The sequence below is a fragment of the Polaribacter sp. 2305UL8-11 genome, assembly GCF_058147165.1.
The window spans coordinates 57314-114984 of record NZ_JBYVJW010000013.1; the positions used below are offsets into that span (position 1 = coordinate 57314).

The following is a 57671-nucleotide window of genomic DNA, read 5'->3' on the forward strand; positions in this document are numbered from 1 at the left end:
ACAGGGCTAGAGATTTGGGGAGATTAATTGGAGTAGAGTATGCAGAAGGCTTTACTACAGAACGTTATGTTGCTATAGAAAATTTAGACAAATTAATTTAATTTTTTCTTTTAAAAGAAAAGAAAAAATAATTATATTTGCACCCGCAAGTTACATGGTGGTTGTAGCTCAGTTGGTTAGAGCGTCGGTTTGTGGTACCGAAAGTCGTGGGTTCGAGCCCCATCTTCCACCCAAAACACAAAGCTTCTTAGAAATAAGGAGCTTTTTTTGTGTAACAATGTTTGTAAATAGTAAAAAAGGGCGAGAAGTTTATCTTGAGCGAAGTTGAAAAGGGTATTATTTTTCACCCAATGATAAAATATTTTTTTAAGCCTAGTATATTTTCTGAGAATATTTACATGTAATTCCATATTAAGATGAGACAAACACGTAAAAAAAAAGACTTCACTTTATAAAGTGAAGCCTTTTTTTAAATGCTCTTAATTAGGGGGTGAGCTAGCAATAAATGTACTGAATAAGTGTTTAAAAATTAAATTAACCTTATAGGGATAGCTAATCAGTTTTTTTTAACATAATTTTCAATACTAGACAATTTTTCAAAAATATCTATTGATATCTTTTCAAATTGGTTTTTAACTACTTTCCTTACATGATAATCTATAGGGGATCGATTTTCATTTACAGATTTGTAGTCTTTTTTAATATTTCCAATTCCTTTAAATAACCAAATTGGATCTATTGAACTTATATTGTCGATAATTCCAAGCAAGATCGTTTCGTTAGGTTTTTTTGTATAATTTAAAACTGCACTAACCAATTGCTGTGATACTCCTATGAGTTTCGAAAACTGTTTTTGGTTTAATCCAGAATCTTTAAAAACCTTAACTATTCTTTCTGTTCTTTTTTTATCTTCAATATTCACTTTTTTTTTAATAGGGGATTACAAACATATATAAAAAAAACCACATTTGATGATAATATTTTATTTTATTTTCAATTTTTATATGATTTTACCTATATTTTAATGATTTTTTTATTAAACTTTTAATTGATATAATTATATTTAATTATTTGATTTGTAATAATTTGTATTATTTATTTTAAAATATAAAATTTTTTAAAATATTTTTACCACAAATTATGATAAAAAATACACATTTGATGATTTTATTAGTTTTTATACTCTAAAATAAGATGTAAATACCATAAAAAATTACTAAAAAAAATCTATTTGAACGATATTTGTGAGGTATAATTTTAGGTAAATGAGAAATTAGGATGTTAAAAAAAACTGCTAATGAGTCATTTTTTTTTAATTAAAAAACAAAGAAATCTATTAAAATAATGGCACTATTATTCTTAATAGATAAATAATAAAATATCTTAATTAGTGAAAAAAAAGAAATTTTTCACCTGATATCTTGTTTTATTATTTTTTTGTGAAGTACTTATATTTTAAAATATTCTAAAACTTCTGCACGTTTTCTAACAGAAACAGGAACATTAGAGTTGTCTGTAAGAATTAAATAACCACCATCAGACTTTATGAACTCTTTAATATATTTAGTATTTATTAAATGACTTTGATGTACTCTTTTAAAGCCAACTTCTTTTAACAGGTCTGCATAAAATTTTAAAGTTTTAGAAACTAAAATTTTAGTACCATCATTTAAATAAAAAGTAGTGTAATTATTATCTGCTTTGCAACGTATAATATCTGAAATGGTAGTTACTATTATTTTTTGTGAAGTGTGTAAAGAAATTTTTTCTAATGTATTATCTGGTTTTGTAATGGCATTTTTTAAAACATTTAACTGCTCTTTTTCTGGTTGAATTTGCAGATGTACTTTTTCTATAGCATTTGCCAAATCTTTATCTGAATAAGGTTTTAAAATATAATCTATGGCTGCAAACTTAAAAGCTTTAATAGCATAAGCATCACTAGCAGTTACAAATATTATTTTAGATTTTAAATTTGGGAAAATTTCTAGCAAATCAAAGCCAGTGCCATCTCCTAACATAATGTCTAAAAAGAGAATATCTGGTTCTTGTTGCTGTATTTTTTTTGCTGCATCAATTACGCTTTTAGCAGTACCAATAATCTGTATTTCTTTATAATGTTTCTTTACATCACTCACCAACATTTCTAATGCTAATGAATTATCTTCTACTACAAATGCTGTAAGTTTATCCATATTTGATGTTAAAAATCTGTTTTAAGTGGTATCTTAAATGAAACTCTTGTGCCACTTACTATATTTTTTATTATTATTTCCTCAATTTTAAAACTGCTTTTAGGAGATAAGTTTTCAATTCTTTCTTTGGTTAAAGACAAAGCAACAGATTGATGTTTTTTATTATTTTTATTTTGCGATTGATGCAAACCAATACCATTATCTTCTATTGTAAGATACAAAAAATGATGTTTTATTTGAAATGAAATAGTAAGGTTTGCACTTTTAGTATTTTTCTGGAATCCGTGTTTGATAGCGTTTTCAACAAAAGGCTGAATTAGCATTGGCGGAATTAATATCTCTTCTGTGTCTATATTGTTTAACGATGTTTTAATAGAAAACTCAAAGTCTTTAGAACTCATTTTTTGTTCTAATTCTAAATAGTTTTTTAAAGTTTCAATTTCATCCTTTAGGGTAATTTCTTCTAAACGAGCATTATTTAAAACACTTCTAAGTAATATTGAAAACTGAGAAATTGTGGTATTAAGTTCTGATGATTTACCATTATTGCCAAGTGCTTTGATGCCATTTAATACATTAAATATAAAATGAGGATTCATTTGCAACTGCAATGCTTTTTGCTCTAAACTTAATAAGTAATTCTCTGTTTTTAGTTTGTCTATTTCTTTTTTGCTTTTCTTTTTTATTTGTTTTAGTCGGATATCTATAAATAAAGCAATTATTAAAAACAGCAAACAAATGCATAATATTATAAACCAAATCTGTTCATAAACAGGTTTTTCTATATAAAATTGAAATTCGATTTTATTACTTAATTTTTTTCCTTTTTTAGATTGAACCGAAAATTGATATTTCCCTGATTTTAGATTGGCGAATTCAATAGTGTTTTTTGAACTCCAAGGAGAAATATTATCATTTAATTTGTATTGATATTGTATGTTTTTTGGGTTTTCTAAATCTATAGTTTTATAAGTGATAGAAATATTATTCTCATTTGGTTTTAGGGTTAATTTCTTATTGTGTAAAGCAATGCTACTATAGTTAATAGCTACTTTTTCTAAATAAATTTGAGGTTTTTTATTATTAGAAACACTTTTAGTTGTGTTCAATTTATAAAGACCTTTATTAGAACTTCCAATCCAAATTGAACTTTGATTGTCTTTAAAAACTGTATTTATGTTGTTAGAAATAGTTGAATTGTATCTATTAATTTTTCTTTTGAAAGATAATCTAAATGCATTTAAAACTACAATTCCGTTTTCTTTTGTACAAACCCAAAGTTCGTTATTTATAAGTTTTATAGAGCTTATATTTTTTTCGGTTATGATTGAAGAAACGACTTTGTTTTGTTGAATAATTTTGATTCCGTTGTTTTTAGTTGCTACAAATATTTTGTCATTAAATTTTGTTATAGATACAATTTCATCATTTAAAAGAGTTTCTATTTTGTTAGGTTTAATAAGCTGATCCAAGAGCCAAAGAGATTTATTTGTTGCTACATAAATTCCATTATCTGTCACCAAAAAATCTTTAACTGGAAAGAAATCTATTTTTGTATTAATTTGTAAGGGTTGTAAATAATTTTTTTGAAGTTGATAAATTCCTTGTTGAGTTGCTAAAAATAATTTAGAATCAAAAGAAATTATTTTATGTACTTTTTCTTTGCCTAAAAATTTAAAAATGTTGTTTTTATAAAGGTACAAGCCTTTTTGATGCCCAATTAATAAAGAGTCATTTTTAGTAAAAAGAGTATTTGCTTTGGAAGAAGTATGGAGCTGATAGTTCTGAAATTTATCGCCATCAAAAGAAATTAACCCTTGATCTGTAGCTAGCCATAAATAACCAATCTTGTCTTGTATAATATCGTTTATACCTGTATTTGTTAATCCATCTGCTGTAGAAAAATGTTTTATTTTTTGTTGCTGAGAAAAACTATTTAAAGTCATCATCAACAATAAAAAAAGGTAGGATTTAAAAACGTTTCGCATTTATACAAAATTAGTGAATATTAAATTTTTTAAAGTAGATTTATATAAACTTAAATTCGGTTTTATTTATCAACTGAGAATTTTATTATTTAGGTTGTTACTTTTCATAAAAACAAATTAAAGATAATTTTGGACTACAACATCATTTTAGATATTTATTAAAACGCCATCACACTATTTTTATTTAGTGCAATGACGTTTATCAACCTACAATTTCCATTCCATATTACTTCATAGCATACAAACGCTTGTTGCTGGTATCTGGTTCTATATGCTTTAAATCTCCATAAGGTTTTATTAATGGTTTTAAAACAACTAAGCCAGTGGTTCTTCCTCTTATTACTAATGTGCTGTTTTTTACACTCCAATTCCATCTAAATTTTTCTAAAGGGATGTTGTATTTTTCCATTTCTACCATTAATTCTGGTTGCTGTTCAATCCAATCCATTACTTCTTCTTGCATTGTAAATATTGGCATTTCATCATCTGTATTATGGAAACCAAACTCCCATTTAATTGGAATTGAAAACTGAGTTGTATACGCTTCCCCCACATATCTTTCTTCTTCATTATTTAGTGCATCATACCAATCAATATCTTTTTCTTCAGGATATTTTTTAGCAATTTCTTTTGATAAATCTGTTTTCCCTGGTGATTGTGCTGTTGGATAAAACACATAATAAGGCTGTGCTAAATAATGATTGGCAAATTTTCCTCCAAAAATGGTATAATAAGGAGAGGCAATAACTTTTGGCAACTTCTTAGCAGAAAGTGCATCTTTTAAGGTTTTTAACAGCTCTTTATTCTCTACAAGTCCAGATGCATGAAATACGATTTTGGTATTGTTATTTACCACGTTTTTTAAAGAAGGTAAAGTACCTTGTGTAATACTTTTTCTTAGAGCTTCTGTAGTAATTTTTTCACCATTAACAATAGTTTCTAAATTCATTCCTTTGTAAGGATTGCTTTTGTTTACAATATGAACTTCTCCATAAGGATTTTTGTTGGCATTTTTATTTAACCAAGTAATAATTTCTTCTAAAGAATATTGGCCATCAACTACCTTGTGTCCTTTTTCTTGAAAATAGGTTCTGGCATTCGAGTAAAAGGTTTCATTACCTTTATCAAAGCCAGCTATAAAAACAATTGGTTTTCTTGAAACAACTTTAACTTCTTTTTCTTCTTTAATAGGTGTGTTCTTTGCGATTACAACTGCCTCTTTTTCTTTTTTTACTTCTTTTTTATCACAACTGATAAAAGGACTACTTAATACAATTAGACCTGTAACAAATACTGATTTTTTTAGGAATGTTCTCATGATTTCTACGTTTTAAAATGTTAATACACAGTAAAAGTAGCGAGGAAGGTTAGTTAAATTTTGGCAGTATTAGAATTCGTGAGAGGTGAATTAGAATTCGTTAATTTAAAATAATTTTTGCCAGAAACTCACAAATTTTATGTTTTAATGAAGACAAAAAATATTATTCTTTAATAACTTTATTATAATCTACCAATTCTGTCAACCCAACTTTATTTGGGTTTTCTGCAAAAGAGCGTAAATACACATCCATAAAATTAATAATTCTTTCTTCTGGGTAGAATAAAACTTTGTTATCGTATTGTGCCCATTCATTCATATTTAAGTATGCTTTACCATTTTCAAAGCGATAAAATTTCTGAATGTGTTCTGGTAACGCATCTTCTAATTCTTCATCTAAAAACACATTGTAATATTTTAAATCTGCTGTAAAAAAATGAAAAGAAAGTAAATTGTCATAAAACCCAGTAAGGTTATTAGCTAAAGGTAAAAAGATGGTAAAAACTAAAATGGCTAATTTTTGTTTGTTAAAGAATTTTAAGAAAAACTCAAATGCATTTGTGGTTTTTAAGGTCCAAAAAATAATAACAACACTTAACATATTCTGGATATTCCAAGGCACCACATTATAACCATAACCTAAATAGAATAGGAGAAAAGTGATAATTGCATGCATAGATAAAATAAAAAATACACCAAATTTTCTTGTTTTATTGAACAATAACAAAACACCCATACTTGCTTCTAACCAAGGAACAGCGTAGGTAAACAACTTTAAAAACCATTGAGGAAGGCAAATTAAAGCTGTGTTTACACTATCTGCACAGCTAAAATGTTTGTTTAAAGCACTTAACCATTGTATGTAAAAAGCTTCGTTTACTTTTTGAATTCCGCTCCAAAAATAAGTGGCAAAAAAGATGAGGATTACTGCATATAAAACTTTTCTTGCATCTGCTTTTTTATTGAAAATTTCAATGGCAAAAATGGTTAAAAAACTTTGATAAAAATAGGGTTGAAGCCTGTTTTGATCCACCAAAGCTAAAAAAAGATAGAGCAAAATAATGGTCCAACCTTGCCATCTTTTATTCTGAAAAATATATACAATCTGAATTAAAAAGAAGAAACCAGCTAAAATATAATCGAAAGGAGCTGTTGGTATTGGTAACCAATCAAACAACGGAATTACAGGAAATATTTTGATAGTAACCCATAATTTTGGAGCATAGACCATTAACACCAAAACTGCAAGGATTGCTAAAATTCTTACGTAGTTTATTTTTTGTTTGTCTGTTAGGTTTTTGAGCATATTATAAATTTTATATTTCAGACCTCATAGGTTTTCAAAACCTGTGAGGTCTTATTATTTTTTAAAACACCAATTTCTCTGCCAAATATTTAGCAGTATATGACTCTTTATTTCTTGCTAATTCTTCTGGAGTTCCTTGGAAAATCAATTCGCCTCCATTTTTTCCACCTTCTAAACCCAAATCTATAATATAATCTGCACATTTAATAAGTTCTATATTATGCTCTATCACAATAATAGAATGTCCTTTTTCAATTAACGCATTAAACGATTTTAATAATTTTTGAATATCGTGAAAATGCAAACCTGTTGTGGGTTCATCAAATATAAACAAGGCTTTGTCTTTGGTGTTTCCTTTTACTAAAAACGATGCTAATTTTATTCTCTGAGCTTCACCACCAGAAAGTGTAGAAGAAGATTGCCCTAAAGTTACATAACCCAAACCTACGTCTTGTAAAGGTTTTAATTTACTTGCAATTTTTGTAACTAAGTTTTCAGAGAAAAATGTAACTGCATCATCAATCGTTAAATTTAAAATATCATCAATCGATTTTCCATCAAACTTAACTTCTAAAACTTCTTTTTTAAAGCGTTTTCCATTACAAACATCACATTCTAAATGTACATCTGCCATAAATTGCATTTCTATGGTCACTTCTCCTTCGCCTTTGCAAACTTCACAACGTCCACCTTCTACATTAAAAGAAAAATGTTTGGGTTTGTAGTTTCTAATTTTTGATAATTTTTGATTCGAAAATAACGCTCTAATATCATCATAAGCCTTGATATACGTTACAGGATTTGAACGAGAAGAGCGTCCAATAGGATTTTGATCGATAAATTCTACATGCTTTAAATTCTCGAAACTTCCTTTTATTTCTGTATGTTGTCCTATTTTATCTCCATAACCAATCATTTTTTTTTGCATTGATGGATATAAGATCTTCTTTACCAACGTACTTTTACCAGAGCCAGAAACTCCTGTAATTACAGACAAACAATTTAGAGGAAAAGTAACATCTATATTTTGTAAATTATGTTCTCTTGCACCAATTATTTGAATGTTATTTTTTGATGTTCTACGTTTTGTTGGAACTTCAATTCTTAAATCATCATTTAAATATTGTGCTGTTAAAGAATTGGATTTTAAAATTTCATCAAAGGTTCCTTCAGCAACTACATTTCCTCCAAAAGTTCCAGCTTCTGGACCAATATCGATAATGTAATCTGCTTCTTTCATAATATCTTCATCATGCTCAACCACTACAACTGTGTTGCCTAAATCACGTAAATTTTTTAAAACACCAATTAATCTTTCTGTATCCTTTGGATGCAAGCCAATACTGGGTTCATCTAAAATATACATAGACCCCACCAAAGAACTCCCCAATGAAGTTGCTAAATTAATACGTTGACTTTCTCCTCCAGAAAGTGTGTTAGAGGTTCTGTTGATGGTTAAATAATTCAAACCAACATCCGTTAAAAATTTAAGGCGATTGTTGATTTCGGTTAACAAACGTTTCCCAATTTTTTCTTCGTATTTATCTAATTTTAAATTTTTAAAAAATACTGATAATTCATCCAAAGGAAGTGTTACCAAATCAGAAATTGTTTTGCCATTTATTTTTACATAATCTGTTTCTTTACGTAAACGCTTGCCATTACAAGTGGTGCATTTTGTTTTTCCTCGATAACGAGACAACATTACACGATTCTGAATTTTATAACTTTTTTCTTCTAAAGCTTTAAAAAAGTGATGGATTCCATTAAAGCTTTTATTTCCATTCCAAACTAATTCTTGTTGTTTTTCTGTTAATTGAAACCAAGGTTTATGAATTGGAATATCAAATTGATAGGCAACATCAATTAAATCTTCTTTATAATGAATGTAAGAAGGCGTTTTAAAAGGAAAAATAGCGTCTTCCATAATCGATAAACCAGTGTTTGGAATTACCAAATCTTCGTCAATACCAATAACATTTCCATAACCTTCGCAAGTAGGGCAAGCTCCATAAGGATTGTTAAAACTGAATAAATGCGTATTGGGTTCTAAAAAAGACATTCCATCTAAATCGAACTTATTACTAAATTCGGTTACTTTATTATCTGCTAAATTCTCTATAAAACAAACTCCTTTTCCTTCGAAAAAAGCAGTCTGAATAGCATCTGCTAATCTATTATAAAAATCTTCATCATCTTTGGTTACAATTCTGTCAACAACTAAAAAAAGCGGTTCATTTTTGTAATCTTTCTGAGGAAAATCAGCAATTCTATGCACTTTATCATTCCATTTTAAACGTGCATAACCTTGTTGTTCTAAGACTTGCAGAACAGTTTTTAAATCTCGATCTTCATTAATTGTAATCGGAGCCAATAATAAAAGTTTGGTTTTGTCTTCGAAATTTTTTACAAAATTCACTACATCAGAAACCGTGTCTTTTTTTACTTCTTGTCCAGAAATAGGAGAGAAGGTCTTACCAATTCTGGCATATAATAATTTTATATAATCATAAATTTCTGTACTTGTACCTACTGTAGAACGCGGATTTGTTGAGTTTACTTTTTGTTCTATTGCAATTGCAGGTGCAATACCTTTAATGTAATCTACTTTTGGTTTGTGTAATTTTCCTAAAAACTGACGAGCATAAGAAGATAAACTCTCTACATAACGTCTTTGGCCCTCTGCATACAACGTATCAAAAGCTAAAGAAGATTTTCCAGAACCAGAAAGTCCTGTAATAACAACCAACTTATTTCTTGGAATTACAACATCTATGTTCTTTAAATTATGGAGTTTAGCTCCTTTTATTATGATGTTTTTCTTAGGATTTATGGTAGAAATATCTGTCTTCATGTATCAAAAATATAAGCTATAAATTTACCAAAAAACGAACTTTTATTTAAGTATTTTACATTTTTTTTAAGAAAAGTTTGTTGAATTGAAAAATAATACACATATTTGTTATTCATAAATCACACAAAATTAGACGTATATAGCTTAAAATTACTTTAAAATTATTAACAAAATAATAAAAAGAAAGGCCACTTGCTTTTCTTCAAAGTAATTATGATACGTTCAAAAACAATTTCTGATAGCATTTTAGTAAGCGATTATATTAAAGGAAATGAAGCTTCTTTATCTGTGCTTATACAAAGACATCAACAACGTTTATTTAGCTTTATTTATAGTAAAGTTCAGAATAAAGATATTACTGAAGATATTTTTCAAGATACTTTTATTAAAGTAATTAGAACTTTAAAAAAAGGTAATTACAATGAAGAGGGTAAATTTTTACCTTGGGTAATGCGTATTGCTCATAATTTGGTAATTGATCATTTTAGAAAATCGAATAGAATGCCTTCTTTTAAAAATACAGATGAGTTTGATATTTTTTCTGTTTTAGGTGATGGTAATTTAAATGCAGAAAAGCAAATTATACAAGAACAGATTTATAATGATGTAAGAGAGCTTGTAAATGAGTTGCCAGAAGAACAAAAAGAAGTTTTGGTAATGCGTATGTATAAAGATATGAGTTTTAAAGAAATAAGTGAAAACACTGGTGTTAGCATTAATACAGCACTGGGTAGAATGCGTTATGCATTGATAAATATGCGTAAATTAATAGAAAAACATAAAATTATTTTAGTAAACTAACAATAAAGTAAAAAAAGCATCGTTACTACTTTATAACCAAGATATTAAATAGTATATATGATGCAACTTTACTCAAAAAAGTCGTCTGAAACTCAGATGCAACCTAAAAAAGAAACAGTTCAATTTTTGATTAATTTTTCCAAATCGCTAACTATTGTAAAAACCAAATCAAAAGGTTTCATTGAATTGAATTTGAATTAAGAGTGGAAAAAGCTTCAACATTGTTGAGGCTTTTTTTAAAGCCAATCTTAACCTTTCTAAAGGGAAGGGATTCCAATCTTTGTGAAACAATTTTCTACAAAAAAATAAGTAATCTGTGAAATTCGTATCTATTTTTTATTTTTATAATATCCATCTAAAACAGATTTCCTACCAATTGTCTTGGTAATAACATCATTGTCTAAATTCCAACCACGAGCAGGAGAATATTCACGTCCATACCAAATAATTTGTAAGTGTAAATCGTTCCATAATTCTCTTGGAAACAAACGTTTCGCATCTTTTTCTGTTTGTTGCACATTTTTTCCGTTTGTTAAACCCCATCTGTACATTAATCTGTGTATATGCGTATCTACAGGAAATGCAGGCACTCCAAAAGCTTGACTCATTACTACACTTGCAGTTTTATGCCCAACAGCTGGTAATTCTTCTAAACCCTCAAAAGATTGTGGCACTTTACCATTGTATTTTTCAATGAGTATTTTAGATAAACCATAAATGCCTTTAGATTTCATTGGTGATAATCCACAAGGACGTATAATTTCTTTAATTTCTTCAACAGACAGTTTCACCATATCAAATGGATTGTCTGCATTCGCAAATAATAATGGTGTAATTTGGTTTACACGCACATCTGTACATTGTGCAGAAAGTAATACTGCAACCAACAATGTATAGGGATCTTTATGATTTAAAGGAATTGGAATTTCTGGATAAAAATCTTGCAATGTGTCAATTACAAATTGGACTTTTTCTTGTTTGGTCATTATTTATTTAAAGTTCAAAATTTAATATTCAAAGTTAGCTAACTTATCCGTAATTTTAAGCTTTGAATTTTAAATATTAAACTCAATTTATGACATCATTAAAAATAGGAGATAAAGCTCCGCAATTTGAAGCTAAAGACAATGCAGGAAATACTATAAAATTATCTGATTATACAGGTAAAAAATTAGTGTTATTCTTTTATCCAAAAGCAAGTACTCCAGGTTGTACTGCAGAAGCTTGTGATTTAAGAGATAATTATCAATCTTTTTTAGCAAAAGGATATGCTATTTTAGGAGCAAGTGCAGATTCTGCAAAAAGACAACAAAATTGGATTGATAAACACGAATTGCCTTTTCCTTTGTTAGCAGATGAAGACAAAGCTGTAATTGAAGCTTTTGGTGTTTGGGGACCTAAGAAATTTATGGGACGTGAGTATGATGGAATACACAGAACTACTTTTGTTATTAATGAAAATGGGGTAATTGAAGATGTAATTACAAAAGTAAAAACAAAAGCACATGCTGCTCAAATTTTAGGTTAGGCAACAATTAAGCCATTTTGTATTCCAAATTTAATTAATTCAGGAGTACTTTTTGTATTGGTAATTTCAAATAGTTCTCTTTTATGAGATTTTAAAGAGCTTTCTGTAATATTTAATATTGTTGAAAGTTCTTTTTCTTTTTTATCAGAATGCTTGTACAATGCTTCTAAAACTACTAATTTTCTTTTTGTAAAAACCAAGTTTCCAATTCTAATTTTTGAATTTGTTTTTATAGCATCAATTTCAGTTTTATAATAACAATCTATAATTACACTTTTAAATTTAGAAAGATCAGAATCCTTTCCAATAAAAACATCAACACTACTTTCTAAAGCCCTGTTTTTTATAAAATTATTGTTTAAAGTGGTGAGCGTAATAATCTTAAATTGATTTTTTCCTTTAATTTGATGGATATAGTCTAAAGAATTTTCTCCATTAAAATTTATATCCAATATTAATACATCTAAAACATTATTATTGGTAAACTGAATTACTTCTTTTATTGTAGTTATAAACGTGATAACATTTATCTCTGTATGCTGTTGTAAACTATCTCTAAGCGCTTCACAAAAAAACCGATTATCGTCTGCAATTACTACTTTTATAGGGTTTTTACTCATCATTGGGAATGCTAATAATTATTTGTGTTCCTTTATTTTTAACTGAATCTATTTTAATTTTTCCATTCATAGCTTTTACTCTTGTTTTAATGTTTGTTAATCCGTAAGAATTTTGGTTTACAGTATTCACGTCAAACCCTATTCCATTATCGGAAACCTCTAAAACTATCAATTTATTTTTAGAATTTGTAATTTTAATATTTATCTCACTTGCTTTTGCATATTTAATAGCGTTGGTAATTAATTCAGAAATGATTCTATATAAATGCACACATTTTTCTGAGGGTATTTCAGCATTTTCTAAAGATAATTCGTGTTTAATAGCATCGTTAGTAAGCTGATTTATTTTTTCAAAAAAATCAATTAAATTCTCTGTAAAGTTTTCAGAATTAATTTTAGGAGAATACAAAGAATTTAATAAATATCTATATTCTTTGTAGAAAGCATCTAAAATTTCTTGTATTTTTTCAGGAGTATTTTCAGATTTATTCAATAATCTAATTTTAAGAGCTTCTAAATATCCTCCAAAACTATCATGCACGTTACCTAATAACTTATTACGCTCTTTTTGCTCAACTTCTACAATACTATTTTGAAAACTGTTGCGTAATTCTAAATTTTCTTTTTGAAGATTAATTGCTAAAAACTCAGATTTTACAATCTGGTTTATTACATAATAAACAATTAAAGTCATCTCAGCAATTAAAGAAAAGTAAAAGAGATTGTCTAAAATAAAATATTCTGTTAAGCTTAAATCCAATTTAGGGTTTACATATAAAAACCTTGTATATGCTAATAATGGAAGCAAAAATGCAACTCCCAAATAAAAAGGTAGTACTCTCTTTCTAATTAAAATAAAGTGTAGGATAATAACAACAAACATTAAAAACCTTTGAGGAAGCCAAATAAATATTTTCGGAATATAAATATTGTCCAACAATATAAACGAGCTTAAAATAAGAGAAGAGAGCAAATATATAAGTGCTATAAATTTAAAAATTTGCTTTATATATTTTGTAGATTTATTATAAGGATAGAATTTAATGTAGAATATTACTGCAAAGACAACTCCAATACATTGAAATAATAATCTTTTTATAGAATGTTGTACTGGTGTAGAAAATATTTTTAATTGTAAATCTATACCATGATTTGTTAAATAATCAAAACTAAACACTAAAATATAAGCTGCATACCAAAGTAAACTATATTGTTTTTTAGCTATAAATAATAAAATTAGTATGAGAAGCAGTGTTAATAAGAAAGCTAAAGTTGCTCCAATTATTATTGAATCTTTTTGAGCAAAATTTATAAATTCATCACTTTTAAATAGTAATAATTTAAGGCTTGTAATTCTTTTAGAATCTTTAATTCTTATAAAAACATCTGTATTGTAACCTGTCTTGGGTAATTTCCAAGTAGGAAAACGATATTTAGATTGATAGTTTTTACTGTCTCTTAAAGAAAGTCTGTTTAGTTTTTTTACGGAATTATTATAAGATAGGTAAATTGTTCCTTCTTCTAAAAAAGCACCCCAAAATGAAAAATACAAGTCATCCTTAAAGTTGTTAATCTTAAAATGTAGCCAAGTAGCTTCTAATTTTTCTAACTGATGAAAAACTTTGTTTTCTAAACCAATATTAAAATTTCCTTTTTTATAAAGGGCAACAACCTCTGTTATAGTTAAAGAGTTACTTTTTTTGTTTAGTACAGTAACTTCTTTGTAAAGGTTATGAGATGCTTTACTTACATTTTTATTGCAAGATAAAAAGCTAATAAAAATAAAAACGAAGCTTAACTTTTTTAACATTAGGGTAATAAAAGACCCTACTAAAGTATGGTTTTTTTTACTTGATGTCAAACTAAATTTGTAATGATAAACATACATATAACAAAATGAAGAGTATTAATTTATATGAAAAAGTAGAAAAAGAAAATTTTAAGTTATTCATTCATAGTAAAAAACGTTAGCAATAGCTTACTAATTTTTATAGAAAAAACACAAATCCTATACATAAAAAACATTTAAAAATACCTAATCATAGGTATAAGTAAACTCAATTTCAAAGTTATTTTTATATCATAAAAACTTACCTATCATGAAAACAAAATTATTTTTTTTAATAATTCTTTTTACGGGAATTAATCTTGCTGCTCAAAATGTAAATATTCCTGATGCTGCAATGAAACAAGCTCTTTTAAATGACTATAACATTAACACAAATAGAGATAATGAAATTCAAGTTTCAGAAGCTGAAGCAATTACACAAGCTATAGATAAAGGTAATAACTTAGGCATTAAAGATTTAACAGGGATTGAAGCTTTTATAAATATTACAGGATTAAACGTAAGCGGAAATGAGCTAACCTCTGTAGATTTATCTAAAAACACCAAATTAAAATGGTTGGTTATTAGTAACAATCAATTAACGAATATAGATATTAGTAACAATCTATCACTAACCTATTTAGATGCTCGAAAAAACAAAATAACTACAACAGGTTTTACTGCTCATACAGGAGTAAAGGACTTATTGTTGGGAGAAAATTCATTTTCAACTTTTGATGCAACACCTTATACAGATATAGAAACTATTAATTTAAACTCGCAATCTGTTGATTTAACATCATTAAATATTGCAGGATTAACAAAAGTTAAATGGTTATTTCTGCAAGATAACGAATTAGGAAACATTGATGTAAGTAACCTTCCAAATTTATTAGAGTTTGGTGTTAGCGATAGTGAGTTTACTACATTAGATATAACTAAGAATTCTAAGTTACAAAAACTTTGGGCAATTAATAATAAGATTACAAGTATAGATGTTACAAACAACACAGAATTGACAGAGTTATATTTAAGAACTAATCTATTAACTTATTTAGATGTAACTAAGAATACAAAATTGGTTAGATTACAAGTTCCAGATAATCAAATCACTTCAATCGATTTATCAAAAAACCCTCTATTAGATAGATTGTATTTGTATGATAATCAGCTAACTTCAATAGATGTAACTAAAAACCCTTTAGTTAGAATTTTATGGTTAGAAGGTAATCAATTAGCAACCGTAGATTTAAGCAATAGTACAAAAGTAGATAATTTAGCAATTGGTAAAAATCCGCTTACGAGCTTAGATGTTACAAACCAAACAGCAATGAGAGTCTTGACCACCGAAAACACTCAAATTTCTACTCTTGATGTATCTAAAAATATAGAGCTACAACAACTTTGGTTAAATGAGAACACTAATTTAACATCAATAGATTTAAGTAATAATCTTAAAATATGGAATTTAGGATTGTCTAAATCTGGTATTACAGAGTTAGATTTATCTAACCAAAAAATAAAAAAATTGTTTGCTGATAATTGTACAGCACTAACTAAAGTAAACCTATCTAATGGATTTAATAGTTTTGTGCAAGAAATTACTTTTTCTGGTTCAACTAACTTGACTTGTGTGCAAGTTGATGATGTTTCTTATGCCACATCAAACTGGACAAATATAGATAATACTTCTATCTATAATTCAGATTGTGGATATAACCAAGTAGAATTGGTGGCAATCCCTGATACCAATTTCGAAAAAGCTTTAATAGATTTAGGATATGATACAAACGGATTAAGTGGAAATATTTTAAAGACAGAAGCAGCTGCAATTACAGAGTTATCAATTGTAGATGTTGCTAATGATAGTGTTAAATTTCCAAATGTATCAGACGCTATTTCTAATTTAACAGGAATAGAAGCGATGATAAATTTAACCAAAATAGAAGCTGGAAAAAACAATTTATCTACAGTAGATGTATCAAAAAATGTTTTATTAAAAGAGTTGTTTGTAAATGATAATCAATTAACAGGAATAGATGTTTCAAATAATATTTTATTAGAAAGATTAGGTGTTATGCGTAATAAAATTACAACTGTAGATGTAAGCAAGCTATCAAACTTAAAAGATTTATTTCTTCATGAAAATAAGTTAACAACTTTAGATGTTTCTAACAACCCAAATTTAGTTTGGTTGTATGTACATACTAATGAGTTGACTTCTATAAATTTAGGAACACAATCAAAATTAGAAAGATTTTATGCTTGGTCTAATAAATTAACTTCTGTAGATATTAGTTCTATGACTTCTTTATTAAGACTGGTAGTTACAGGAAATCAATTAACCACACTTAATGCTTCGAATTCTCCAAATTTGATTTGGTTTACGGCTGGAGAAAATAAATTAACATCTGTTGATTTTAAAAACAATACTAAACTAGAATCTGTTTGGTTGCACCATAATCAAATAACAGCATTAGATGTTTCAATGCTACCAGAATTAAATTATTTAAGAATTTACAATAACCAAATAAGTAGTATAGATGTTTCTAATAACCCTAAAATGCAAATTTTATGGTTGGCAGGAAAACCAGATGATTTTGGAGGCGCTTCAGAAACCAACACAATTGTTAGTTTAAATATTTCTAACAATTTAGCATTAAGAGAAATTATATTGCCTGGATTAAAAATACCATCATTAGATATTTCAAAACACACAGCATTAACATTATTAAATGTTAATAGAAACCCAATTTCTAGTTTAGATGTTTCTAATAATGAAAAATTAGAAGTTTTAGCAATTGGGCTTACACCTATAACAAGTTTAGATGTTTCTAAAAACACGAAATTAAAAGATGTTTTTATGTGGGAATCTATGTTAACGGAAATAGATTTTGGAGCAAATCCGCTTTTAGCAAATTTAGATGCTGCTAATAATTCTGAGTTAACAAAAATGAATCTTAAAAATAGTGCTAACCAAAATATAAAAACATTGAATTTAAACAATAGTCCAAAATTAACTTGTGTACAAGTAGAAGATGTTTCTTATGCAACATCTAATTGGACAAATGTAGACAATGCATCTGTGTACAATACAGATTGTGGGTTTACAACAACTGCTGCTATTGTAAATATACCAGATGCAATTATGAAAAATGCGTTGTTAGCTGTTCCACAAGTTAATACGAATGGAGATAATGAGATTCAGGTTTTTGAAGCAGAAGCAGTAAATTTTCCTTTAACAGGAGAAGGTTTGGGTATTTCTGATGCAACAGGTATAGAAGCATTTATCAATATTCCATCCATCAATTTTAAAGGAAATAAATTAACAACATTAGATGTCTCTAAAAACACAAAACTAACATTTTTAGATGTAACTAATAATAAGTTAACTTCTTTAGATTTGAGCGCAAATACAGAATTAGATTGGCTAAATGCAGGAAATAATGAACTAGCATCATTAAATGTAACAGGGTTAACTAAACTACAAGCTATTTACGCCTTTGAAAACAAACTAACTTCTTTAGATGTTTCTTCAAATGTAGGACTAAAGAGATTGTGGTTGGGAGATAATGATTTATCTACTGTAGATTTTTCTTCTAACACATTGTTAGAACAATTTAACTTAGATAAAAACTCTAAAATTACAAGTTTAGATTTATCTAATAATTTAAAATTATGGAGAATTCATCTTTGGCAAACACAATTAACTACAATAGATGTAACAATGTTAACAGAGTTGAGTAGATTGTATGTATCAGCAAATAAATTAAGCAGTTTAGATATTTCTAAAAATAAAAAACTAACAGATTTAAGAGCAGGAGAGAACTCAATTACAACTTTAGATGTATCTAACAACCCACTTTTAGACAGAATAGATATGTTCTCTACAAATATTTCAAAATTAAACGTAAGTAAAAATTTAGCCTTAACAAGGTTGTTGGTAAATAATTGTAAACTTACAGGAATAGACATTACCAAAAACACACTGTTAAAAGAGTTCATTGCAAACAACAATTCTATAGTTAATGTAGATATAAATAACAACCCAGCATTAATTAAACTACATCTACAAAATAATAAAATAGAAAGAGCTTATCTTAAAAATGGTGCGAATTCTAATATTACAGATTTTGATATCTCTGGTAATCCAGATTTAAAATGTATTACTGTAGATAATGTATCTTTTTCTAATACTAATTGGACAAAAAAAGATGCTACAGCAAATTATAATACAGATTGTAATGCAGAATGGGAAGTGTATACAGAAGACCCTGTTTTAGAAACTGCAATTGTTGCTATACCTGGTTTAGATGATGATGGTGATGGAATGATTACTTACCAAGAAGCTCAAGCATTTACTGGAAATTTAGATTTAAGTGGTAAGAATATTACAGATGTTACAGGTTTAGAAGCTTTTACAAATGCAGCAAGTATAAATGTTTCTGGAAATACAATTACAGATATAAGTAGTTTGTTAAACGCAAATACAGTAATTGTTTCTTCAAGAATTTCAGGTAAAAAAAGAAGTTTACAAAGAAGTTCTAATAAACTAAAGGTATTAAATGTTTCAAATAATTTAATAGCAGAAATAGATATTTCTCAAATAACAAGCATTACAGAGTTAATTGCAAATAATAATAAATTAACTACTGTTAATGTTAAAAATGGTGCAAATACAAATTTATTAAAGCTAGATGTTACTGGGAATGCAAATTTAACATGTATAGAGGTTGATAATGTTGCAAATGCCAACGCAAATACAAATTGGTTAAAAGATGCTCAGGCTTCTTACAAAACCTCTTGTAGCCAGTCTTTATCTGTTGATGAATCATTTTTAAAAGAAAACATTTCCATCTACCCAAATCCAGCAACTACTAGTGTTCAAGTTGATTTGTCAAATAATTTAACGTTAAAAAATATTAAAATCTTTAATTTGGTTGGTAAGCAATTAATTACATCAAAAGATGGCTTTTTAGATATTGATAATTTATCTAAAGGAATCTATTTTATAAAAGTTACAACAGACAAAGGTTTTATAAACACTAAATTGATTAAAAATTAAAAAGGAAAAGTATATTTAGAAATTAGAAAAAGAGTTGATGCAAATCAGCTCTTTTTTTATAGTTTCATGGCTATTTTAAAGTTTAAAACTCTCCCAGTCATAAAATTAGGGATTCCAAATTGGTTTTTAGAATACACATCTCTTACCCAAGTGTTGGTTATAGAATTTTGAATGTCAAACATATTAAAAAGTTCTAAACCTGCAGATAACTCTTTAAATTTAGACAACCATCCTGAAGAAAATCTCTTATTGGCATCAGTAAAAATATAAGATACTCCTAAGTCTGCACGTTTGTAATCTCTTAAACGCCCTTGAAATTGATACACATCTGCATAAGCAGGAGATCCACCAGGAACACCAGTGTTGTAAACCAAATTTAAATAGGCTTTTAAATCTGGCAAATTAGGTACATAATCTTGAAATAAAATTCCAAATTTAATACGTTGATCAGAAGGTCTGGAAATATTTCCTCTGTGATCTATGTTTTCTTCTGTTTTTAAATATCCTAAACTTACCCAACTATCACTACCATGAACAAATTCGCCATTTAAGCGTAAATCCAATCCTTGTGCATAAGCAGTAGCATTATTATCTGCTCTATATCTAATTCTAACATTATCTACTGTATATGCATTTACATTAGATAGGTCTTTGTAATAGGTTTCTGCTGTAAATTTAAATGGTCTATCCCACATTGTAAAGCTGTAATCCATCCCTAATACAAAATGAATAGATTTTTGTGCTTTTACATCAACATTTAATTTGCCATTAAAATCTCTTAATTCTCTATAAGAAGGAGGTTGTGAGTACCATCCTGCAGATGCTCTAAACAACATATCATCTTCCCAATTTGGTTTTATTGCAAATTGTGCTCTTGGGCTAATAATTGTTTGTCCTTTACTAGAAATTCCATTTCCTGTTACTGTCCAATGTTGAGCTCTAATTCCTATATTATACCAAACTTCGTTGCTATTCCAATTTAAACGCTCTCCAAATTGTGCGTAACCAGAAATTCTATTTATTTGTACATTATTATTTTCTCTAATGTTTTGAAAAGGAGTAATTGGTCCTTCAAATGGGGCATAAGGTTGGTCATTTTTTATAGTATGGTTTGGAGGACGAATTGAAAAGCCCAAAGAATCAATCACTTCCCATTCTCTAATTCTGTCTCTAACATCTTCTTTTTGATATTTTGCACCAAAATCAAACTGCATTCTATCTACTTTATAAGTTCCTCTTACTTGTACATTGGTAATTAAGGCATCTAAGTCGTTTCTAGCATGGTTTAATTGCGAACCAATTCCTTGAGAAAATTCAACTTCTCCAAAGTTTTCAGAACCAATATTGGTATCTACTTCACCTAAATTATATTGTGCAGCAATGTCAAAATGCTCTTCTTCTTGGGTGTTATATCTAGAAACAGTGGCATTTAGTGTTAAATAATCGTTTACCTCATATTCTGTAGAAAATGCGCCAAATGTAGTTAAGTAATTATCTTCTTCTTGGCCACTATAAAAAACAATCAATTCTAGCGGATTTGCAACTGTACCAAAACGAGTTCTTCTAGATAAAGGTTTGTAGTTGTAATTATTTAAAGAAAAGTTCCCTAAAAATTTAAAACGTAAATAATCTGAGGCACTATATTCTAAAAAAGTTTGAAAGTCTATAAAACGAGGTCTAAAATTAGTTTCTATTTGTTTGCTATTTACAAATAAGCTATTGTCTCTATATCTAAAACTACTAATAGAAGTTAGGTTTTTATTAATTGGAGCTTCGAAAGTTACACTACCACCTAAAAAACTACCTTCTATAGTTGTAGCTACTTCAGTAGGTTTTCTATAAGTAATGTCTAAAACAGAGGACAATTTGTCTCCATATTTAGCTTGGAAACCCCCAGCAGAAAAAACAATATTTCTCACCATATTTGGGTTGATAAAACTCAAGCCTTCTTGCTGACCAGATCTAATTAAAAAAGGTCTGTAGATTTCAATTCCGTTTACGTAGACTAAATTTTCATCAAAATTACCACCTCTTACATTGTATTGAGTACTTAATTCGTTGTTGTTATTTACGCCAGGTAAAGTCATTAAAGTATTTTCTACACCTGCATTTGGACCAATAACATTTTTTACGGTTTTTATGTTGATGTTTTTAAGTCCTTGCGCATCTTTTTTGTTGTCTTTGACAATAATTTCATCTAATTGTTCTGTGTTTGATGTTAAAATTGGCGAAAATCGAATTGTATTTCTACTAGTTGCAGTAAGTTTTTTTGAAAAAGTTCTGTAAGAGATATGCCTAAAAACAACTGTTATTTCTTGTTTGTAAGGTATTCTAATGCTATAGTTACCGTTTTTATCTGTGGTGGTTCCTGTTGTATTGTACTTTACAGAAACCCCTTCTATGGGTTGTTTGTCTTTGTTTTTAACAGTTCCTTTAAGAATTGTTGTTTTTTGAGCAAAAGCAAATAGAGGTAAAAAGAATAAGAATAGGAAAACTTTTTTCACGTAGATTAGTTTACTTGTTTTTTAAAGAACGTTGTAGAAACTGTATTCGTATTTCCAACATTGTCCGAGACTACAATTTTAAAGATATGTTTGCTACCAAGCAATTTTTTATCGCTAAAATTATAAGTTAATATTTTTTTCTTGTGGTTGTATTGCATTAAAACCCATTTTCCATCAATAGTTGCTCTCCAGTTTTTTATACCAGAATCTTTATCATAAATTTTTACTTTTAGGGTTTTTCTTTTGGAAATCCATTGTTGGTCTTTAAAGTACAAAATTTTTATTGTAGGTTTTGTTTTGTCAGATTTTAAAGTATAATTGCCCAAAGTCTTTGTTGTGGTATAAAAGGTACTATCTTTTTTTCTTGTATATTGATACCTTGGGTATTTTGGATATGCTAAATTTGCTATATATAATTGTTGTTTTTCTGTTTCTGAATACTTAGAAACATCAAAAGTTAATGTGTAATTTTTATCTAAAGGGATACTTGGATTATGAATTTTTGCAATTCCATTTTCTACTTTAAAATCTAAAAAAACATCTTTATAAAATGTGTTTTTTGGAAATGCAATTGTAACGTTTTTATTTGTAAATTTCTGAAACTTTTTTGCCACTATTTTATAAGCTGTAGTATCTTTTGGTTGGGTAAAAATAGTATTACTTTCTTTACCAACTACAGGTATTTTTATAGAACTTCTATTTCCTTTATAGTCTTTTGCAATGATTTCTATAGTGTAACTTAATCCATTTTTAATATGTACTTTTCCATTATTGATTAAATCTTTATAGGTAGAAAGTTTGTTGGGAAATTCTTTATATGTTTTTTGATACCTTCTTTTGTATTCCTTAAGTTGCTGATAATCAATGTGTAAATTGATAAATTTACTTTCTGCAAAAGAAAATGTTGTAACATCATGATAATAATATCTTTTACCATTTACAAGCATTTCTAAGCTATAAATTCCATTTTTATTGGGTGCTTTATTTAATCTGTCAAAAACATTAACAGCAAAACCTATGGTTCCTGCAGCAGAAATTCTGTTAGCTTTATAGCTTCCAACTCCTGTAGATTTTAAAGATAGAATAAATGATTTATTTTGGTTGTTAATTCTAGAATCTGTAGTTAGAGGATATATTTTTAAAGATTGAAAAACGGGGTGTTTATCGTCTGCAACCTTTAAACCAAAAAGTAAAGGATTTATAATATTTTCGGTCTTTGTATTTCTAATTTCATAATGTAAGTGTGGGCCACCAGAACTACCAGTATCACCAGAAAAAGCAATTACTTGTCCTTTTTTAACTGGAAATTTATTTTTCTTAAAATAAAGATTACCTGTTTGGTAATTCTCTTTTTTATATTGAATAGATTTTATATATTTTTCGATATCATCAGCATATTTGCTTAAGTGCGCATACACTGTAGTATATCCATTTGGGTGTGTAATATAAATTGCCTTTCCAAAGCCAAATTGTGCCACTTTTATTCTAGATACAAAACCATCTGCAGCAGCATAAATTTTTAAACCTTCTTTACCTTGAGTTTTTATATCTATTCCAGAATGAAAGTGATTCGACCTTAATTCTCCAAAAGTACCAGCTAAAACTGTTGGAATACCTAAAGGATTTCTAAAATAATCTTTTGGGTATTTTTCTTGAGAAAACCCTAAAAAAGAAGATAAAATGATGAGTAGCAATAAAGAATATTTCAAAACGCAATTATTTTGTGTAAAAATAGTAAAAAACATTTTTTTATTAATCTGTTTGTTTTCAGTATATTAGTAAAAAAGCAACAAAATGTTGTAAAATTTAAAACAGATTGTTAACTTTGTAGATATAGTTTTATTCTAATAATTTAGATGAGTAATACAATAGAAGTAATTCATTTATTAGAAGATAAGTTAAAACAACTACTTTCTAATTATGAATTTTTAAAGAATGAGAATGATGTTTTGCTTCAAAGTACAACTAAATTACAACATCAATTATTAGAAAAAGAGCAACAGTTAGCAACTCAAAAAAAAGAGTACGATTTGTTAAAAATTGCAAAAACTATAGAAGGCAGTAGTACAAATACAAAAGATACAAAACTCAAAATAAATGCTTTAATTCGCGAAATTGATAAATGTATAATTCAATTACAAGAGTAAAGTTCTTTTAAATAGTGGGAAAACTTAAAATTAATGTTGTTATAGCAGGTAGAACCTATCCTTTGAGTGTAAACAATACTCAAGAAGAAGAAGGTATGAGAAAAGCAGCAAATGCTATTAACAAATTAATTGCAATGTATGAGCAAAACTATGCAGTTAGCGACAAACAAGATGTTTTAGCTATGTGTGCTTTGCAATTTGCTTCTAAAGTAGAAATTTCTAGTTTAGAAAAAGATTCCACTAACAGAGAAGTAGTAAATAAAATAAAAGAGTTAACAGATAAAGTTAATTCTCATTTAGAATAAGTTCTTTAAAATATACATTAACAACACACTGCCTACGTTAGTAATTTGTTTGATAAACTCAACAAGAATCTATTATAAAGGATAAGTCTTAGTTGCTAAAGCGAGTCGTAGATGCTAATTTATTTTAGTATCAAGCGAATACTTGATCAACTAGTTAGTCCTAAACCTGTAATAATGGAGTTTATAAAAACCACACTAATGTAGGCTTTTTTTATGCTTTTTAGTTTTAAAAAAAGAATTAAACTTTTTTTGATTTTAAAAAGTATCACATATCAAATTAAAATTATGGATGGAATTATACTGCCAATTATGGCAGCAATTATAGGAATAGTAATTGGGTTTTTAATTGCAAATGCTATGCAAAAAGCAAGAGGAAAAAAAATGCTTAATGGTACTAGAAAAGAGGCAGCCACTATTCTAAAAGAAGCTAAAATTGATGCAGAATCAATAAAAAAAGATAAAATATTACAAGCTAAAGAAAAGTTTATAGAGCTTAAATCTGAACACGAAAAAGTAATTTTAGCTAGAGAAAAGAAAATTTCTGATGTAGAAAAAAGAATAAGAGATAGAGAATCTCAAGTTGCATCTGAAGTTGATAAGAATAAGCGTTTAAACAAATCTTTAGAGCAAAAAGAAAATGACTACAATAACAAACTAGATTTTTTAGATAAAAAGGAAGGCGAGTTAGAAAAAATGCACAATCGTCATGTAGATATGTTAGAACAAATCTCTGGTTTATCTGCAGATGAAGCAAAAAAAGAATTGGTTTCTACTTTAAAAGATGAGGCAAAAACAGAAGCAATGGCTTTTGTACAAACTTCTATAGAAGAAGCAAAATTAACAGCAGAACAAGAGGCAAGAAAAGTTGTTTTAGGAACGATACAAAGAGTTGGAGTAGAGCAAGCAGTAGAAAATTGTGTTTCCGTTTTTAACTTAGAGTCTGATGATGTAAAAGGTAGAATTATTGGTAGAGAAGGAAGAAATATTAGAGCTTTAGAAGCAGCAACAGGTGTAGAAATTATTGTTGATGATACTCCAGAGGCTATAATTTTATCTTGTTTTGATCCAGTTCGTAGAGAAATTGCACGCTTGTCTATGCATAAATTGGTTACAGATGGTAGAATACATCCTGCAAGAATTGAAGAAGTTGTTAAGAAAACCGAAAAACAAATTACACAAGAAATTATAGAAGTTGGTAAAAGAACAGTAATTGATTTAGGGATTCATGGTTTGCATCCTGAGTTGATTAAAACTGTAGGAAGAATGAAATACCGTTCTTCTTATGGACAAAATTTGCTACAGCACTCTAGAGAAGTTGCCAATCTTTGTGGTATTATGGCATCTGAAATGGGATTAAATTCTAAAGTTGCCAAACGTGCAGGTTTATTACATGATATTGGTAAAGTTCCTGATACAGAAAGTGAGCTTCCTCACGCACTTTTAGGAATGCAATGGGCAGAGAAATATGGAGAAAAACCAGATGTATGTAATGCAATTGGGGCTCACCATGATGAAATAGAAATGAAAAGTTTAATATCGCCAATAGTACAAGTTTGTGATGCTATTTCTGGTGCAAGACCAGGTGCAAGACGTCAAGTTTTAGATTCGTACATACAACGTTTAAAAGATTTAGAAAATATTGCTTTTGGTTTTTCTGGAGTTCAGAAAGCTTATGCAATTCAAGCTGGACGTGAATTACGTGTTATGGTAGAAAGTACGAAAGTAAATGATGCAAAAGCTGCAGAATTGTCTTTCGGAATTTCTCAAAAAATACAAAATGATATGACATATCCTGGTCAAGTAAAAGTTACAGTTATTAGAGAAACAAGAGCTGTAAACGTGGCAAAGTAAAAATTTAGAATTCAAAATAAATAAATAAATAAATAAATAATCCTGCTTTTTGCAGGATTATTTATTTTCTAGGGTGATATGTTTCTACAACTTGCTTTAAATAGCTTTTGTCTAAATGCACATATACTTCTGTTGTAGTGATGCTTTCATGACCTAGCATTTGCTGAATAGCTCTTAAATCTGCACCATTTTTTAATAAATGTGTTGCAAAAGAATGTCTTAATGTATGTGGACTTATTTTTTTATTTAAATTTATTTTTATGGCTAAATCCTTTAAAATCATAAAAATCATTTGTCTTGTCAACCCTTTTCCACGTCTATTTAAAAAGACGATGTCTTCAAACCCTTTTTGAGGTTTAATATGAATTCTAATATCGTTTAAATAAAACAAAATATATTTTTGTGCCTTGTAATGAATAGGCACAAAACGTTGTTTATTTCCTTTACCCATAACTTTTACAAAACCTTCATCAAAAAATAAATCAGAAATTTTTAAGTTTATAAGTTCGCTAACACGCAAACCACAACTATAAATAGTTTCTAAAATGGTTCTATTTCTTTCTCCTTGAGGATGACTTAAATCAATAGCAGCAATTAGCTTAGTAATTTCATCTTCAGAAAGTGTATCAGGTAGTTTGCGACCAATTTTTGGAGTTTCTAATAAATCTGTAGGGTTTGTTTCTCTGTATTTTTCAAAAATTAAATAATCAAAAAAACTACGCAAACCAGAAATAACTCTAGCCTGACTTCTTGGGTTTATTTCTTTTGCAATCGTATAAATAAATTGTTGAATCGTATTTTCATCAATAGAAATAGGAGAGAGGTTAATATCATTTACTTCTAAATAAGATGCTAACTTATGCAAATCTCTAGCATAACTATCTATTGTATTTTGAGACAAGCCTCTTTCTATTTTAAGATAAAGTTGATAATCTTTTATTGCATTTTGCCATTTCATTTTATCTAGTTTTTTGAAAATAAAAAACCACCCTTAAAAGGATGGTTTTTATAATGTTGTTAAAATAGCTTTTACCAAGCATAACCAATAGATACACCTAATGTTGCTGCTGTAGAATTTAATCCAGATAAAGAATCTCCACCAGTATTAAAACCTATTCCAGCAAAGAGATCTAAAGCAAAATGTTCTCCAAAAATCCATTGGTGACCAATTTCTCCTCCAACACTAAAAACTGAAGCAGAGTTATTAGAATTATCTTCTAGAGAAAAATAACCTACACTTGGTCCTGCATGCCACCCTCTAATTGCTACACCATCAAAATAAAACCTATATTCTGCACCAACCCCAAGACCAGAAATATCTGCAACATTGAAGTAAATACCAGAAATAGTAGCTGTTTGAGAGTCTTTAGTAGAAAACTCATAACCCGCATTTGCAATTCCGAATGCCAGACCTAAAGGATTTGCTTTGATAACGTTTGTTTGTGCATTTGTGATACTAAATGCGAAAAGCAATAAAGCTGATGCCAAGATTTTTTTCATAATATTTTATTTTTAAAATTATATATTCAAATATAAAAAAATATATGATATTTACCTTTTAAATAATTAAAAAATACATGAAACTAATCATCATAAACGGACCCAACCTAAATCTTTTAGGAAAAAGAGAACCAGAAATATATGGTTCTAAAACTTTTGAAGATTTTTTTAAAGAGTTACAGTTAAAGTTTAAAAATGTAGAACTTTCTTATTATCAATCGAATATAGAAGGAGAAATTATAGATAAACTTCATGAAGTCGGTTTTAATTATGATGGAATTATTCTAAATGCTGCTGCATATACACATACATCTGTAGGTATTGCAGATGCAGTTAAAGCAATCGAAGCACCAGTTATAGAATTACATATTTCTAATGTACACGCTCGCGAAGAATTTAGACATCATAGCTACATAGCACCAAATGCAAAAGGTGTTTTATTTGGTTTTGGACTAAAAGGATATGAATTGGCTATTCTAAGTTTTCTCTAGTTCTGAACTTGTTTCAGAATCTTTCTATTTGAATTTCAGAATCATTTTTATATCAGACCTTTCATAATGCGAATTTTCTTCTAAAGGAATTTCTTTAAATCCCATTTTTAGATATAGATTTATTGCAGGTACTAGCTTTCTATGAGAATATAGGGTAATACTTTTCCATTTTTGTTTTCTTGCAAAATCTATACAAAATTCCATTAATTGTATGCCAATTTTTAGACCTTGATATTTTGGTAAAACCGCCATTTTACTTAATTCAAAAAAAGTATTTTGGTTAATGAGTGATACCACACCTACAATTTCGTTATTATATTTAGCAAAAAAAATAAAACCTCCAGGTTCAATCACATATTTCTGTGGGTTGCTTAAAACCTTTTCATCATAAGGCTCTACATAAAAGTATTTTTTTAACCAAGCCACATTTAAATTGTAAAAATGATTCGCATATTCTGGTTGATAAGGAACTATTTGTATGTTTTTTTTGTTGGTCAAATCTTAGTAGTATTTTTCTAACGTAAAAATAATACGATTCAGCGAAAAATAATATGAATTCTGTTAAAATAATTTATATTTGTTAAGATATAAAATTTATATATGCAGCAAGAGAAATGGCTTTTCGAGATTACTCCAAAGAAAAGTTTATTTAGCCTAAATTTAAAAGAGATTTGGCAATATAAAGATTTATTGGTCTTATTTGTTAAAAGAGATGTTGTCACCAAGTACAAACAAACAGTTTTAGGACCACTTTGGTATATTATACAACCATTGTTTACTTCTGTTATTTTTACATTAATTTTTAATAATATAGCAAGCATTTCTACAAATGGTATCCCCTCTTTTTTATTTAATTTAGGTGGTATTACTGCTTGGAATTATTTTAAAGACTGTTTAACAGAAACGTCTGATACTTTTAAAAAAAACGAATCCATTTTTGGTAAGGTTTATTTTCCAAGAGTTATCATGCCATTGTCAACCATATTTTCAAATTTTCTAAAATTTGGTATTCAACTTTTAATTTTTATCTCATTTTATTGCTATTATTTTTTGAATGATAAAATAGATTTTAGCCTAACATTAAATTTAATTTATTTGCCTTTTCTTTTTTTATCAATGGGAGCATTGGGTTTAGGTTTAGGGATGATTATTTCATCTATGGTAACAAAATATAGAGATTTATCGTTTTTGGTTGCTTTTGGTGTTCAATTATTAATGTATTTATCTGCAGTGGTTTATCCTATAGAAGCTGCAAAAAGAGGTTTAAAAGAGTATCCTTTAGCAATAAGTTTTATAGAATACAATCCTATGACTGCTGTTATAGAAAACTTTAGAAATATTGTTTTTCCTACTTTAGGTACAAATGTAAATATGAGTGATATTTTATACATGACAGCCATTTCTTTGCTAATTTTTATTCTTGGATTGGCAGTTTTTAATAAGACTGAAAAGACTTTTATAGATACTATTTAATATGAGCTCAGAAATAATTTTAAAAGTCGAAAATTTATCCAAACAATACAGGTTAGGAACTGTTGGAACAGGAACCATTAGTCACGATTTAAATCGTTTTTTTGCTAAAATTAGGGGTAAAGAAGACCCTTATTTAAAAATAGGCGAAAGTAATGATAGAGCTTCTAAAGGAAAATCTGAATATGTTTGGGCATTAGAAAATATAAATTTTGAAGTAAAAAGAGGAGAAGTATTAGGTATTATCGGTAAAAATGGTGCAGGAAAATCCACCTTATTAAAAATACTTTCTAAAGTTACAGGGCCAACTAAAGGTTCTATAAAATCTAAAGGAAGAATAGCTTCTTTATTAGAAGTAGGTACTGGATTTCATCCAGAAATGACAGGAAGAGAAAATATCTTTTTAAATGGAGCAATTTTAGGAATGACTAAAAAAGAGATACAATCTAAATTAGATGAAATTGTTTCTTTTTCAGGCTGCGAACGTTATATAGACACTCCTGTAAAACGTTATTCAAGTGGTATGACAGTGCGTTTGGCATTTGCAGTAGCTGCACATTTAGAGCCAGATATTTTAATTGTAGATGAAGTATTGGCAGTTGGTGATGCAGAATTTCAGAAAAAAGCCATTGGTAAAATGCAAGATATTTCTGGCAATGATGGTAGAACTGTATTGTTTGTAAGTCATAATATGGCAGCAATAAAAAACCTTTGCAATAGAGGAATTATTTTAGATAAAGGAAAATTAAGTTATTTAGGATCTATTGATGAATGTATTGAGAGGTACTTGTCTAATGAAAGTGATAATAAAATTAAACTTAAAAACAGAGAAGATAGAATTGGTACTGGAGATATTATTTTTTCTGACTTTAGACTTTTAAATAATGATGGTAAACTTGTAAATGATTTTATATCTGGAGAATATGCAAAATTTACTATTGATATTTTTTTCAATAAAAAAATTAATTTAGAAGGATTAGAAATTGGTTTTGTAATTAAAGATTATAAAGAAGTTAAAATAGTAGATATTTATTCTGATGAAATAGGAGTTAATTTTCAGTCGCTATATAAAACAAATTCCTTTAGCTTAGAATTTGATAGATTACCCTTAAGAGGAGGTAAATATACTGTTGATATGGTTATCCAAAATGGAAGAATATCGGTTAATAGAATAGACTTATTATTAAATGCTTTTTCTTTTGAAGTAATTTCTGGCGATTTTTGGGGCACTGGAGGTATCAACAGAGCTAATAACGTTGCTATATTAGACCCGAAATTTATAGTATGATAAAAAGAATTTTAAAAAGAATTTATACAAAACCATTTGAGTTTAATTACAATGTAAATAATAATTCAAAAAAGGTTGTAGTATTAGGCACTCATAATTCAATAAATAAAATTAACTTACAAGACTATAAGGATTGTTATAAAATTTCTTTGGGTAATTTTTTTGAACATCAAGATATTGATTTAATAGCACCAAATTGTCATGTATTTGCTGGTTCTCATCCTCCAATTACAGATGAAGTTTTTTTAAATTGGTTAAAAAGATGTGATTCTAGACTTCCTTCAAAAACGAAAATACTTTTACATAGAAAAAATAAATATTTAGCAGAAAAAGCATTTAAAAATAGAGAACTATTTTATTATTCAACAGGAGGAACTTTTCCAATAAATTTTAGAAAAAAAATTATTTCTCCTCAAAGTGTTTCTCTTGTTGGATTGCAGCTAGCTATATATCTCGAATTTAAGACTATATTGTTGCTTGGTATTAAACATGATTGGCAACAAGTAGAAAAATACACTCACTTTTATAGCCATGACAAACCCTCTCTAGAATATTATCTTAAAAAAAATGGTATAAAAATTAGTTATGAAGAACAAACATACCCTTTTCCTAAAGAGTATTTATATAATGTTTATAATCTTTATAAGCAATATGAAGATTTAAAGGAATATGCTGAGAAAAAAAATATCTCAATATTTAATGCGGATCCTTATTCTTCATTTGATGTTTTTAAAAAATATACTAATTAAATGAGTTTATTAAAAAAGATTAAAAAACGATTCCATAATAAAGAGAAAGACTTAAGTGTTTGGAGTAAAACTTTTAAAACTTGGGAGGAAAGCCTTAAAGAAAGTACTAGTTATGATTCAGATTTTATTTTAAATTTATGCAGAGAAGCACTGCTAAAGGTTAAAAATGGTGAAGCTGCTTTTGAAAGAGATTCAGTAGCTTTTAAAAAAATGAATTATGATTGGAAAATTGTAGCAGCTTTACAACATGTTTGTATTCAAAATAATAATCAGTTATCCGTTTTAGATTTTGGAGGAAGTCTTGGAAGTAAATATTTTCAGAATAAATTATTTTTTAATAATACAAAGAAGTTTGAATGGAGTGTAGTGGAACAAAAATCTTTTGTAGAAGTTGGTAAAAAAGATTTTTCTAATAAAAATTTAAGTTTCTTTTTCAATATAAAAGAATGTATTTCCGAAAGGAACCCTAACGTTATTTTACTAAATAGTGTACTTCAATATTTAGAAAACCCATACTTGATATTAGATGACTTGCTAAAAACATCAATACCTCATATAATTATTGATAGAACTTCTTTTATAAACGATGATGAAGATCTATTATGTATACAAGATGTACCAACTTATAAAGCCAAACTACCACATTGGTTCTTATCATACCCAAAATTACTTAAATTCTTAAAAGAAAGAAATAGAGAAATTGTTATAGAAGACCTATCAGATATTCAATTTAACAATCTAAAACTAAAATCTGTGTCTAAATTTTTAATTATAAAATAATGGAATGCTTACTTTGTTTATCAAAAAATACAACTAAAAAAAGAGTTGCCTCAAGAGACGATTTAATAAAAATATGGAAGCCTTTTTATGATGTAGAAAGAATCTTTAACGAAGAAGATATTTATAATTATACTTGTAATAATTGCGGTTTAGTTTTTTTTGATCCTAAATATGCTGGTGATGATGCTTTTTATTCAGAGTTAGGAAAGCAAAATTGGTATTATGAGCATCCTGGAAAAACGGAATACGATTATGTCCAACAATTTTTTAAACCAGGTTTTAAAGTATTAGATGTTGGTTCTGGTATTGGTATTTTAAAAGATAAAACAGACATAGCTATAGATTATACAGGATTAGAATTAAGCACTAAGGCTGTAGAAATTGCAAAAGAAAAAGGAATAAATGTAATAAAAGAAACTATACAAGAACATGCAGAAAGTAATAAAAACTTGTATGATGTTGTTGTTAGTTTTCAAGTTTTAGAGCATTTAACAGAAACTAAAACTTTTTTAAATTCCATAAAAGAAGTTTTAAAAAAAGGAGGAGTTTTTGTTGTTGCTGTTCCAAATAACGAGTCTTTTATAAGTAGGTATCCAAATTACACTTTTAACCTTCCTCCACATCATACGATTCTATGGAAAAGAAAACAATTAGAAAAAATTGCAGAAATTCATAAATTTACAGAAATTGAAATCCATAATGAGTCTTTACAAAAGAGTCACTATAAATTAGCTGTTAGTTCTTCTAAGTATTGGTTGTTAAATTCACTTATTTTTAGAAAAATTAAATTAGTAGATCAATCACTAACCCATCATAGGATTAATAAAATTATAAATATTTTTGATGGAATATTGTCTACTAAATTTTTTAAAAGAGTTTTAAAAAATAAAAATAAAGATGGACAAAGCATAATAGCAGCTTACAAAAACAAATAAAATGAAATATTTAAATTTAGGCTGTGGTTCTCATTATGTTGACAAAAAAGAATGGATAAATATAGATTTTTCATCTAATGATCCAAAAGTTATAGAACATAATTTATTACAAGGTATACCCTTTAATGCAGATACTTTTGATGTAGTTTATCATTCTCATGTTTTAGAGCATTTCTCTAAAGAAGATGGAGAAGTTTTTATAAAAGAATGTTTTAGAGTATTAAAAAAAGGAGGGGTTTTAAGAATTGCGATTCCAAATTTAGAGGAGATAGCAAGAAAATATATTTATTTTTTAGAACAAGGAATTGATAATCCAGATAATAAGCTAATAGAAGCAAATTATGAATGGATGAAAATTGAAATGATAGATCAAATTGCAAGACATAGCAATGGAGGTAATATGATAAGAGTACTTTCTCAAAAAAAAATAATAAATGAAAATTTTATTTACGAAAGAATTGGTGAAGAGGGAAGAGACCTAAGAAGAAAATTGATTCAAACCAATGCTAACCAAATTTCTTCTATACAAAAAAAGAAAAAGAAACCTTTAGGTAGAAAAATTAAGTATTATCTTTTAAATAAATTGTTAAAAGCTTTAAATATTAATCAAAAGCATTTAGTTTTAGGCTCTTTCAGACTAAAAGGAGAAATTCACCAATGGATGTATGATAGGTACTCTTTAACAAAGTTATTAAAACAACATGGTGGTATTAAAATTGAAGTTAAAAATGCTTTCGGTAGCTATATACCAAACTGGAAAGAATTTAATTTAGACGGAACTGACAATCAAATAAGAAAACCAGATTCTCTATTTATTGAATGTAAAAAAGGATAATGCAATTAAATTTCGCCACTTTTTTTGATAAAAATTATTTATCTAAAGGAATTATTTTAATAAAATCTTTGGAAAGATATTTAGAAGATTTTACAATTTATGTAGTTTGTATAGACGATTATACAAAACAGTATTTTACAAAATATAAAAACGATTTTAAAAACGTAATTACAATTACTCTTAATGATGTAGAAGAAGGTGATAGTAAATTATTAGAAGCTAAAAAAAATAGATCTATTATAGAATATTATTTTACGCTTAGTCCCTGTATTCCATTATATTTATTAAAAAAATATAAGCTTACACATATCTGTACTTTAGATGCCGATATAAAATTTTATTCCTCACCAACCAATATATTTAAATATTTAGAAAACTATTCTATAATTATAACACCACATAAATTTTCAAAAGAAATTAAACATTTAGAATCTTTTGGTAGATATAATGTTAGTTTTCAAATTTTTAAAAATGACTCAGTAGGTTTAAGCTGTCTTACAAAATGGAAGAATCAGTGTATAGATTGGTGTTTTGATTATTTAGATAAAGATAATAAAAGGTATGCAGACCAAAAATATTTAGATAACTGGTGTAATTTATACAATTCAGATATTAAAGTTTTAGATGATTGTGTTAGTGGTATTGCTCCTTGGAATCTAAACAATTATAAAATTGTTAAAAATAAAGATGGAGATTATTTGTCTAATGATAAACGGATTATTTTCTATCATTTTCATCACTTTAAACTTTTAAGAAAAAGATGGGCATCTAATGGTTTTTTTATTTACTCAGCAAATTATCAGAAAGGAATTAAACATATTTATGCCAATTACTGGACAGAAAATCAAAAGATATTAAAAAAATTAGGTTACGAGTTAAACAATAATTTGAGAGAAAATATTTCATCTTCAATAAAAAGTTTATTTAAAAACCAAAAAACATTATTTTTTAAGTTTAGTAATACTAAAATTATCTATATTGATGTTACAAAACTGAATCCAACTTTAAAAAAAGTTTTATCATTCTTATATGCCAAAATTAATTAAATTAAATACATTTTCGGATTCAAGAGGGAGTTTGACTGTGATAGAAAAGAATATTCCTTTTAATATTAAAAGATTGTTTTACATTTATGGTGTAGATAATTCTACAAGAGGTTTGCATAGGCATAAAAAAACAATACAAGCTGCTATTTGTATTTCTGGAAGTTGTGTTATTACAAATGACAATGGTAGAGATAAAAGCGAGTATTTATTAGATAGCCCTAATAATTGTTTAATTCTTTATCCAGAAGATTTTCATTGGATGCATAAATTTTCTAAAGACGCAATTCTTTTAGTATTAGCTTCAGAATTTTTTGATCCTAAAGACTATATTTATGAGCCATATTAAAGTTCCTTACGAAAATCTTAAAAAAGCAAACCAAAAATATCTTTTGGCTTTAAAAGAAAATGCTAATAGAATTATAGATAGTGGTTGGTATATTTTAGGAAAAGAAGTGGTAACTTTCGAAAAAGAATTTGCAAGATTAAATAAGGCAAAATATTGTATTGGTGTAGCATCTGGTTTAGACGCACTAATTTTAGGTTTAAAAGTTTTTAATTTTCCGGACAAAGCTAAAGTACTTGTGCCTTCAAATACATATATAGCATCAATATTAGCAATTTTAAGAGCAGATTTAACTCCTGTTCTTGTAGAGCCTAATAAAGACACTTATAACTTAGATTTAGAAGGAATCAAAAAAAAATACACAAAAGATTGTGTAGCTATTCTGCCAGTTCATTTATATGGAAAACTAAGTCCGATGAACGATATTGTAAAATTTGCAAAAGAAAAAAAATTAAGAATTATAGAAGATTGTGCTCAAAGTCATTTTGCAGAAATTGATGGTAAGTTTGCTGGTACTTTTGGAGATATTGGAGCCTTTAGTTTTTATCCAACAAAAAATATTGGTGCTATTGGAGATGCAGGCGCAATTATTTGTAATAGCCTTTCAGTTTTTAACAAACTAAAAGCATTAAGAAATTATGGAAGTGAAAAAAAATATCATAATAAGTATATTGGTTGGAATTCAAGATTAGATGAGATTCAAGCTTGTTTTTTAAACATAAAACTTAAAGATTACAAAAATATTATTGCACATAAAAAAAGTTTAGTAAAAATTTATTTTGAAGAGTTGTCAACCATACATCAAATTAAATTACCCTTGAATTTCGGTAAACAAGATGTTTGGCATATTTTTAATATTCTTGTCTCAGAAAGAAATAATTTAAAAGAATTTCTTTTAAAGAAAGGAATTTCTACAGAAATACATTACCCAATACCCCCAAATCTACAAGAAGCGTATAGCTACTTATTTATAGATGAAGAGTATCCTGTTTCTGAGAGTATTCATAAAAAAACATTGAGTTTACCAGTTTCTTTATGTCACAATAAACAAGACATTAAATATGTATGCAGTATTATAAAAGAATATTACAGCTAAAATGATTTTATCAATAATTACCATAAATTTTAACAATGCTATTGGGCTTAAAAAGACCATGTGTAGTGTTTCAAATCAAACTTTTAGAGATTTTGAATATGTTATTATTGATGGAAATTCTACAGATAAAAGCGTAGAAATTATTAAATCTTATGACAAAGAAAATTTAAATTGGATTAGTGAAGATGATTCAGGTATATACAATGCAATGAATAAGGGAATTAAAAAAGCAAAAGGCAAATATGTTTTGTTTTTAAATTCTGGAGATTTTTTAGTTGATAGTAATGTTTTAAGTAAGGTTACCCCTTTTTTAAATACAAATATCGATTTTTTAGGAGGCCATATTCAATTTGAACAAAACTCTAAAATAGTTGAAAAAAGAAACCCAAAATTAGTATCATTAAGTCATTTGTTAAGGAGCACAATATTACATCCATCAACATTTATTAGAAAGGAACTATTTAGTATTTATGGTTTTTACAATGAGAACTTAAAAATAATTTCTGATTGGGAGTTTTTTTTAAAAACAATTGGTTTGAATGGAGCAAGTTACAAGCAAATTGATGTTTTAATAACTCATTTCGATGCTAATGGTATTTCTTCTAAAGAGCTATCTATAGTAGAGAAAGAAAAAGATTTAGTATTAAAAAAGTATTTTAAGGTTGTATTTAATAGTTCTATTGATAGTTTTTTATTTCAACAAATAAAAAATCCATCTAAAAGAATAAAATATATTAAAAACATAGAAAACAATAAGTTTTTAAGAAAAGTAGCAACATTAATTTTAAAGGTTTTGTCTGTTTTAAACTTTAAAAAAGAGGCTAATTAATGAAAAAAATACTAATTATTGGTCCTATAGGCGATTTTGGTGGTAGAGAGATTGAAGCCAATTTAATTGCCAGATCATTGTCTAATAATCACAAAGTAAAATTAGTTTCTACAACTTATATTACTAAAAATTCTCAAGCATTAACTCATTTAAACTGTAAGGCAGTATCTTTAGATTCAATCATTTATAAAAAAAACTTCTTCTTTAAAATAATTAGTATTTTATCTAAGTTTTACAATAAAGGAAAAAAAAGAAATTCTGCTTATATTAATAATGCATATTCAAAAAAAATAGGTTTAAATAAAAAATATATTCATGTTTTAGAAACATTAATAAAAAAACAAGATGCGGTTTTTATTTGTGCACAGTTATCATCAAATCATATCAAAAAAATTATAAAGATTGCTAAAAATTACAATAAAAAAATTTATTTTAGAACAACTGGAACTCTGAAAGAAATTGATATAGAATCTTATAGGTTTTTGGATGATGTCGATTTATTTATTCATCACTCTAAAAAAAATGCAACTATTTTAGATAAAAGGCTAAATGCTCCTTTTGTAATAATAGATCAATGTACTTTAAATGAGAATAAATTATTAGAACTACCTATAAAAAATACAATAAATAAAATAAATTTTGGGTTTTTAGGAAGATTTGATAAAGAGAAAGGCATTATTCCTCTAGTAGATTTATTTATTAAAAACAAAGAAACGCTGTACATAGCAGGATCAGGAAAAGAAGAAAATTCTTTGTTAAAAAAAATAGATAATAATAAAAATTGTATTTTTTGGGGTAAGATTAAAAGTAATCATATTCATGAGTTTTTTAGTAAAATAGATGTATTAATTATCCCTTCTTTAGAAGAAGCTGGTCCTTTGGTTGGTATTGAGGCTATGGCTGCTGGTAAGATTATTATATCTACTAGAGTTGGAGCAATGGAGGAAAGGTTACTATCAACAAAAAATAATTTTTGGTTTGATATTACAAAAGAGACAACATTAAATAAACAAATTTCTAAAATAAAATCTTTAACAATTGATGATAAAAATAAGATTTGTATATCTTTGAGAGATAAATATAGATTAAATTATTCCCTCTCTAAAATTTTTTCAGAATACAATAAAATAATGAATTTGTAAAGGGTAAATTCATTTTAAATCATTATTAAAATGCCAAAAATTTTAGTAACGGGAGCAGCAGGAAGTGTAGAAAGTTATTTAGTTAAGGAACTTGTAAAAGAAGCATCAAATCTAATTATAGTTTTTGATAATATTTTAACAGGAGATATATTAAAAGTCCCAAAAAACGACTCTTTTAAATTTAAAAATACCTTATGCTTTGAAAGAGAGATATGTATTAATGAGGTGTCCAGATATAACTAAAATGAAAAAAAATGTTAGAAATTTAGTTACCTTAGAAGATGGTTTTTAAAATAGATAGATTTTTATGAGAAAAGGTAGTAATCCTGAAAAATTAAATAGGGATTTAAAAATAGAAAATTATCACAGAATTATTATTCCTGTATATATACCTCATTTTAATGATTATTTTAAAGATGCTTTAAATGTCTTCAAATTATGTTTAGAATCTTTATTGCTTTCTGTACATAGTAAAACAAGAATAACAATTTATAATAATAATTCTCATATAGATGTAAAAGAATATATTGATAAACAATATGAGACATCCGAAATTATAGATCAAGTTTTTCATTCTAAAATAAATGTTGGTAAAATAAATGCAATCTTAGCAGCATCAAAAGGCAATTTAGAGCCAGTTATAACAATTACAGATGCAGATGTTTTATTTAAAAACAGATGGCAAAATGCAACAGAAAATATTTTGCAAAGTTTTCCAGAATCTGGTATGGTAAGCCCTGTACCTTCTAGCAAAGCATTAACAGGGTTTACAGCAAACAATTGGTTTTATAGCATTTTTAAAGGTAAACTTGCTTTTGAAAAAGTTTTAGATCCTGAAGCTATGCATAAGTTTGATATTAGCCTAGGTAATAAAGAACTATTGTATAAAAGGCATCATTTAGAAAATTATTTAGTTTTAGAAAATAAAAAAAATAATAAAAAAGCAGTAATGGGCTGTGGTCATTTTGTTGCAACAATGCATAGAAGTGTATTTGACAAAGGAACATACTGTCCAGCATTTATAAAAATAGATGGTGATATAGAAAGTAATTTTATTGATATACCTAATGAAACACTAGGTTTTTTGAGATTGGCTACAAAGCAAAATTTTGCATTTCACATGGGCAACGTAACAGAATCTTGGATGTATGAAGAATTCGAAAAATTAAAAAAAGAAACATCTAATGGTAATCATATAAATTTTACTAGAAAACCAATGCGAAAATTGGAAACCTTTCTTGGTAAAATATATCTTAAACTTTTAAAAAAGGAATCAATTAGAACGTTTGTTTTTAAAAGGTTTGGATTAAAAAACTCTAAGGAATACTCAGTTTAATGAATAATAACAAAAATGTTATTTTAATTTCTCAAGTAGAATTGCCATATCCTAAAATTGGGAGTTGGCCAACTATGTATAATAATTATGTTACAAGCAATTATAATAAGATAGATGTTATAATTTGTCCAAAAACAAGCAAAAGATATACCAATATTAACTACGGTTTTTACAATAAAGAAAATACATTTTTAAATAAAATTCTTATTAAATGTAAACTAAGAACAAAATGGGATGAGGTCTTTAAAGCTTTAAAAAATAAAATAAGAAAAGAACAAAAATATATAATAAAAATAGTTGATAATACAGGAATTATAGAACCACTTCATGAATTTTTACTCTATGAAAATGTTAGGAAAAATTGTAAAATTATTTATTTTTATCACGGTTTTGAAACCTCAATATCAAAAGAAAAGAGTAAAGATTTTTTTTCTGCAATAGATACAATGGTTTTTCTTACAAATGACTCTTACAAGTTATATAAAAAATATTACAACACATTACCAAAAAATAGTATGGTTTTACATAATGGTATTGATACGAATAAATTTTATGCTATTTCAAATAAAGAAAAATCGATTCAAAAAAAACAACTAAATATTTATAATCAGCATATTTTTGTTTGGTGTTCTCAAGACAGACCAAAAAAAGGTTTAGATTTTATTTTAGATATTTGGGATGATGTTTATAGTAAATACGGTTCTGAAATAGTTTTATTAGTTATAGGTTCTTCCAGAAAGTTTGAAAATGAAGGAATAATTAATTTAGGTAGAATTCCTAACAATGATCTGGTAAAATATTATCAAATTTCTGATGTATATCTTTTTCCAACTCTTTGGCAAGAGGGCTTTGGTATGTCTTTAATAGAAGCCAAATATTGTGGTAATTACTGTATTGCATCAAAAATAGGAGGAGTTCCAGAAGTGCTTCAATATGGAAAATATGGAAAGTTAATAGAAAATCCTTTCGACAAAAAACAATGGATAAATGCTATTATTGCTTATCTTGAAGAACAAAAAAAGAATGTTCCATTTCCGATTAATATCTATTCATCAGATACCTGGAATAAAAAAATGAATATAATTTTAGAGGAAGTTAGCTTTAAAGAATAATCATAAAAGAATAAATAAAATGCATAATTTTTTAGAAATACAAGGAAGAAAAATAGGTAGAGATTATCCACCTTTTGTAATTGCAGAAATTGGCATAAATCACGAAGGTTCATTAAAAGTTGCAAAAGAAATGGTAGATGCAGCACATAGAGCAGGAGCAGAATGTGTAAAGCATCAAACACATATTGTAGAAGATGAAATGAGTGGAGCTGCAAAAAAAGTAATACCTGGTAATGCAGAGGTTTCTATTTACGAAATTATGAAACGTTGTGCATTAAACGAAAAAGATGAAATAGCTTTAAAGAACTATGTAGAAAGCAAAGGAATGATTTTTATATCAACTCCTTTTTCTAGAGCAGCTTCTCTAAGATTAGAGAAAATGAATGTTCCTGCTTATAAAATAGGCTCTGGAGAATGTAATAATTATCCGTTATTAGAGCACATTGCATCTTTTGGTAAACCTGTAATTTTAAGTACAGGAATGAACACTATTAAAAGTGTTGCTAAAGCTGTAGAAATTTTCGAAAAATCAAATGTTCCATTAGCACTGTTGCATACCACAAATTTATATCCTACTCCACCACATTTAGTACGTTTTGGAGCAATGCAAGAATTGTCTGAAGCATTTCCAAAGAATGTTTTTGGTTTGTCAGATCATACACTAACAAACCACGCGTGTTTGGGAGCTGTTGCTTTAGGAGCATCTATTTTAGAACGTCATTTTACAGACCATAAACAAAGAACAGGGCCAGATATTGTTTGTTCTATGGATGAGAATGATTGTAAAGAATTGATAGAAGGTAGTAATTTAATTTGGCAAATGCGAGGTGGCACAAAAGAACCAGCCAAAGAAGAACAAGTAACGATAGATTTTGCTTTTGCAACTGTTGTAACCATTAAACCTATAAATAAGGGAGATGTTTTTACCAAAGAGAATATTTGGGTAAAAAGACCTGGAACAGGTGATATTTTAGCTGAAGACTTTAATTCTATTTTAGGAAAAAGAGCCACAGTAAATATTAATAATGACACACACATAAATTGGTCTAACATTGAGTAAACAAAAAAAAATAGTTTTCTTAACGGGTACACGTGCAGATTTTGGAAAACTAAAATCCTTAATAAAAATTACTCAAGATTCCCCTAATTTTGATGTTCAAATTTTTGCTACAGGAATGCACTTAGATGCAAAATATGGCTTAACTGTTAACGAAATATATAAAAGCGGATTCAAAAACATTGCTACTTTTCAAAATCATGTAGGTGCAGAGTTTATGGATAGAACTTTAGCAAAAACAATAGAAGGTTTTTCTGAATATATCGCAGACCAAAAACCAGATTTAATTGTCGTGCATGGAGATAGAGTAGAAGCACTTGCTGGAGCAATAGTTGGTAGTTTGAATAATATCTTGGTAGCGCACATAGAAGGTGGTGAAATTTCTGGTACTATAGATGAGTTGATAAGACATTCTGTAAGTAAATTATCTCATTTACATTTAGTTTCTAATGACGAAGCTAAAAAAAGACTCATTCAAATGGGAGAATTAGAAAGCTCTATTTATGTAATTGGTTCTCCAGATTTAGATTTGATGAATCCTGTTAATTTGCCAAGTTTACAGCAAGTTAAAGAAAATTATAACATCGATTTTAATGAATATGCAATTGCAATGTATCATCCTGTTACTACGGAATATAAAAAAATAAAAGAGCATAGTACTATTTTTGTTGATGCTTTGCTAGCATCAAATAAAAACTACGTTGTTATTTTTCCTAATAACGATTTAGGTACAGAAGAAATATTAAATGAGTACAAAAGATTAGAAAATAATCCAAAATTTAGAATATTTCCTTCCTTAAGATTCGAATATTTTTTAAAACTCTTACAAGAAGCTAATTTTATTATTGGTAATTCTAGTGCAGGTGTTAGAGAAGCGCCATTTTATCAAGTTTTAACCATTGATATTGGTTCTAGACAAAAGAATCGTTCTAATGGTAATTCTATTCTAAATGTTTCGAATAACAAATCAGAAATTTTATCAGCAATACATAAAAGTGAAAAACTAGAATTAGATAAAATTGATATTTCTGAATTTGGAGAAGGAAATAGCAACGAGCTTTTCTTACATTTGTTAAATTCTCAAAATATTTGGGAGGTAAATTGCCAAAAACAATTTCAAGATATTTAAAACTTAAATTTGTCTAAAAAAATACTCATTATTGGTTTGGGGTCTATTGGTCAAAGACATTTAAAAAATATTCTATCTTTAGGATATAAAGATATCTCTTTGGTTAGAAGACAAGCAACTGTTCTAGAGGAGTTTCCTTATTTAAAAGTCTATAAATCAATTAAAGAAGCTTGTAAAAAAGAAGTTTTTAATACTGCAATTATTGCAACACCAACTGCAAATCATTTTAAAGATTTTTCAGAAATATCAAAATATCAAATACCAAATATTTATTTAGAAAAACCAATTTCTCATTCTTATAAAGAAGCCAAAAAAATTAAAGAAATCACCAAAAAAAAGAATTTAAATATAACAGTTGGTTACGATTTGCATTTTGATTTAGGTTTATTAAAGGTGAAAGAATTATTAGAAAAAAACACAATAGGTAAAGTTTGTTCTTTTCAGGTTGAAGTTGGACAATACCTTCCAGATTGGAGACCAAATGAAGACTACAGAGAAGGAATGAGTGCTAAAAGAGCTTTGGGTGGTGGAGTGATGTTAGATTTGATTCACGAGTTTGATTATGTAAATTGGCTTTTAGGACCTATCAAAAATATATTTGGTAAAAATAAAAAAATCAGCAATTTAGAAATAGAAACTGAAGATGTTTCACTAAATATTGTTGAAACTAAAAGTGGTGTATTTGGATCGATATCTTTAGATTATCTTCAAAAAGAACTCTCAAGAACTTGTAAAATAGTTGGTGAGAATGGAACTATTTTTTGGGACTATAAAAAAAGTAAAGTTACTTGGTTAACGCATCAAAAACCATTTTGGGAAGCATTCAAATATGAACATATAGAAAGGAATGACAGGTTTATTAGTATTATGAAAACCTTTTTAAATTCTAATATTGATAACCGAGATGAAAGATTATCAACGATAAAAGAAGCTCTGAAATCTTTGAAAATGGTAAAAAGTGCAAAAAAATCGAATAAAAATAATAAATTTACTAAAATATGATAGTTGCAAGTATTTGCATGAGAGGAGGCTCTAAAGGAGTTAAAGGAAAAAATTATAGAGATTTATTAGGAAAGCCACTTTTAAGTTATACTATAAATTGTGCAAAATCTGCTCAACTGTTAGAAGATATTATTATTTCTTCTGATAGTGATTTGATTTTAGACTTATCAAACAAATATCTTGAAAACGAAAAGCTTTATAAAAGAAAAGCTGAATTAGCAACAGATAATGCATCAAAATGGGAAGTTTTTAGAGATTTAGTTTTACAATATGAAGAAAAAAATAATTTAAAAATAACACATTTAGTAGATTTAGATGTTACTGTACCAAGAAGATTACCAGAACATATAGATAACTGTATCAAATTATCAAAAGAAACAGATGTAGATGTAGTGATAACAGGCTATGAGCCAGAAAGAAATCCATATTTTAATATGATGGAAGAAAAAGAAGATGGAACAGCTGTAATTGTAAAAAAATCTGAAAAACCCATAAAAAACAGGCAAGAAGCTCCAAACGTGTATAGTTTAACTCCAGCAGTTTATGTAATTAAAAGAGAGGCTTTATTCAAATACAATCATTGGTCTAATGCAACTTGTAAAATTCATCCAATTCCCAGAGAATTAGCTATAGATATAGATACAGAATTAGATTTTAAATTAGTAGAATTTTTAATAAGAGAAAATGGATAATAAGTTATTTGATTTAACAGGTAAAATTGCTTTAGTAACTGGTGGTGCAGGTTTATTAGGTTCTGAACATGCAATAGCTTTAGCCTCTCATGGAGCAAAGGTTTATTTGGCAGATATTAATGAAGAAAAATGTAAAGAAAAAGCAGCAAAAATAGAATATGATGCAATTTATCCTATAAAATTAGATGTTACCAATAAAGAAAATTGGTTAGAAGTAGTTTCTAAAATTGTTGATAAAGAAGGACGTATAGATATTTTGGTAAACAATGCAGGCTATACAAATAGCACAAAAACATCTGCTTATGAAAAAACGTTCGAGAATTTTTCTTTAAATGATTGGAATGCTATCATGAATGTAAATTTAACAGGAACTTTTCTTGGCTGTCAAACAGTTGGAAATCAAATGTTAAAACAAGCAAAAGGATCTATAATTAATATTGCATCTCTGTACGGAGTTGTTAGTCCAAATCATAAAATGTATCCAGGAACTGGTATTGTGCAACCAGTTGCATATACAGTTAGTAAACATGGAGTTGTAGCTTTAACTAAATATGTAGCAACTTGGTTAGCAGAAAAAGGTGTTCGTGTAAACTCTTTAACACCTGGAGGAATCTTTGATGGGCATGATAAATTATTTCTTGAACGTTTTAATAATTTAAATCCAATTGGTAGAATGAGTAATAAAAATGAATTAAGAGGCGGAATTGTTTATCTTGCTTCAGATGCTAGTTCTCACATGATTGGACATAATCTTGTGATTGATGGTGGGTGGACAGCTTGGTAGAAGATGTTTAAAGACTATTTTTAAAATTAAAAATAAAGAATGAAAGTAATCGCTATAATTCCTGCAAGAGGTGGTTCAGAAGGAATTCCAAGAAAAAATTTAGTTAATTTTAGAGGTAAGTCACTTATACAGTGGTCTATAGAAGCAGCAATAAAATCTAAATTTATAACAAATGTTGTTGTGTCTTCTGATGATGATGAAATATTACAAGAAGCAGGTAAAAATAAAGAAGTTATTTGTTTAAAAAGACCTATAGATTTAGCATTATCTAACTCAAGAACAGAACCTGTTTTAATCCACGCTTTGGAAAACATAAAAGAAAAATATGATTATTTAATTTTGTTACAACCAACATCACCTTTAAGAAATTTTGAAGATATTAACGCAGCATTTAGTTTAATGAAAACATCAAAAGCAGATTCTTTAATTAGTGTTTGTAATGTTAACCATCATCCATTCAAATCGTTTATAATCAACAAAGGTGGTTTTTTAGAAGGTTTAATAGACAATAATCTCCCTTTTATGCCAAGACAAGGTTTTCCAAAAGCATATAGAGCTAATGGAGCAATTTATATCATAAAAACCCAAGATTTCTTAAAAACTAAGAAACTCATCACAGATAATACGATTCCTTTTGAAATGACAGAAGAAAAAAGTTTAGATATAGACTCAAAAGAAGATTTAAAAAATAACTTATAATGTTAACAATAGTTAATTATCATTACATTAGAAAAGCCTTTAAAACTAAGTATCCAAGTATTTTTGGGATGACTAATTATGAATTTAAAAAACAATTAAAACTATTAAAAACTCAAGGAGATTTTGTAAGTATTTCAGATTTTAACAATCAACATAAAGATATTATTACATCTAAAGACAATTTTTTTTTAATAACTTTTGACGATGGTTTAAAAGAGCAATTTACTAATGCTTATCCAATTATGGAAGAGCTAAATATTGAAGGTTACTTTTTTTTAAATGCAATAAATTTCTTGGATAAGAAGGTTAGCTTAACGCACAAAATTCATCTATTAAGATCAATTATTGAGCCTAAGTTATTTATAGAGATATTAAAAAAAGATTTAAATTATACTTTTACAAAAAAAGACAAAGAAAAATGTTATAAAATTTATAGATTTGATACGAAGTTTTATGCAGAATTTAAGTTTTTATTAAACTATTTGTTACCAAAAAAAAATAAAGAAGAGATTATAGATAATTTATTTAATAAATATTTTAATGAGGAAGAAGTGTTAGAAGATTTATATATGAGTGAAGATGAAATAATAGAATTATCAAAAAAAAATATGATTGGTAACCATACATATAGTCATAAATATATTGGTAATTTAGATAAAGAAAATTTATTATTTGAGATTGATATGTCTAAAAAATTTTTAGAAACATTAACAAAGACTTGTATTAATACAATCTCATATCCTTATGGTAATTATTCAAATGAAGCTTTGAAGGTTTCTAGAGAAACTTTTCATAAATTTGGGTTTACAACAAATAGAGGAATAAATATATATGAAGAAGATTTATTATTATTAAAAAGATTTGATTGTAATGAAGTTATTGGAGGAAAAAGCTATGGAAATTAGAGAAGCTAATATACAGGATTGGGAGTCATTGTTAAAATTCTATAAAAGAATTTATAGAAATAATCATCCTTTACAGAATAAAGATTTTTGGATTTGGCAGTATGGGAATATCAATCAAGGAAGAGCTTTTATTTGTTTAAATGATAAAAATGATGTTGTTGGTCACGTAGGAGCAAATTTTGGTGGTAACCTTGCTTGGATAATTAATGTTTATTTAGATGTAGATTACAGAGGAAAAGGAATTTTAAGAGAATTATATAGTTTAGCAAGAGCATATTACCCTCTGGCTGCTACAGCTGCAAATGAGGCAGGTTTAGGCCTGTATAGAAATATGGGTTGGGTTAGGTATTATGATTTGGTAAGGTATGTTAAAATCAATCCTAATATTAAAGAAATATCAACTGCAAACGTTTGCAAACAAATAGATATAGATATAACTTCTATCTCATATAAAGAAGGTCATTATTTTAACCAACCATCAATTAATGGAGTTAAAATTGAAAATTCAATAGGTGTAGCTCAATCTAAATCAGGTGGTTTAAGGCTAACAGATATTGAAAATGTTAATTTAACAGAACAAAAAGTTTGGAAATTAGGTTTTTTATGGATGGATTATATTACTTCATGGAACGATTTGAAAATAAAAGATTTAGAAAAAAATAATTGGACTTTAGATTTTAAAAACGTAGTTCCTTGGAAACTAGATCCAATAGAAGAAAATTACTTTTGTGATATAACATTTTTATCAGAAGAACCCTTAGATAAAAAAATTATAGTGCATAGGTCTTATTCAGATCATGGTAGAGTTGGAAGTATTTAATTTTAATTATGAAAATTTTAATTATACTACCTGATGGTGTTGGAGTAAGAAATTACTTATTTTCTAGTTTTGTTACTAATTTAATAAATGATAATAATAAGATTATTATATATCATAAATTATCGAACTCAGCCATTAAAGAGATACAAACTATTAAACCTGAAATTCAGCATTTTGCTGAAATACCATATTTTATAGAGAGTCCTAAAATAAGAATTTTAAGAGAGTCTTTAGCTTATGCTAGAATAGTAAGAAACAAAAAAAAATTAAATAATAACACAATACTAAATTTTTGGACTCCAAGTAAAAAAGGGATTAGAAAAAAAATTTTGTATTTTTTGGCAGAATCTTTTGGCTTTTTTTTATCAAAATCATACAAAGCAATAAGAAAGTTTGATAAAATTTATGATAATAAAATTTTAAAGCATAAAAGTACAGAGTTAAATAGAAAGAAACTTTTAAAAATTAAACCAGATTTTGTTTTAAACTTACATCAAAGAACACCAATAGCATCTCCAATAATAGCAGCTGCAAAAAAATTAAACATTAAAACAGCAACTGTAATTTTTTCTTGGGATAATATACCAAAAGGAAGATTAATATCTCGTTATAATTATTATTATGTTTGGTCAGAATTAATGAAAAGTCAATTATTAAAATTGCATACTGAGATTTCATCATCACAAGTATTTATTACAGGAACCCCACAGTTTGAATTTTATTTTGATAAAAATAACTATTTAGCTAAAAAAGACTTTTTTAGTAGATTTGGTTTAGATGAAAACAAAAAAACAATCTGTTTCTCAGGTAATGACTTATTATCACCTCATGAGGCTGACTATTTAAAAGATATTTGCGAAGAAGTTCAAAAAATAGACGAAGAAAGTAGACCACAAATTATATTTAGAAAATGTCCTGTAGATAAATCTAATAGATTTGATAAAGTTTTAGAAGATTACAAAAATCTTGTTTTTTCTATTAAACCAGATTGGAAAACAGAAATAGAAAACGATGATACTTTTACTTCCATCTACCCAACTTTTAATGATAATGTATTATTGGCAAATACAATTAAGCATTCTGACGTAGTTATAAACCTAGCTAGTACAGTAGCTCATGATGCTGCTGTTTTAGATACACCTTGTTTATACTTAAAATACAACCCTGTTAAAAGAACATTACTTAAAGTTGAAGATGTTTTTGAGTTTGAACATTTTAGAAGTATGAAAAATCTTGAAGCTGTAGGTTGGATAAATAGTAAAAATGAAATTGCAGAAAAAATACTTAGTGCAATAAAAAACCCAGAAAAAACAGGTAAAGACAGAAAAAAATGGCTTCATAAAATAGTGCTTCATCCTCTTAATAAAAACTCTGAAAAACTAAAAAAAACAATCTTAGAATGCATATAGTTTTTTTAACAAGTTTGTACCCAAAACCAAATTTAAATGGAGGAGGTATTGGCACTTTTGTCCAATTTTTAGCTAATAAACTTGTAGAAAAAAATATATGTGTATCTGTTGTAGGTATTAATAACTCATATAATTACGAAAAATCTATAGAAAATGGTATAAACATTTATAGACTGCCTAAATCTAAATGGAAACTTGGCAAATTTTATCAACACACCAAATTTTTGTTAAAAAAAATAAACGAAATCAATAAAAAGAATAGAATTGATATTATTGAAGGGAGTGAATTAGGCTTTTCTTTTTTTCCTAAACTTACTAACTATACTAAAATAATTAGGCTTCATGGAGGGCATCATTTTTTTAGTAAAGAATTGAATAAAAACCTTTCTCTTTGGAAAGCTTACCAAGAAAAAAAATCATTTAAAAAAGCTGATGCTTTTATTGCTGTTAGTAATTATGTAGGAGAAAAAACTAAAAAATACCTCAATTACAAATTTAATTATAGTACAATCTACAATTTTATAGATACAGAAAAATTTAAACCTAAATTAAATGAAACTGATAATAACTCATTACTTTTTGTAGGTACTATTTGCAAAAAAAAAGGAGTTGAAGAGCTAATTAATGCCATACCAAAAGTAAAAAAACAATACCCAAATATCAAATTAGATTTAGTAGGTAGTGATTGGTTAGAAGATGGAAAATCTTTTACAGCGTATCTAAAAAATAGTATAAAAGAAGAAGATTTACCAAATATCAATTTTTTAGGACAAATACCTAATAATAAAATTCCAGAAATGATGCAAGATGCAACAGTATGCGTGTATCCTTCTTATATGGAATCTTTTGGATTGACTTGGTTAGAAGCTTTATGCATGGGCAAACCTTTAATTTTAGGAGATGTTGGACCAGCAAGAGAATTAGCAACGAATAATAAAACAGCGTTACTAGTTAACCCTTATAATGCAGATGAAATTGCAGAAGCCATTTTAAAATTTTTATCAAACAAAGATTTTAGAGAGATATTAGGAAATAATGCAAGAAAAGAAATTTTAAAAAGATTCGATTCTGAAGAAATTGTAGATAAGAATATCAAATTTTATAAATCAATTATATTATCTTCAAAAAATAATTAAGACGAATGAAAAAAGCTTTTTTTAAAGAAAACTTAATCTGTCCCATGTCTGGAGTTGGTGTTAAAGAAATTAATGATAATGAAATCAAATTTGTAAATGCAACAAAAATTATTATTGATAATAATATTCCAATTTTAATTAATGAAGAAAACAGTATTTTTTCAGTAAAAGATATTTTAAATTCATTTCCTACTACACAAAATTCATCTTACAGAAAAAATAATTTAAAAAACTATTTTAGAAAAAATGTTTTGCCTTCTTTATCTAAAGATTTTACGCAAAAAAAACGTTTTTTGGAACTAAGTAAGAAATATATAAACAAGAATATTTTAGTAATTGGTTCTGGAGATAAAGTTGAATTTTATGCATCAGTTTTTAAAGATTCTTTAGTAATTAATTCAGATGTACACCTTTTATTTAAACCAGATTTAGTTTTTGATGCACATGAAATTCCTTTTAAAGATGCCACTTTTGATTTAGTTATAGCATCACAGGTTTTAGAGCATACTTTTAAACCTTGGGTTGTTGCGAATGAACTTGAAAGAGTTTTAAAAAATGGTGGAGAAGCTTTAATAGAAGTACCTTTTAATTTTCAATATCATAGTCCTCCTTATGATTTTTTTAGATTTACATTTACAGGTTTAAGAAGCTTATTTCCAAAATTTGAATTAGTTACTTACGAAGCTCCTGAAGGAAAAGCAGCAACAATAGCCAATGCAAATTCATCCTTTTTAATTGAATTATTTTCAAATAGATATTTAAGAATGTTGATGCTTTTCGTATCAAGAATTTTATTTGGATTGTTAAAATATATCGATTTATTATACAGTTCTAAATCTTTAAAATCTACAGTTTTGGCAAAAGGATTGGTAATGATTTTTAAAAAAGATGGTAGAGAACGAAAAAATGCTGAACTTTTAGATGAGTATTTTAAATTAAAATAATTATGAAATTTGCTATTATTACACATGCACTTCATAAAAAAAATGATAGTAAAGTTTATGCTTACGAACCTTATGTAAGAGAAATGAATCTATGGATAAAATATGTTGATGATGTAAAAATTGTAGCACCTTTTTCAAACAAAGATGTCACTAAAATTGAGGCAAAATACAGTCATTCTAATATTTTATATTCAGTAATTCCTAGTTTTAATATTTTAAGTTTTTTTGAAATTTTAAAATCAATTTTTAAAATTCCTCTTATAATTTTAAAAATTTTTAAAGCAATGTTTTGGGCAGACCAGATTCATTTAAGATGCCCAGGAAATATAGGTTTACTAGGTTGTTTTGTGCAAATATTATTTCCTTTTAAACCTAAAACAGTAAAATATGCTGGTAATTGGGATCCTAAAAGTAAACAACCTTTAAGTTATCGAATTCAAAAAAGAATTTTGTCAAATACATTTTTAACTAATAATTGTAAAGTTTTGGTTTATGGAGATTGGGAAAATCAATCAAAAAATATTGTACCTTTTTTTACAGCTTCATATCAAAAAGAAGAAATACAAGAAATTGCTAATAAACCATTATCTAAGACAATTAAATTTACTTATGTTGGGGCTTTTTCTAAAGGAAAACAACCACTTTTAAGCGTTAAAACTATAAAAAAACTAAATTTAAAAGGTTATAATGTTCAATTAGATATGTTTGGACAAGGAGAAGAATTTAACAAAGTAGCAGCTTATGTAAAGAAAAACAATTTAAATGATATAGTAATTTTACATGGCAACCAGCCTAAAGAAATCGTAAAAGAGGCATTTATGAGTGCTCACTTTTTAATCTTTATTTCTAAATCTGAAGGCTGGCCAAAAGTAGTTGCAGAAGCTATGTTTTGGAAATGTTTGCCAATTTCGTCTAAAGTTTCTTGTGTACCTTATATGCTAGATACTGGTAATAGAGGCATTTTAGTTGATGATAATGTTACTGATAAAGAACTTACTATTATTATTGAAAGTTGTTTGGAAGACGCAGAGTCTTATCAAAACAAAGTAGCAACAGCACAACAATGGTCTCATCAATTTACATTAGATAAATTTGAACTAGAGGTAAAAAAACTTTTAATTTGATGAAAAAACTAGGTGTAATTCAAATTATAGATAGTTTAAATACTGGTGGAGCAGAGGTTTTGGCTGTAAATACAGCTAATCTTTTATCAGAAAATAAGATAAATTCTCATTTATGTACTACAAGAAAAGAAGGTAAATTAAAGGCAAATATTAATAAAGATGTAGGTTATTTATTTTTGAACAAGAAAAATAATTTAAATATGAAATCTATTTTTTCTTTAAATAAATACATCAACAGTCATAATATTACAATTATTCATGCACATAGTACTTCTTTTTTTTTAGCTTTTTTAATAAAATGTTTATCACCAAAAGTAAAAATAATTTGGCATGACCATTTTGGAATTACCCAAAAATTGAATCATAGGAAATTATTTCCTTTAAAGTATATTTCTTATTTTTTTAAGGCTATTATTAGTGTTAACTCTGATCTTAAAAGATGGGCTGAAGAAAAACTGCTTTGTAATGAGGTGTATTTTATTAATAATTTTCCAGATTTTGTTGTTACAAAAGCATCTACAATATTACAAGGAGAAGAAGAAAAAAGAATTGTACATCTAGCAGCTTTTAGACCTCAAAAAGATCATTTTACTTTAATAAAAGCTTTTGAAAATTTTTCAAAAAATAATTCGGGTTGGTCATTGCATTTAGTAGGTGGTTTTAATGATAAAAATTATTATCAAAAAATAAAAGATTTAATTACCACAAAAGAAATGCAAAACCATATTTTTGTGTATGGCTCTTGTTTAGATATTGCTTCTATTTTAAAACAAGCTACAATAGGGGTTTTGTCATCTAAATCAGAAGGTTTGCCTGTTTCTTTATTAGAGTATGGTTTGGCAAATTTACCAGTTGTAGTTACCAATGTTGGAGAGTGCTCTAGAGTTGTCATAAATAATGTATCAGGCTTCGTAATAGAACCCGAAAACTATTTAGAATTTGCAGAAAAATTAAATTTATTAGCAAATTCTAGAAAAATGAGAAATGTTTTTGCTGAAAAAAACAACAGCATCATTTTAAAAGATTATTCTAAAAATAGTTTTTTAAAAAAAGTAACAGATATTTATAAAAAATAAATTTTTGCAAGATAAAATTTTAAATAATAAGCTTATTACAATACTTATATTCCTTGTATTTGGTTTTTTAGGAACTTTACCTATTTTTCCAAGTATATTGGGTCTTGTAAGTGTAACCTTACCATTATATTTTATTTACTCTACAAAAAATGAAAATGAAGAAGCATTCTTTTGGGCTGCATACATTATTGGAGCAGAGGTTTTTATTAGAATGACAGGTGGTTTTGTACTTTATGAAACAGGAAAATATGCAGCCATACTCTTTTTACTTTTAGGGATGCTTTTAGGAAGGTTCAAGCAAGTTTTATCTATTCAATATTTAATATATTTATTTTTACTACTTGTTGGTATTGTTTTTACACAAGTACCAGAAGGAGAGTCTTTAAGAAAGAATGTATTATTTAACTTAAGTGGCCCCATAGTTTTAGGTATCTCTGCCATTTACTTTTACCAAAGACCTATTACATTAAAAATTTTGTTAAACGCATTGTTCTTTATGCTTTTGCCTTTATTTTCAATGATAATTTATTTGTATTTTAGAACTCCTGATTTAGAAGAAATTGTATTTGGTGGTGAAGCAAATTTTGCAACATCAGGTGGTTTTGGACCTAACCAAGTGGCTACTGCAATTGGTTTAGGAATGTTTATTTTAACAGTTTTTATCCTTTTAAAGTACAAACTAACAGGTTTTCTTATTTTAGATTCTATCTTTTTGATCTATTTTTCTTTTAGAGGATTATTAACGTTTTCTAGAGGTGGTATAATAGCCTCATTTATAACTTTAATTTTATTTTCTTTTTTTTATATCCTTTACAAGAAAATTTCGTTTAATGTTATTTTTAAGTATCTATTTACGGCTAGTTTTTTTATCGTTTCAATTTGGTTATACACCTCAAATGTAACTAAAGGGATGTTAAATAATAGATACCAAGGAAAAAATGCAGTTGGTGTTCAAAAAGATATCACTACAGGTAGGTTAGATATTTTAGAAACTCAAGTAGGTAGTTTTTTAAGAAACCCAATAGGAATTGGTGTTGGTAATGGTAAATACGAGCGTTTAAAAAGTATAGAACACGTTACAGGTGCATCTCATAATGAAGTTGGACGTTTACTAGAAGAGCATGGTTTTATAGGTCTTTTACTACTATTGTTGTTATTAACAGTTCCGCTTTTTAACTTTTTTAGAGGTAATCTCTTACAAAAAGCTTTTATCATTTCTTTTTATTCAATTTGGTTTTTAACAATTAATCATTCTGCAATGAGAATTGCTTTGCCAGGTTTTATCTACGGATTATCACTAATAAGAATTGAAGATATTGAAAATTTTGAAAATGCCAAGTTTTTAAAAAATATAGAGGATGAATAAAATTCTATACATAGGAAACAATTTAAGCAAAACAACAAAATACCCAACAGCTTTAAATAATTTAGTTAAAAAGCTAAGTCAAGAAAATTTCGAAATTAAAGTAAGTTCAGGTAAATCTAATAAAGTATTAAGACTTTTAGATATGATTGGAACAACTATTAAATACAGAAAAAAAACAGACGTTGTACTTATTGACACATATAGTACTATTAATTTTTATTATGCTTTATTGGTTTCTCAAATATGTAGGTTTTGTAAGTTAAAATATATTCCAATTTTACATGGTGGAAATCTACCAATAAGACTTAAAAACAATCCTTTTTTTTCTAAGTTGATATTTAGAAACTCACTTGTAAATGTTGCTCCTTCTAATTATTTAAAATCAGTTTTTGAAAAAGAAAGTTATAAAACTTTTTTTATACCAAATGCAATAGATATATATGATTATAAATTTAAAGAAAGAAAAACACTAACACCAAAATTACTTTGGGTAAGAGCTTTTAAAGAAATTTACAATCCTATTTTAGCTTTAAAAGCGTTGTTTTATTTAAAAAAAGAATATTCTGAAGCGAGTTTGTGCATGGTTGGTCCTTTTATAGACAAAACTTATAATGACTGCAAAGAATTTATCGAAAAAAATAATTTAAAAGATTCTGTAGAATTTACAAATGTACTTTCTAAAGAAGATTGGCATAAAAAATCCGAAGATTTTGACATTTTTTTAAATACATCAAATATAGACAATACACCTGTAAGTGTTGTAGAAGCTATGGCTCTTGGGTTACCTGTTGTGAGCACAAATGTTGGTGGAATTCCTTTTTTAATTGAAGATAAAGTTGATGGGATTTTAGTAGAAGCTGATGATGAAATTCAGATGTACAATGCTATTATTGCTATTATAAAGGATAATAATTTTAAATTAGCCTTAAAAGCTAGAGAAAAAGTTGAAATGTATGATTGGAGTAAAGTGAAAAACAAATGGAAGTCAATTTTAAAGTAAAAAGATGAACATATTAGATTTCTCTTTAAAAATAAATAATTACCCAATAAAAAAGGCAAAGTCTGAGTTGGTTGCAATTCAACAATTAACAGAAAAAGAATTTGAAAAATATGTAACAATAAAGAAAAAAGAAATTGTTGACTATCACATTAAAAACAATATATTTTACAAAAGCCTTCTAAAAAATAATAACTTAGAATGGCATAATTTACCAATCTTAGAAAAAAAAGATTTACAAATCCCACTAAAAGAAAGATTAAGTCCTTCATATACCCTTAATAATATATTTAAAAACAAAACTTCAGGTTCTACAGGAAACCCATTTTATTTTGCAAAAGATAAATTTACACATGCCTTAACTTGGGCTATTATAGAAAACAGGTTCAATTGGCACAATTTATATGGCAAAAAACAGGCAAGGTTTTATGGGTTACCTAAATCTGGTAATAGTAGAAAAAAAGAACTATTAAAAGATTTTTTTTCGAATAGATATCGTTTTGATGTTTTTGATTTGTCAGATTTAGCTTTAAAAAAATGGCTTAAAAAATTTGAAAGTACAAAGTTCGTTTATCTTAATGGCTATACATCTGTTTTGGTGTTTTTTGCAAAATTTCTAATAAAAAACAATATTGTTTTAAACAAAATATGTCCAACATTATCAGCTTGTGTTGTAACTTCTGAAATGTTATTTGAAACAGATAAAGAAATTTTAAAGAAAGGTTTTGGGGTAAAAATTATCAATGAATATGGAGCTTCAGAACTAGATTTAATTGCATTTGAAGATGCATCAGGAGAGTGGATTTTAAACACAGAAAGTATTTTTGTAGAAATTATAGAAAACAATAAAGTTATAAATGATGGTGAAGTTGGCGATATTGTAATAACCTCATTATACAACAAAGCACATCCATTTATAAGATACAAAATAGGAGATAAAGGAGCGTTAAAAAGGGTGAATTCTAAAAAAGTAATTTTAGAAAAATTAGAAGGTAGGAGTGAGGATATTATAAAACTTCCTAGTGGAAAAACGGCACCTGGACTTACTTTTTATTATATTACAAAGTCTGTAATGGAAGATTCAGGAAATATAAAAGAGATTAAAGTTATTCAACAACAAGTAGATGCTTTTGTAATTGAATATGTTGCAGATAAGCAGTTAGAGAAAGAGGAAGAATTTGAAATAAAAGAAGCTTTAAAAAAATATTTAGAACCTAATTTGCACATTAAATTTGTAAAGCTAAACACTTTAAAACGCTCTAAAAGCGG

The 57671-nt window shown here is 27.2% G+C and carries 52 protein-coding genes, 1 tRNA gene and 1 other RNA gene (2 of these 54 running past the window's edge); 40 read left to right on the forward strand and 14 right to left on the reverse strand.

Going from position 1 to position 57671, the window contains the following annotated elements:
• A protein-coding gene (bshB1, locus tag ACY2RW_RS12470) for a bacillithiol biosynthesis deacetylase BshB1 (protein ID WP_490123118.1) crosses the window boundary here: on the forward strand, positions 1 to 101 show its end. Its footprint begins 616 nt before the window's first position; the window shows 101 of its 717 coding nt (coding positions 617-717); the start codon falls outside the window, past its left edge; it ends in the stop codon at positions 99 to 101.
• A gap of 55 nt (positions 102 to 156) precedes the next feature.
• Positions 157 to 232: transfer RNA gene (locus ACY2RW_RS12475), tRNA-His, on the forward strand.
• A gap of 324 nt (positions 233 to 556) precedes the next feature.
• On the opposite strand, the gene ACY2RW_RS12480 is transcribed toward ACY2RW_RS12475, so the two are convergent.
• The 6 genes from ACY2RW_RS12480 to uvrA all read right to left on the reverse strand — a co-directional run bounded on the left by ACY2RW_RS12480 (position 557) and on the right by uvrA (position 9661).
• Complete coding sequence (locus ACY2RW_RS12480; RefSeq protein ID WP_490123056.1) at positions 557 to 922, reverse strand: helix-turn-helix domain-containing protein; 366 nt, start codon at positions 920 to 922, stop codon at positions 557 to 559.
• A gap of 526 nt (positions 923 to 1448) precedes the next feature.
• On the reverse strand, positions 1449 to 2195 hold the full coding sequence (locus tag ACY2RW_RS12485) for a LytR/AlgR family response regulator transcription factor (protein WP_490123057.1): 747 nt from the start codon (positions 2193 to 2195) through the stop codon (positions 1449 to 1451).
• Between the two features lie 8 nt (positions 2196 to 2203).
• Complete coding sequence (locus ACY2RW_RS12490; RefSeq protein ID WP_490123058.1) at positions 2204 to 4144, reverse strand: histidine kinase; 1941 nt, start codon at positions 4142 to 4144, stop codon at positions 2204 to 2206.
• Positions 4145 to 4409: 265 nt separating this feature from the next.
• The gene (locus tag ACY2RW_RS12495; protein WP_490123059.1) at positions 4410 to 5501 is read right to left on the reverse strand and encodes a hypothetical protein; all 1092 of its coding nucleotides are present in this window, start codon (positions 5499 to 5501) and stop codon (positions 4410 to 4412) included.
• A gap of 163 nt (positions 5502 to 5664) precedes the next feature.
• Complete coding sequence (locus tag ACY2RW_RS12500; protein ID WP_490123060.1) at positions 5665 to 6807, reverse strand: hypothetical protein; 1143 nt, start codon at positions 6805 to 6807, stop codon at positions 5665 to 5667.
• Positions 6808 to 6868: 61 nt separating this feature from the next.
• A complete protein-coding gene (gene uvrA / locus ACY2RW_RS12505; protein WP_490123061.1) occupies positions 6869 to 9661 on the reverse strand; it encodes an excinuclease ABC subunit UvrA in 2793 nt (930 codons plus the stop codon).
• A gap of 213 nt (positions 9662 to 9874) precedes the next feature.
• On the opposite strand from uvrA, the gene ACY2RW_RS12510 reads away from it, so the two are divergent.
• On the forward strand, positions 9875 to 10462 hold the full coding sequence (locus tag ACY2RW_RS12510; RefSeq protein WP_490123062.1) for an RNA polymerase sigma factor: 588 nt from the start codon (positions 9875 to 9877) through the stop codon (positions 10460 to 10462).
• Positions 10463 to 10791: 329 nt separating this feature from the next.
• Here the strand turns inward: ACY2RW_RS12510 and ACY2RW_RS12515 are convergent, their stop codons facing one another.
• Positions 10792 to 11448, reverse strand: a complete 657-nt coding sequence (locus ACY2RW_RS12515) for an endonuclease III domain-containing protein (RefSeq protein ID WP_490123063.1) — start codon at positions 11446 to 11448, stop codon at positions 10792 to 10794.
• A gap of 89 nt (positions 11449 to 11537) precedes the next feature.
• Here ACY2RW_RS12515 and bcp point away from each other — a divergent pair, with 89 nt between their 5' ends.
• Positions 11538 to 11990 carry a thioredoxin-dependent thiol peroxidase gene (gene bcp / locus ACY2RW_RS12520; protein ID WP_490123064.1) on the forward strand — a complete coding sequence of 151 codons (453 nt, stop codon included), beginning with the start codon at positions 11538 to 11540 and terminating at the stop codon, positions 11988 to 11990.
• Here bcp and ACY2RW_RS12525 read toward each other — a convergent pair.
• Positions 11987 to 12613 (reverse strand): response regulator, encoded by a 627-nt coding sequence (locus tag ACY2RW_RS12525; RefSeq protein WP_490123065.1) that lies wholly within the window; start codon positions 12611 to 12613, stop codon positions 11987 to 11989. The two genes, bcp and ACY2RW_RS12525, sit on opposite strands and share 4 nt — an antisense overlap.
• On the reverse strand, positions 12603 to 14420 hold the full coding sequence (locus ACY2RW_RS12530; RefSeq protein ID WP_490123066.1) for an ATP-binding protein: 1818 nt from the start codon (positions 14418 to 14420) through the stop codon (positions 12603 to 12605). Before ACY2RW_RS12530 ends, ACY2RW_RS12525 begins: the two co-directional genes overlap by 11 nt.
• A 289-nt stretch (positions 14421 to 14709) precedes the next feature.
• Here ACY2RW_RS12530 and ACY2RW_RS12535 point away from each other — a divergent pair, with 289 nt between their 5' ends.
• Positions 14710 to 19503: a T9SS type A sorting domain-containing protein gene (locus ACY2RW_RS12535; RefSeq protein WP_490123067.1), complete on the forward strand. Its 4794-nt coding sequence runs from the start codon at positions 14710 to 14712 to the stop codon at positions 19501 to 19503.
• Between the two features lie 56 nt (positions 19504 to 19559).
• Here ACY2RW_RS12535 and ACY2RW_RS12540 read toward each other — a convergent pair whose 3' ends face one another.
• Entirely contained in the window at positions 19560 to 22007 is a 2448-nt protein-coding gene (locus ACY2RW_RS12540; RefSeq protein ID WP_490123068.1) for a TonB-dependent receptor, read from the reverse strand.
• A gap of 5 nt (positions 22008 to 22012) precedes the next feature.
• Positions 22013 to 23716: a M23 family metallopeptidase gene (locus tag ACY2RW_RS12545; protein ID WP_490123069.1), complete on the reverse strand. Its 1704-nt coding sequence runs from the start codon at positions 23714 to 23716 to the stop codon at positions 22013 to 22015.
• Positions 23717 to 23863: 147 nt separating this feature from the next.
• On the opposite strand from ACY2RW_RS12545, the gene ACY2RW_RS12550 reads away from it, so the two are divergent.
• The 4 genes from ACY2RW_RS12550 to rny all read left to right on the forward strand — a co-directional run bounded on the left by ACY2RW_RS12550 (position 23864) and on the right by rny (position 26310).
• Complete coding sequence (locus ACY2RW_RS12550; RefSeq protein WP_490123070.1) at positions 23864 to 24154, forward strand: hypothetical protein; 291 nt, start codon at positions 23864 to 23866, stop codon at positions 24152 to 24154.
• A gap of 14 nt (positions 24155 to 24168) precedes the next feature.
• Entirely contained in the window at positions 24169 to 24459 is a 291-nt protein-coding gene (locus ACY2RW_RS12555) for a cell division protein ZapA (protein ID WP_490123071.1), read from the forward strand.
• A 56-nt stretch (positions 24460 to 24515) separates the two neighbouring features.
• Positions 24516 to 24642: non-coding RNA, 6S RNA (ssrS, locus tag ACY2RW_RS12560), on the forward strand.
• A gap of 102 nt (positions 24643 to 24744) precedes the next feature.
• Entirely contained in the window at positions 24745 to 26310 is a 1566-nt protein-coding gene (gene rny, locus ACY2RW_RS12565) for a ribonuclease Y (protein ID WP_490123119.1), read from the forward strand.
• Positions 26311 to 26371: 61 nt separating this feature from the next.
• Here the strand turns inward: rny and xerD are convergent, their stop codons facing one another.
• On the reverse strand, positions 26372 to 27268 hold the full coding sequence (gene xerD / locus ACY2RW_RS12570) for a site-specific tyrosine recombinase XerD (protein ID WP_490123072.1): 897 nt from the start codon (positions 27266 to 27268) through the stop codon (positions 26372 to 26374).
• Positions 27269 to 27339: 71 nt separating this feature from the next.
• Entirely contained in the window at positions 27340 to 27810 is a 471-nt protein-coding gene (locus tag ACY2RW_RS12575) for a DUF3575 domain-containing protein (RefSeq protein ID WP_490123073.1), read from the reverse strand.
• A gap of 77 nt (positions 27811 to 27887) precedes the next feature.
• Here ACY2RW_RS12575 and aroQ point away from each other — a divergent pair, with 77 nt between their 5' ends.
• On the forward strand, positions 27888 to 28301 hold the full coding sequence (gene aroQ, locus ACY2RW_RS12580; protein WP_490123074.1) for a type II 3-dehydroquinate dehydratase: 414 nt from the start codon (positions 27888 to 27890) through the stop codon (positions 28299 to 28301).
• Positions 28302 to 28325: 24 nt separating this feature from the next.
• Here aroQ and ACY2RW_RS12585 read toward each other — a convergent pair whose 3' ends face one another.
• On the reverse strand, positions 28326 to 28799 hold the full coding sequence (locus tag ACY2RW_RS12585) for a GNAT family N-acetyltransferase (protein WP_490123075.1): 474 nt from the start codon (positions 28797 to 28799) through the stop codon (positions 28326 to 28328).
• Positions 28800 to 28901: 102 nt separating this feature from the next.
• Between ACY2RW_RS12585 and ACY2RW_RS12590 the strand changes: the two genes are divergently transcribed.
• The 30 genes from ACY2RW_RS12590 to ACY2RW_RS12735 form a co-directional block, all read left to right on the forward strand.
• Positions 28902 to 29774, forward strand: a complete 873-nt coding sequence (locus tag ACY2RW_RS12590) for an ABC transporter permease (protein ID WP_490123076.1) — start codon at positions 28902 to 28904, stop codon at positions 29772 to 29774.
• 1 nt (position 29775) lies between these two features.
• On the forward strand, positions 29776 to 31059 hold the full coding sequence (locus tag ACY2RW_RS12595; protein WP_490123077.1) for an ABC transporter ATP-binding protein: 1284 nt from the start codon (positions 29776 to 29778) through the stop codon (positions 31057 to 31059).
• Positions 31056 to 31808, forward strand: a complete 753-nt coding sequence (locus ACY2RW_RS12600; RefSeq protein WP_490123078.1) for a hypothetical protein — start codon at positions 31056 to 31058, stop codon at positions 31806 to 31808. Before ACY2RW_RS12595 ends, ACY2RW_RS12600 begins: the two co-directional genes overlap by 4 nt.
• Positions 31809 to 32588 carry a methyltransferase, TIGR04325 family gene (locus tag ACY2RW_RS12605; protein WP_490123079.1) on the forward strand — a complete coding sequence of 260 codons (780 nt, stop codon included), beginning with the start codon at positions 31809 to 31811 and terminating at the stop codon, positions 32586 to 32588.
• The gene (locus ACY2RW_RS12610; RefSeq protein WP_490123080.1) at positions 32588 to 33523 is read left to right on the forward strand and encodes a class I SAM-dependent methyltransferase; all 936 of its coding nucleotides are present in this window, start codon (positions 32588 to 32590) and stop codon (positions 33521 to 33523) included. The genes ACY2RW_RS12605 and ACY2RW_RS12610 overlap by 1 nt, the downstream gene beginning before the upstream one ends.
• A 1-nt stretch (position 33524) precedes the next feature.
• Complete coding sequence (locus tag ACY2RW_RS12615) at positions 33525 to 34358, forward strand: class I SAM-dependent methyltransferase (RefSeq protein WP_490123081.1); 834 nt, start codon at positions 33525 to 33527, stop codon at positions 34356 to 34358.
• Positions 34358 to 35404 carry a hypothetical protein gene (locus tag ACY2RW_RS12620; protein ID WP_490123082.1) on the forward strand — a complete coding sequence of 349 codons (1047 nt, stop codon included), beginning with the start codon at positions 34358 to 34360 and terminating at the stop codon, positions 35402 to 35404. The genes ACY2RW_RS12615 and ACY2RW_RS12620 overlap by 1 nt, the downstream gene beginning before the upstream one ends.
• On the forward strand, positions 35388 to 35750 hold the full coding sequence (locus ACY2RW_RS12625) for a sugar 3,4-ketoisomerase (protein ID WP_490123083.1): 363 nt from the start codon (positions 35388 to 35390) through the stop codon (positions 35748 to 35750). The genes ACY2RW_RS12620 and ACY2RW_RS12625 overlap by 17 nt, the downstream gene beginning before the upstream one ends.
• On the forward strand, positions 35737 to 36843 hold the full coding sequence (locus ACY2RW_RS12630) for a DegT/DnrJ/EryC1/StrS family aminotransferase (protein ID WP_490123084.1): 1107 nt from the start codon (positions 35737 to 35739) through the stop codon (positions 36841 to 36843). Before ACY2RW_RS12625 ends, ACY2RW_RS12630 begins: the two co-directional genes overlap by 14 nt.
• Before the next feature lies 1 nt (position 36844).
• On the forward strand, positions 36845 to 37672 hold the full coding sequence (locus tag ACY2RW_RS12635) for a glycosyltransferase family 2 protein (RefSeq protein WP_490123085.1): 828 nt from the start codon (positions 36845 to 36847) through the stop codon (positions 37670 to 37672).
• Complete coding sequence (locus tag ACY2RW_RS12640; protein ID WP_490123086.1) at positions 37672 to 38814, forward strand: glycosyltransferase family 4 protein; 1143 nt, start codon at positions 37672 to 37674, stop codon at positions 38812 to 38814. Before ACY2RW_RS12635 ends, ACY2RW_RS12640 begins: the two co-directional genes overlap by 1 nt.
• Before the next feature lie 30 nt (positions 38815 to 38844).
• Complete coding sequence (locus ACY2RW_RS12645) at positions 38845 to 39057, forward strand: hypothetical protein (RefSeq protein ID WP_490123087.1); 213 nt, start codon at positions 38845 to 38847, stop codon at positions 39055 to 39057.
• 64 nt (positions 39058 to 39121) lie between these two features.
• Positions 39122 to 40150, forward strand: a complete 1029-nt coding sequence (locus ACY2RW_RS12650) for a glycosyltransferase family A protein (protein ID WP_490123088.1) — start codon at positions 39122 to 39124, stop codon at positions 40148 to 40150.
• Complete coding sequence (locus ACY2RW_RS12655) at positions 40150 to 41262, forward strand: glycosyltransferase family 4 protein (RefSeq protein WP_490123089.1); 1113 nt, start codon at positions 40150 to 40152, stop codon at positions 41260 to 41262. Before ACY2RW_RS12650 ends, ACY2RW_RS12655 begins: the two co-directional genes overlap by 1 nt.
• 19 nt (positions 41263 to 41281) lie before the next feature.
• Positions 41282 to 42322 carry an N-acetylneuraminate synthase gene (gene neuB, locus ACY2RW_RS12660; protein WP_490123090.1) on the forward strand — a complete coding sequence of 347 codons (1041 nt, stop codon included), beginning with the start codon at positions 41282 to 41284 and terminating at the stop codon, positions 42320 to 42322.
• A complete protein-coding gene (neuC, locus tag ACY2RW_RS12665) occupies positions 42315 to 43448 on the forward strand; it encodes a UDP-N-acetylglucosamine 2-epimerase (RefSeq protein ID WP_490123091.1) in 1134 nt (377 codons plus the stop codon). The genes neuB and neuC overlap by 8 nt, the downstream gene beginning before the upstream one ends.
• A 9-nt stretch (positions 43449 to 43457) precedes the next feature.
• Complete coding sequence (locus tag ACY2RW_RS12670) at positions 43458 to 44450, forward strand: Gfo/Idh/MocA family protein (RefSeq protein ID WP_490123092.1); 993 nt, start codon at positions 43458 to 43460, stop codon at positions 44448 to 44450.
• Positions 44447 to 45142 carry an acylneuraminate cytidylyltransferase family protein gene (locus tag ACY2RW_RS12675; RefSeq protein WP_490123093.1) on the forward strand — a complete coding sequence of 232 codons (696 nt, stop codon included), beginning with the start codon at positions 44447 to 44449 and terminating at the stop codon, positions 45140 to 45142. The genes ACY2RW_RS12670 and ACY2RW_RS12675 overlap by 4 nt, the downstream gene beginning before the upstream one ends.
• Positions 45135 to 45926, forward strand: a complete 792-nt coding sequence (locus ACY2RW_RS12680) for an SDR family oxidoreductase (protein ID WP_490123094.1) — start codon at positions 45135 to 45137, stop codon at positions 45924 to 45926. Before ACY2RW_RS12675 ends, ACY2RW_RS12680 begins: the two co-directional genes overlap by 8 nt.
• Positions 45927 to 45965: 39 nt before the next feature.
• Positions 45966 to 46625, forward strand: coding sequence for an acylneuraminate cytidylyltransferase family protein (locus ACY2RW_RS12685; RefSeq protein ID WP_490123095.1), 660 nt, complete (start codon positions 45966 to 45968; stop codon positions 46623 to 46625).
• A complete protein-coding gene (locus tag ACY2RW_RS12690; RefSeq protein ID WP_490123096.1) occupies positions 46625 to 47530 on the forward strand; it encodes a polysaccharide deacetylase family protein in 906 nt (301 codons plus the stop codon). The genes ACY2RW_RS12685 and ACY2RW_RS12690 overlap by 1 nt, the downstream gene beginning before the upstream one ends.
• The gene (locus ACY2RW_RS12695; RefSeq protein ID WP_490123097.1) at positions 47496 to 48350 is read left to right on the forward strand and encodes a GNAT family N-acetyltransferase; all 855 of its coding nucleotides are present in this window, start codon (positions 47496 to 47498) and stop codon (positions 48348 to 48350) included. Before ACY2RW_RS12690 ends, ACY2RW_RS12695 begins: the two co-directional genes overlap by 35 nt.
• An 8-nt stretch (positions 48351 to 48358) precedes the next feature.
• Positions 48359 to 49759 carry a hypothetical protein gene (locus ACY2RW_RS12700; RefSeq protein ID WP_490123098.1) on the forward strand — a complete coding sequence of 467 codons (1401 nt, stop codon included), beginning with the start codon at positions 48359 to 48361 and terminating at the stop codon, positions 49757 to 49759.
• Positions 49750 to 50895, forward strand: coding sequence for a glycosyltransferase family 4 protein (locus tag ACY2RW_RS12705; protein ID WP_490123099.1), 1146 nt, complete (start codon positions 49750 to 49752; stop codon positions 50893 to 50895). The genes ACY2RW_RS12700 and ACY2RW_RS12705 overlap by 10 nt, the downstream gene beginning before the upstream one ends.
• A gap of 5 nt (positions 50896 to 50900) precedes the next feature.
• On the forward strand, positions 50901 to 51839 hold the full coding sequence (locus ACY2RW_RS12710) for a class I SAM-dependent methyltransferase (protein WP_490123100.1): 939 nt from the start codon (positions 50901 to 50903) through the stop codon (positions 51837 to 51839).
• A gap of 2 nt (positions 51840 to 51841) precedes the next feature.
• The gene (locus ACY2RW_RS12715; RefSeq protein WP_490123101.1) at positions 51842 to 52963 is read left to right on the forward strand and encodes a glycosyltransferase; all 1122 of its coding nucleotides are present in this window, start codon (positions 51842 to 51844) and stop codon (positions 52961 to 52963) included.
• The gene (locus tag ACY2RW_RS12720) at positions 52963 to 54039 is read left to right on the forward strand and encodes a glycosyltransferase (RefSeq protein ID WP_490123102.1); all 1077 of its coding nucleotides are present in this window, start codon (positions 52963 to 52965) and stop codon (positions 54037 to 54039) included. Before ACY2RW_RS12715 ends, ACY2RW_RS12720 begins: the two co-directional genes overlap by 1 nt.
• A 4-nt stretch (positions 54040 to 54043) precedes the next feature.
• The gene (locus ACY2RW_RS12725; protein ID WP_490123103.1) at positions 54044 to 55405 is read left to right on the forward strand and encodes an O-antigen ligase family protein; all 1362 of its coding nucleotides are present in this window, start codon (positions 54044 to 54046) and stop codon (positions 55403 to 55405) included.
• A complete protein-coding gene (locus ACY2RW_RS12730) occupies positions 55398 to 56405 on the forward strand; it encodes a glycosyltransferase family 4 protein (protein ID WP_490123104.1) in 1008 nt (335 codons plus the stop codon). The genes ACY2RW_RS12725 and ACY2RW_RS12730 overlap by 8 nt, the downstream gene beginning before the upstream one ends.
• A gap of 4 nt (positions 56406 to 56409) precedes the next feature.
• Positions 56410 to 57671, forward strand: partial view of a phenylacetate--CoA ligase family protein gene (locus ACY2RW_RS12735; RefSeq protein WP_490123105.1) — the 5' portion only. Its footprint extends 34 nt past the window's final position; the window shows 1262 of its 1296 coding nt (coding positions 1-1262); the start codon lies at positions 56410 to 56412; its stop codon lies beyond the right edge, outside the window.

What these genes read in the sequence shown, in the direction of transcription:
- ACY2RW_RS12485 (WP_490123057.1), bottom strand. Translation starts at nt 2,195, where the DNA reads ATGGATAAACTTACAGCATTTGTAGTAGAAGATAATTCATTAGCATTA.
- ACY2RW_RS12490 (WP_490123058.1), bottom strand. Translation starts at nt 4,144, where the DNA reads ATGATGACTTTAAATAGTTTTTCTCAGCAACAAAAAATAAAACATTTT.
- ACY2RW_RS12495 (WP_490123059.1), bottom strand. Translation starts at nt 5,501, where the DNA reads ATGAGAACATTCCTAAAAAAATCAGTATTTGTTACAGGTCTAATTGTA.
- ACY2RW_RS12500 (WP_490123060.1), bottom strand. Translation starts at nt 6,807, where the DNA reads ATGCTCAAAAACCTAACAGACAAACAAAAAATAAACTACGTAAGAATT.
- uvrA (WP_490123061.1), bottom strand. Translation starts at nt 9,661, where the DNA reads ATGAAGACAGATATTTCTACCATAAATCCTAAGAAAAACATCATAATA.
- ACY2RW_RS12510 (WP_490123062.1), top strand. Translation starts at nt 9,875, where the DNA reads ATGATACGTTCAAAAACAATTTCTGATAGCATTTTAGTAAGCGATTAT.
- ACY2RW_RS12515 (WP_490123063.1), bottom strand. Translation starts at nt 11,448, where the DNA reads ATGACCAAACAAGAAAAAGTCCAATTTGTAATTGACACATTGCAAGAT.
- bcp (WP_490123064.1), top strand. Translation starts at nt 11,538, where the DNA reads ATGACATCATTAAAAATAGGAGATAAAGCTCCGCAATTTGAAGCTAAA.
- ACY2RW_RS12525 (WP_490123065.1), bottom strand. Translation starts at nt 12,613, where the DNA reads ATGATGAGTAAAAACCCTATAAAAGTAGTAATTGCAGACGATAATCGG.
- ACY2RW_RS12530 (WP_490123066.1), bottom strand. Translation starts at nt 14,420, where the DNA reads ATGTTAAAAAAGTTAAGCTTCGTTTTTATTTTTATTAGCTTTTTATCT.
- ACY2RW_RS12535 (WP_490123067.1), top strand. Translation starts at nt 14,710, where the DNA reads ATGAAAACAAAATTATTTTTTTTAATAATTCTTTTTACGGGAATTAAT.
- ACY2RW_RS12550 (WP_490123070.1), top strand. Translation starts at nt 23,864, where the DNA reads ATGAGTAATACAATAGAAGTAATTCATTTATTAGAAGATAAGTTAAAA.
- rny (WP_490123119.1), top strand. Translation starts at nt 24,745, where the DNA reads ATGGATGGAATTATACTGCCAATTATGGCAGCAATTATAGGAATAGTA.
- xerD (WP_490123072.1), bottom strand. Translation starts at nt 27,268, where the DNA reads ATGAAATGGCAAAATGCAATAAAAGATTATCAACTTTATCTTAAAATA.
- ACY2RW_RS12575 (WP_490123073.1), bottom strand. Translation starts at nt 27,810, where the DNA reads ATGAAAAAAATCTTGGCATCAGCTTTATTGCTTTTCGCATTTAGTATC.
- aroQ (WP_490123074.1), top strand. Translation starts at nt 27,888, where the DNA reads ATGAAACTAATCATCATAAACGGACCCAACCTAAATCTTTTAGGAAAA.
- ACY2RW_RS12590 (WP_490123076.1), top strand. Translation starts at nt 28,902, where the DNA reads ATGCAGCAAGAGAAATGGCTTTTCGAGATTACTCCAAAGAAAAGTTTA.
- ACY2RW_RS12595 (WP_490123077.1), top strand. Translation starts at nt 29,776, where the DNA reads ATGAGCTCAGAAATAATTTTAAAAGTCGAAAATTTATCCAAACAATAC.
- ACY2RW_RS12600 (WP_490123078.1), top strand. Translation starts at nt 31,056, where the DNA reads ATGATAAAAAGAATTTTAAAAAGAATTTATACAAAACCATTTGAGTTT.
- ACY2RW_RS12605 (WP_490123079.1), top strand. Translation starts at nt 31,809, where the DNA reads ATGAGTTTATTAAAAAAGATTAAAAAACGATTCCATAATAAAGAGAAA.
- ACY2RW_RS12610 (WP_490123080.1), top strand. Translation starts at nt 32,588, where the DNA reads ATGGAATGCTTACTTTGTTTATCAAAAAATACAACTAAAAAAAGAGTT.
- ACY2RW_RS12615 (WP_490123081.1), top strand. Translation starts at nt 33,525, where the DNA reads ATGAAATATTTAAATTTAGGCTGTGGTTCTCATTATGTTGACAAAAAA.
- ACY2RW_RS12620 (WP_490123082.1), top strand. Translation starts at nt 34,358, where the DNA reads ATGCAATTAAATTTCGCCACTTTTTTTGATAAAAATTATTTATCTAAA.
- ACY2RW_RS12625 (WP_490123083.1), top strand. Translation starts at nt 35,388, where the DNA reads ATGCCAAAATTAATTAAATTAAATACATTTTCGGATTCAAGAGGGAGT.
- ACY2RW_RS12630 (WP_490123084.1), top strand. Translation starts at nt 35,737, where the DNA reads ATGAGCCATATTAAAGTTCCTTACGAAAATCTTAAAAAAGCAAACCAA.
- ACY2RW_RS12635 (WP_490123085.1), top strand. Translation starts at nt 36,845, where the DNA reads ATGATTTTATCAATAATTACCATAAATTTTAACAATGCTATTGGGCTT.
- ACY2RW_RS12640 (WP_490123086.1), top strand. Translation starts at nt 37,672, where the DNA reads ATGAAAAAAATACTAATTATTGGTCCTATAGGCGATTTTGGTGGTAGA.
- ACY2RW_RS12645 (WP_490123087.1), top strand. Translation starts at nt 38,845, where the DNA reads ATGCCAAAAATTTTAGTAACGGGAGCAGCAGGAAGTGTAGAAAGTTAT.
- ACY2RW_RS12650 (WP_490123088.1), top strand. Translation starts at nt 39,122, where the DNA reads ATGAGAAAAGGTAGTAATCCTGAAAAATTAAATAGGGATTTAAAAATA.
- ACY2RW_RS12655 (WP_490123089.1), top strand. Translation starts at nt 40,150, where the DNA reads ATGAATAATAACAAAAATGTTATTTTAATTTCTCAAGTAGAATTGCCA.
- neuB (WP_490123090.1), top strand. Translation starts at nt 41,282, where the DNA reads ATGCATAATTTTTTAGAAATACAAGGAAGAAAAATAGGTAGAGATTAT.
- ACY2RW_RS12675 (WP_490123093.1), top strand. Translation starts at nt 44,447, where the DNA reads ATGATAGTTGCAAGTATTTGCATGAGAGGAGGCTCTAAAGGAGTTAAA.
- ACY2RW_RS12680 (WP_490123094.1), top strand. Translation starts at nt 45,135, where the DNA reads ATGGATAATAAGTTATTTGATTTAACAGGTAAAATTGCTTTAGTAACT.
- ACY2RW_RS12685 (WP_490123095.1), top strand. Translation starts at nt 45,966, where the DNA reads ATGAAAGTAATCGCTATAATTCCTGCAAGAGGTGGTTCAGAAGGAATT.
- ACY2RW_RS12690 (WP_490123096.1), top strand. Translation starts at nt 46,625, where the DNA reads ATGTTAACAATAGTTAATTATCATTACATTAGAAAAGCCTTTAAAACT.
- ACY2RW_RS12695 (WP_490123097.1), top strand. Translation starts at nt 47,496, where the DNA reads ATGAAGTTATTGGAGGAAAAAGCTATGGAAATTAGAGAAGCTAATATA.
- ACY2RW_RS12700 (WP_490123098.1), top strand. Translation starts at nt 48,359, where the DNA reads ATGAAAATTTTAATTATACTACCTGATGGTGTTGGAGTAAGAAATTAC.
- ACY2RW_RS12705 (WP_490123099.1), top strand. Translation starts at nt 49,750, where the DNA reads ATGCATATAGTTTTTTTAACAAGTTTGTACCCAAAACCAAATTTAAAT.
- ACY2RW_RS12710 (WP_490123100.1), top strand. Translation starts at nt 50,901, where the DNA reads ATGAAAAAAGCTTTTTTTAAAGAAAACTTAATCTGTCCCATGTCTGGA.
- ACY2RW_RS12715 (WP_490123101.1), top strand. Translation starts at nt 51,842, where the DNA reads ATGAAATTTGCTATTATTACACATGCACTTCATAAAAAAAATGATAGT.
- ACY2RW_RS12720 (WP_490123102.1), top strand. Translation starts at nt 52,963, where the DNA reads ATGAAAAAACTAGGTGTAATTCAAATTATAGATAGTTTAAATACTGGT.
- ACY2RW_RS12730 (WP_490123104.1), top strand. Translation starts at nt 55,398, where the DNA reads ATGAATAAAATTCTATACATAGGAAACAATTTAAGCAAAACAACAAAA.